57 protein-coding genes, 2 pseudogenes and 1 riboswitch (2 of these 60 only partly in view) are annotated in these 54,987 nt (G+C 71.4%); of the genes and pseudogenes, 26 read left to right on the top strand and 33 right to left on the bottom strand.

What is annotated here, in order from left to right; all coding sequences use genetic code 11:
* Positions 1-796 carry the 5' portion of an NAD(P)-dependent malic enzyme gene (locus tag AC3ET3_RS16425; protein ID WP_435612380.1) on the bottom strand. It extends 455 nt beyond the left edge of the window, so the window shows 796 of its 1,251 coding nt (coding positions 1-796); it begins with the start codon at positions 794-796; its stop codon lies beyond the left edge, outside the window.
* A gap of 616 nt (positions 797-1,412) precedes the next feature.
* On the opposite strand from AC3ET3_RS16425, the gene AC3ET3_RS16420 reads away from it, so the two are divergent.
* The 4 genes from AC3ET3_RS16420 to AC3ET3_RS16405 all read left to right on the top strand — a co-directional run bounded on the left by AC3ET3_RS16420 (position 1,413) and on the right by AC3ET3_RS16405 (position 5,021).
* On the top strand, positions 1,413-2,381 hold the full coding sequence (locus tag AC3ET3_RS16420; protein WP_432134048.1) for an ABC transporter substrate-binding protein: 969 nt from the start codon (positions 1,413-1,415) through the stop codon (positions 2,379-2,381).
* Between the two features lie 37 nt (positions 2,382-2,418).
* A complete protein-coding gene (locus AC3ET3_RS16415; protein ID WP_432134047.1) occupies positions 2,419-3,357 on the top strand; it encodes an amino acid ABC transporter permease in 939 nt (312 codons plus the stop codon).
* A complete protein-coding gene (locus AC3ET3_RS16410) occupies positions 3,354-4,127 on the top strand; it encodes an amino acid ABC transporter ATP-binding protein (RefSeq protein ID WP_432134046.1) in 774 nt (257 codons plus the stop codon). Before AC3ET3_RS16415 ends, AC3ET3_RS16410 begins: the two co-directional genes overlap by 4 nt.
* Before the next feature lie 264 nt (positions 4,128-4,391).
* On the top strand, positions 4,392-5,021 hold the full coding sequence (locus AC3ET3_RS16405) for a CGNR zinc finger domain-containing protein (protein WP_432134045.1): 630 nt from the start codon (positions 4,392-4,394) through the stop codon (positions 5,019-5,021).
* On the opposite strand, the gene sodX is transcribed toward AC3ET3_RS16405, so the two are convergent.
* Positions 4,925-5,359: a nickel-type superoxide dismutase maturation protease gene (gene sodX / locus AC3ET3_RS16400; protein WP_432134044.1), complete on the bottom strand. Its 435-nt coding sequence runs from the start codon at positions 5,357-5,359 to the stop codon at positions 4,925-4,927. The two genes, AC3ET3_RS16405 and sodX, sit on opposite strands and share 97 nt — an antisense overlap.
* Before the next feature lie 145 nt (positions 5,360-5,504).
* Between sodX and sodN the strand changes: the two genes are divergently transcribed.
* Complete coding sequence (gene sodN, locus AC3ET3_RS16395; protein WP_055634112.1) at positions 5,505-5,900, top strand: superoxide dismutase, Ni; 396 nt, start codon at positions 5,505-5,507, stop codon at positions 5,898-5,900.
* Between the two features lie 7 nt (positions 5,901-5,907).
* Here sodN and AC3ET3_RS16390 read toward each other — a convergent pair.
* A pseudogene (locus AC3ET3_RS16390) lies at positions 5,908-6,395 on the bottom strand (tyrosine-type recombinase/integrase); the annotation flags it as partial.
* A 3-nt stretch (positions 6,396-6,398) separates the two neighbouring features.
* On the opposite strand from AC3ET3_RS16390, the pseudogene AC3ET3_RS16385 reads away from it, so the two are divergent.
* Positions 6,399-6,854: pseudogene (locus AC3ET3_RS16385) on the top strand (relaxase/mobilization nuclease domain-containing protein); the annotation flags it as partial.
* Between the two features lie 24 nt (positions 6,855-6,878).
* On the opposite strand, the gene AC3ET3_RS16380 reads toward AC3ET3_RS16385, so the two are convergent.
* From AC3ET3_RS16380 to AC3ET3_RS16360, 5 genes are read right to left on the bottom strand one after another with little or no spacing between them, the layout of a single operon-like run.
* Positions 6,879-7,406 (bottom strand): P-loop nucleotide/nucleoside kinase family protein, encoded by a 528-nt coding sequence (locus AC3ET3_RS16380; RefSeq protein WP_432134043.1) that lies wholly within the window; start codon positions 7,404-7,406, stop codon positions 6,879-6,881.
* 47 nt (positions 7,407-7,453) lie between these two features.
* Positions 7,454-8,320, bottom strand: a complete 867-nt coding sequence (locus tag AC3ET3_RS16375) for a glycosyltransferase family protein (protein ID WP_432134042.1) — start codon at positions 8,318-8,320, stop codon at positions 7,454-7,456.
* Positions 8,321-9,550 (bottom strand): glycosyltransferase, encoded by a 1,230-nt coding sequence (locus AC3ET3_RS16370; protein ID WP_432134041.1) that lies wholly within the window; start codon positions 9,548-9,550, stop codon positions 8,321-8,323.
* Complete coding sequence (locus AC3ET3_RS16365) at positions 9,547-10,251, bottom strand: hypothetical protein (protein WP_435612379.1); 705 nt, start codon at positions 10,249-10,251, stop codon at positions 9,547-9,549. The genes AC3ET3_RS16370 and AC3ET3_RS16365 overlap by 4 nt, the downstream gene beginning before the upstream one ends.
* Positions 10,248-11,399, bottom strand: coding sequence for a glycosyltransferase (locus AC3ET3_RS16360; protein ID WP_432134039.1), 1,152 nt, complete (start codon positions 11,397-11,399; stop codon positions 10,248-10,250). Before AC3ET3_RS16360 ends, AC3ET3_RS16365 begins: the two co-directional genes overlap by 4 nt.
* Before the next feature lie 148 nt (positions 11,400-11,547).
* Between AC3ET3_RS16360 and AC3ET3_RS16355 the strand changes: the two genes are divergently transcribed.
* From AC3ET3_RS16355 to AC3ET3_RS16345, 3 genes are read left to right on the top strand one after another with little or no spacing between them, the layout of a single operon-like run.
* Positions 11,548-12,522, top strand: a complete 975-nt coding sequence (locus tag AC3ET3_RS16355; RefSeq protein ID WP_435612378.1) for a helix-turn-helix domain-containing protein — start codon at positions 11,548-11,550, stop codon at positions 12,520-12,522.
* The gene (locus AC3ET3_RS16350) at positions 12,519-13,082 is read left to right on the top strand and encodes a peptide deformylase (protein ID WP_432134037.1); all 564 of its coding nucleotides are present in this window, start codon (positions 12,519-12,521) and stop codon (positions 13,080-13,082) included. The genes AC3ET3_RS16355 and AC3ET3_RS16350 overlap by 4 nt, the downstream gene beginning before the upstream one ends.
* Before the next feature lie 36 nt (positions 13,083-13,118).
* Positions 13,119-13,619, top strand: a complete 501-nt coding sequence (locus AC3ET3_RS16345; RefSeq protein ID WP_432134036.1) for an NUDIX domain-containing protein — start codon at positions 13,119-13,121, stop codon at positions 13,617-13,619.
* 308 nt (positions 13,620-13,927) lie between these two features.
* On the opposite strand, the gene AC3ET3_RS16340 is transcribed toward AC3ET3_RS16345, so the two are convergent.
* The gene (locus tag AC3ET3_RS16340) at positions 13,928-14,356 is read right to left on the bottom strand and encodes a hypothetical protein (protein ID WP_432134035.1); all 429 of its coding nucleotides are present in this window, start codon (positions 14,354-14,356) and stop codon (positions 13,928-13,930) included.
* A 99-nt stretch (positions 14,357-14,455) separates the two neighbouring features.
* On the opposite strand from AC3ET3_RS16340, the gene AC3ET3_RS16335 reads away from it, so the two are divergent.
* Genes AC3ET3_RS16335 through AC3ET3_RS16325 form a run of 3 tightly spaced genes read left to right on the top strand, consistent with a single transcriptional unit; the run spans position 14,456 to position 16,037 of the window.
* Positions 14,456-14,857 carry a helix-turn-helix domain-containing protein gene (locus tag AC3ET3_RS16335; protein WP_432134034.1) on the top strand — a complete coding sequence of 134 codons (402 nt, stop codon included), beginning with the start codon at positions 14,456-14,458 and terminating at the stop codon, positions 14,855-14,857.
* Positions 14,858-14,866: 9 nt separating this feature from the next.
* Positions 14,867-15,283, top strand: coding sequence for a VOC family protein (locus tag AC3ET3_RS16330; RefSeq protein ID WP_432155885.1), 417 nt, complete (start codon positions 14,867-14,869; stop codon positions 15,281-15,283).
* A complete protein-coding gene (locus AC3ET3_RS16325; protein ID WP_435612377.1) occupies positions 15,276-16,037 on the top strand; it encodes a VOC family protein in 762 nt (253 codons plus the stop codon). The genes AC3ET3_RS16330 and AC3ET3_RS16325 overlap by 8 nt, the downstream gene beginning before the upstream one ends.
* Before the next feature lie 34 nt (positions 16,038-16,071).
* Here the strand turns inward: AC3ET3_RS16325 and AC3ET3_RS16320 are convergent, their stop codons facing one another.
* The 6 genes from AC3ET3_RS16320 to AC3ET3_RS16295 form a co-directional block, all read right to left on the bottom strand.
* Positions 16,072-16,323, bottom strand: coding sequence for a hypothetical protein (locus tag AC3ET3_RS16320; RefSeq protein WP_432155886.1), 252 nt, complete (start codon positions 16,321-16,323; stop codon positions 16,072-16,074).
* On the bottom strand, positions 16,320-16,664 hold the full coding sequence (locus tag AC3ET3_RS16315) for a DUF952 domain-containing protein (protein ID WP_432134030.1): 345 nt from the start codon (positions 16,662-16,664) through the stop codon (positions 16,320-16,322). Before AC3ET3_RS16315 ends, AC3ET3_RS16320 begins: the two co-directional genes overlap by 4 nt.
* Positions 16,665-16,673: 9 nt before the next feature.
* Positions 16,674-16,973, bottom strand: coding sequence for a hypothetical protein (locus AC3ET3_RS16310; RefSeq protein WP_432134029.1), 300 nt, complete (start codon positions 16,971-16,973; stop codon positions 16,674-16,676).
* A 26-nt stretch (positions 16,974-16,999) separates the two neighbouring features.
* A complete protein-coding gene (locus tag AC3ET3_RS16305) occupies positions 17,000-17,587 on the bottom strand; it encodes a dihydrofolate reductase family protein (RefSeq protein ID WP_432134185.1) in 588 nt (195 codons plus the stop codon).
* 406 nt (positions 17,588-17,993) lie between these two features.
* Positions 17,994-19,091 carry a family 2 encapsulin nanocompartment cargo protein polyprenyl transferase gene (locus AC3ET3_RS16300; RefSeq protein ID WP_432134184.1) on the bottom strand — a complete coding sequence of 366 codons (1,098 nt, stop codon included), beginning with the start codon at positions 19,089-19,091 and terminating at the stop codon, positions 17,994-17,996.
* Positions 19,092-19,329: 238 nt separating this feature from the next.
* Entirely contained in the window at positions 19,330-20,736 is a 1,407-nt protein-coding gene (locus AC3ET3_RS16295; RefSeq protein ID WP_435612376.1) for a family 2B encapsulin nanocompartment shell protein, read from the bottom strand.
* A gap of 303 nt (positions 20,737-21,039) precedes the next feature.
* Between AC3ET3_RS16295 and AC3ET3_RS16290 the strand changes: the two genes are divergently transcribed.
* Positions 21,040-21,630 (top strand): N-acetylmuramoyl-L-alanine amidase, encoded by a 591-nt coding sequence (locus tag AC3ET3_RS16290; RefSeq protein ID WP_432134027.1) that lies wholly within the window; start codon positions 21,040-21,042, stop codon positions 21,628-21,630.
* 143 nt (positions 21,631-21,773) lie between these two features.
* The gene (locus AC3ET3_RS16285; RefSeq protein WP_435612406.1) at positions 21,774-22,640 is read left to right on the top strand and encodes a 1-aminocyclopropane-1-carboxylate deaminase/D-cysteine desulfhydrase; all 867 of its coding nucleotides are present in this window, start codon (positions 21,774-21,776) and stop codon (positions 22,638-22,640) included.
* A gap of 6 nt (positions 22,641-22,646) precedes the next feature.
* On the opposite strand, the gene AC3ET3_RS16280 is transcribed toward AC3ET3_RS16285, so the two are convergent.
* Positions 22,647-24,245 (bottom strand): Na+/H+ antiporter, encoded by a 1,599-nt coding sequence (locus AC3ET3_RS16280; protein WP_432155887.1) that lies wholly within the window; start codon positions 24,243-24,245, stop codon positions 22,647-22,649.
* A gap of 60 nt (positions 24,246-24,305) precedes the next feature.
* On the opposite strand from AC3ET3_RS16280, the gene AC3ET3_RS16275 reads away from it, so the two are divergent.
* The 3 genes from AC3ET3_RS16275 to AC3ET3_RS16265 all read left to right on the top strand — a co-directional run bounded on the left by AC3ET3_RS16275 (position 24,306) and on the right by AC3ET3_RS16265 (position 26,396).
* The gene (locus AC3ET3_RS16275) at positions 24,306-24,569 is read left to right on the top strand and encodes a UBP-type zinc finger domain-containing protein (RefSeq protein ID WP_432134025.1); all 264 of its coding nucleotides are present in this window, start codon (positions 24,306-24,308) and stop codon (positions 24,567-24,569) included.
* Between the two features lie 280 nt (positions 24,570-24,849).
* Entirely contained in the window at positions 24,850-25,266 is a 417-nt protein-coding gene (locus AC3ET3_RS16270; protein WP_137301875.1) for an ATP-binding protein, read from the top strand.
* Positions 25,263-26,396 (top strand): RNA polymerase sigma factor SigF, encoded by a 1,134-nt coding sequence (locus AC3ET3_RS16265; protein WP_435612375.1) that lies wholly within the window; start codon positions 25,263-25,265, stop codon positions 26,394-26,396. Before AC3ET3_RS16270 ends, AC3ET3_RS16265 begins: the two co-directional genes overlap by 4 nt.
* A gap of 26 nt (positions 26,397-26,422) precedes the next feature.
* On the opposite strand, the gene AC3ET3_RS16260 is transcribed toward AC3ET3_RS16265, so the two are convergent.
* Complete coding sequence (locus AC3ET3_RS16260; protein ID WP_432134023.1) at positions 26,423-26,872, bottom strand: hypothetical protein; 450 nt, start codon at positions 26,870-26,872, stop codon at positions 26,423-26,425.
* A gap of 89 nt (positions 26,873-26,961) precedes the next feature.
* Here AC3ET3_RS16260 and AC3ET3_RS16255 point away from each other — a divergent pair, with 89 nt between their 5' ends.
* Together AC3ET3_RS16255 and AC3ET3_RS16250 are read left to right on the top strand one after the other, a co-directional pair.
* On the top strand, positions 26,962-27,930 hold the full coding sequence (locus tag AC3ET3_RS16255) for a diacylglycerol/lipid kinase family protein (protein ID WP_432134022.1): 969 nt from the start codon (positions 26,962-26,964) through the stop codon (positions 27,928-27,930).
* Between the two features lie 320 nt (positions 27,931-28,250).
* Entirely contained in the window at positions 28,251-28,508 is a 258-nt protein-coding gene (locus AC3ET3_RS16250) for a WhiB family transcriptional regulator (protein WP_003992873.1), read from the top strand.
* 225 nt (positions 28,509-28,733) lie between these two features.
* Here the strand turns inward: AC3ET3_RS16250 and AC3ET3_RS16245 are convergent, their stop codons facing one another.
* Both AC3ET3_RS16245 and AC3ET3_RS16240 read right to left on the bottom strand, forming a co-directional pair.
* Positions 28,734-30,209, bottom strand: a complete 1,476-nt coding sequence (locus AC3ET3_RS16245; protein ID WP_432134021.1) for a sensor histidine kinase — start codon at positions 30,207-30,209, stop codon at positions 28,734-28,736.
* Positions 30,210-30,510: 301 nt separating this feature from the next.
* Positions 30,511-31,155, bottom strand: a complete 645-nt coding sequence (locus AC3ET3_RS16240; protein WP_432134020.1) for a TetR/AcrR family transcriptional regulator — start codon at positions 31,153-31,155, stop codon at positions 30,511-30,513.
* A gap of 170 nt (positions 31,156-31,325) precedes the next feature.
* Here AC3ET3_RS16240 and nagB point away from each other — a divergent pair, with 170 nt between their 5' ends.
* Complete coding sequence (nagB, locus tag AC3ET3_RS16235) at positions 31,326-32,111, top strand: glucosamine-6-phosphate deaminase (protein WP_432134019.1); 786 nt, start codon at positions 31,326-31,328, stop codon at positions 32,109-32,111.
* A gap of 66 nt (positions 32,112-32,177) precedes the next feature.
* Here the strand turns inward: nagB and AC3ET3_RS16230 are convergent, their stop codons facing one another.
* The 4 genes from AC3ET3_RS16230 to AC3ET3_RS16215 form a co-directional block, all read right to left on the bottom strand.
* Entirely contained in the window at positions 32,178-33,665 is a 1,488-nt protein-coding gene (locus AC3ET3_RS16230; RefSeq protein ID WP_432134018.1) for a glycoside hydrolase family 3 protein, read from the bottom strand.
* Positions 33,666-33,675: 10 nt separating this feature from the next.
* Positions 33,676-34,536 (bottom strand): carbohydrate ABC transporter permease, encoded by an 861-nt coding sequence (locus tag AC3ET3_RS16225; RefSeq protein ID WP_432134017.1) that lies wholly within the window; start codon positions 34,534-34,536, stop codon positions 33,676-33,678.
* On the bottom strand, positions 34,533-35,516 hold the full coding sequence (locus AC3ET3_RS16220) for a carbohydrate ABC transporter permease (protein WP_432134016.1): 984 nt from the start codon (positions 35,514-35,516) through the stop codon (positions 34,533-34,535). The genes AC3ET3_RS16225 and AC3ET3_RS16220 overlap by 4 nt, the downstream gene beginning before the upstream one ends.
* 563 nt (positions 35,517-36,079) lie before the next feature.
* Positions 36,080-37,366, bottom strand: a complete 1,287-nt coding sequence (locus AC3ET3_RS16215) for an extracellular solute-binding protein (RefSeq protein ID WP_435612374.1) — start codon at positions 37,364-37,366, stop codon at positions 36,080-36,082.
* Positions 37,367-37,706: 340 nt separating this feature from the next.
* Between AC3ET3_RS16215 and AC3ET3_RS16210 the strand changes: the two genes are divergently transcribed.
* From AC3ET3_RS16210 to AC3ET3_RS16185, 6 genes are all read left to right on the top strand, one after another.
* Positions 37,707-38,471 (top strand): GntR family transcriptional regulator, encoded by a 765-nt coding sequence (locus AC3ET3_RS16210; RefSeq protein ID WP_432134014.1) that lies wholly within the window; start codon positions 37,707-37,709, stop codon positions 38,469-38,471.
* 144 nt (positions 38,472-38,615) lie between these two features.
* Positions 38,616-38,885, top strand: a complete 270-nt coding sequence (locus tag AC3ET3_RS16205; RefSeq protein ID WP_435612373.1) for a DUF3311 domain-containing protein — start codon at positions 38,616-38,618, stop codon at positions 38,883-38,885.
* Positions 38,882-40,483: a monocarboxylate uptake permease MctP gene (gene mctP, locus AC3ET3_RS16200; protein WP_432134012.1), complete on the top strand. Its 1,602-nt coding sequence runs from the start codon at positions 38,882-38,884 to the stop codon at positions 40,481-40,483. Before AC3ET3_RS16205 ends, mctP begins: the two co-directional genes overlap by 4 nt.
* 302 nt (positions 40,484-40,785) lie before the next feature.
* Complete coding sequence (locus AC3ET3_RS16195; RefSeq protein WP_432134011.1) at positions 40,786-41,292, top strand: GNAT family N-acetyltransferase; 507 nt, start codon at positions 40,786-40,788, stop codon at positions 41,290-41,292.
* Positions 41,293-41,344: 52 nt separating this feature from the next.
* Positions 41,345-41,501, top strand: a riboswitch (cobalamin riboswitch).
* A 123-nt stretch (positions 41,502-41,624) separates the two neighbouring features.
* The gene (locus tag AC3ET3_RS16190; protein ID WP_432134010.1) at positions 41,625-44,000 is read left to right on the top strand and encodes a ribonucleoside-diphosphate reductase subunit alpha; all 2,376 of its coding nucleotides are present in this window, start codon (positions 41,625-41,627) and stop codon (positions 43,998-44,000) included.
* Positions 44,000-45,022 (top strand): ribonucleotide-diphosphate reductase subunit beta, encoded by a 1,023-nt coding sequence (locus AC3ET3_RS16185; RefSeq protein ID WP_432134009.1) that lies wholly within the window; start codon positions 44,000-44,002, stop codon positions 45,020-45,022. The genes AC3ET3_RS16190 and AC3ET3_RS16185 overlap by 1 nt, the downstream gene beginning before the upstream one ends.
* Before the next feature lie 88 nt (positions 45,023-45,110).
* Here the strand turns inward: AC3ET3_RS16185 and AC3ET3_RS16180 are convergent, their stop codons facing one another.
* The 10 genes from AC3ET3_RS16180 to AC3ET3_RS16135 all read right to left on the bottom strand — a co-directional run.
* Positions 45,111-46,481 (bottom strand): bifunctional albaflavenone monooxygenase/terpene synthase, encoded by a 1,371-nt coding sequence (locus AC3ET3_RS16180; protein WP_435612372.1) that lies wholly within the window; start codon positions 46,479-46,481, stop codon positions 45,111-45,113.
* Complete coding sequence (cyc1, locus tag AC3ET3_RS16175) at positions 46,478-47,575, bottom strand: epi-isozizaene synthase (protein WP_432155889.1); 1,098 nt, start codon at positions 47,573-47,575, stop codon at positions 46,478-46,480. Before cyc1 ends, AC3ET3_RS16180 begins: the two co-directional genes overlap by 4 nt.
* A gap of 282 nt (positions 47,576-47,857) precedes the next feature.
* The gene (gene def, locus AC3ET3_RS16170; protein ID WP_432155890.1) at positions 47,858-48,508 is read right to left on the bottom strand and encodes a peptide deformylase; all 651 of its coding nucleotides are present in this window, start codon (positions 48,506-48,508) and stop codon (positions 47,858-47,860) included.
* A 72-nt stretch (positions 48,509-48,580) separates the two neighbouring features.
* Positions 48,581-49,561 carry a tetratricopeptide repeat protein gene (locus AC3ET3_RS16165; RefSeq protein ID WP_432134005.1) on the bottom strand — a complete coding sequence of 327 codons (981 nt, stop codon included), beginning with the start codon at positions 49,559-49,561 and terminating at the stop codon, positions 48,581-48,583.
* A gap of 117 nt (positions 49,562-49,678) precedes the next feature.
* Positions 49,679-50,917, bottom strand: coding sequence for an HD-GYP domain-containing protein (locus tag AC3ET3_RS16160; protein ID WP_432134004.1), 1,239 nt, complete (start codon positions 50,915-50,917; stop codon positions 49,679-49,681).
* Positions 50,914-52,437, bottom strand: a complete 1,524-nt coding sequence (locus tag AC3ET3_RS16155; protein WP_435612371.1) for an HD-GYP domain-containing protein — start codon at positions 52,435-52,437, stop codon at positions 50,914-50,916. Before AC3ET3_RS16155 ends, AC3ET3_RS16160 begins: the two co-directional genes overlap by 4 nt.
* A 146-nt stretch (positions 52,438-52,583) precedes the next feature.
* Positions 52,584-52,913, bottom strand: coding sequence for a mycothiol system anti-sigma-R factor (gene rsrA, locus AC3ET3_RS16150; RefSeq protein WP_432134002.1), 330 nt, complete (start codon positions 52,911-52,913; stop codon positions 52,584-52,586).
* Positions 52,910-53,620, bottom strand: a complete 711-nt coding sequence (locus AC3ET3_RS16145) for a sigma-70 family RNA polymerase sigma factor (RefSeq protein WP_432134182.1) — start codon at positions 53,618-53,620, stop codon at positions 52,910-52,912. The genes rsrA and AC3ET3_RS16145 overlap by 4 nt, the downstream gene beginning before the upstream one ends.
* Positions 53,621-53,899: 279 nt before the next feature.
* Positions 53,900-54,541, bottom strand: a complete 642-nt coding sequence (locus AC3ET3_RS16140; protein ID WP_432134181.1) for an alpha/beta hydrolase family protein — start codon at positions 54,539-54,541, stop codon at positions 53,900-53,902.
* A gap of 151 nt (positions 54,542-54,692) precedes the next feature.
* Positions 54,693-54,987, bottom strand: the 3' end of a protein-coding gene (locus AC3ET3_RS16135; protein WP_432134001.1) for an SOS response-associated peptidase. It continues 521 nt past the right edge of the window; the window shows 295 of its 816 coding nt (coding positions 522-816); its start codon lies off the right edge, out of view; its stop codon occupies positions 54,693-54,695.

Raw genomic sequence — 54,987 nt, 5'->3', positions numbered from 1 at the left:
ACCCGGCGAGCTCCCGCTTCACCGGCGTCAGGTCCTCCCGGTCGGCCGAGACGACACCCTTGCGGTCCGCGACCGCCACATCGCCGATACCGGCCTCGACCAGCATCTTCGCGATGGCCACACCGGCCGCGCCGGCGCCGGAGATGACGGCGCGCAGCTGCCCGAGCTCGCGCCCGCTGAGCCGCGCCGCGTTGCGCAGCGCCGCCAGCGTCACGACGGCCGTGCCGTGCTGGTCGTCGTGGAAGATCGGGATGTCCAGCCGCTCCTGCAGCCGGCGCTCGACCTCGAAGCAGCGCGGTGCCGAGATGTCCTCCAGGTTCACGCCGCCGAACGAGGGAGCGAGCCGGACGACGGTCTCCACGATCTCGTCGACGTCGGTGCACGCGAGGGCGATCGGGACGGCGTCGACGCCGCCGAACTGCTTGAACAGGATGGCCTTGCCCTCCATCACGGGGAGGGAGGCCTCGGGCCCGATGTCGCCGAGCCCCAGCACCGCCGTTCCGTCGGTGACGACGGCGACGACCTGGGACTTCCAGGTGTAGTCGTGGACCAGTTCCGGCTGCTCGGCGATGGCGGTGCACACCCGCGCGACGCCGGGCGTGTACGCCAGGGACAGGTCGTCCTTGTCACGGACGGGGACGGTGGCCTGGACGGCCATCTTGCCGCCCCGGTGCAGCGCGAACGCCGGGTCGAAGGAGTCGAGGGGCTCCGCACCGCCCCCGGGGCCGGCATGGCCCGCCTGATCGGCCTGGTCGGCCGTGTTCTCACTGCGAGGATTCACGATCTCCGCTGACACTGTGTCTTACCCCTTAGGTCTGCGTGGTTGAGGGTGGCCGCCCCTGGTTGAGGGGCGGGCGGGACCGCGCACCGCCCTGTCGATGCATACGGGCAGATACGCGACGAGCGCGCCGCACACGCGCTCTGAGCCCCGGATGAGGGGTGTAAAGCACTTTCTTACCGGACGGACACCACCCGCGACGAGTCCATTCCGTGCAACCTCACATTCCCCGGTCTGTGGATGTTCCACAGCGTCGCCGGCGAGGCGCTCCGCGTGACGTCAGCACCGTCCCGCGCCAGTGACATGACTCATGGGCGAAAAACCGGACAAGTACTGGACAAACCCTCGACAGGGACCCAAGTGACACGAACAGATGCCACCACATTCGCCCACATGCTGAGATAGGCCGAAGATTTTCCGGCTGGAAGCCTTGATTCCCGGAGAAGATGCGGTCGTGTTGTACCGGAGTGGTGTGGTTCGGGGGTCTCCCGTTATCCGATTTTGACATAGCGGTGCCCCTGAATGGCGCAGTCCGAATGGCAAGATGCCGTAATCACACGAGGTCGCGACACCCGAAGGTGTGTGCTCTCGTCGACCCATCGGCAACTCCATCCATCCGCCGGAGGAACCCACCATGACCGCAAGCTCCACCCGACGTACGACCGCCGCGCGCACCCGCCTGGCTGCGGTCGGTTCCCTCGCGGTCGCGGGCGCGCTGATTCTCACCGGCTGCGGTGACCAGACCAAGGACAAGGACTCGGGCAGCAGCGACACCGCGGGCACGAGCAGCGCCCCCCTGGCCGCCAAGCTGCCGCAGTCGATCCGTGACAAGGGCGTCATCCGGGTCGGTTCGGACATCGCGTACGCGCCGGTCGAGTTCAAGGACGACTCCGGCAAGACCGTCGGCATCGACCCGGACATCGCCGAGGCCATGGGCCAGCAGCTCGGCGTGAAGTTCGAGTTCCAGAACGGCACGTTCGACACGCTCATCGGCGGTCTGGCGTCCAAGCGCTACGACGTCGCCATGTCGGCCATGACCGACACCAAGTCCCGCCAGGAAGGCATCGACTCCGAGACGGGCAAGAAGGTCGGCACGGGCGTCGACTTCGTCGACTACTTCACGGCCGGCGTCTCCCTCTACACGAACAAGGGCGACACCAAGGGCATCAAGACCTGGGACGACCTGTGCGGCAAGACCATGGCCGTGCAGCGCAACACCTTCTCCCACGACCTGGCCAAGGACCAGGCGGAGAAGTGCCAGAAGGCCGGCAAGGAAACCCTCAAGATCGAGGACTTCGCCACCAACCCGGAGGCCGAGACCCGGATGCGCGCCAAGGGCGCGGACGTGGTCTCCGCCGACTTCCCGATCGCCGCGTACTCGGTGAAGAACGCGGGCGGCGGCAAGTACTTCGAGATCGTCGGCGACCAGGTCGAGGCCGGTCCGTACGGCATCGCCGTCGCCAAGGACAACACCCAGCTGCGGGACGCCCTGAAGGCCGCGCTCCAGGCGATCATCGACAACGGCGAGTACAAGAAGATCATCGAGAAGTGGGGCGTCTCGGACGGCGCGGTCACCGAGGCCAAGATCAACGGCGGCTCCTGAACCGCCCCGTTCGACTCGGCTCTGAAAGGCACCACCCGTGACTGTTGACGTCAACAAGACGGACGGTCCGGACGCGGCGCCCCCTGCCGGGCCGGAGGCCATCAAGGCCATTCCGGTCCGGCACCCGGGACGCTACGTGTCCGCGATCGTCGCCGTCGCCCTGCTGGGCGCGGTCGTCTACGCCTTCGCCCAAGGCAAGATCAACTGGGGCGCGATCCCCGACTACTTCTTCGACGACCGCATCCTCGACGGCGTCTGGAACACCCTGCTGCTCACCGTGCTCTCCATGGTGATCGGTATCGCCGGCGGCATCCTGCTCGCCGTGATGCGCCTGTCGAAGAACCCGGTGACCTCGTCCATCGCCTGGTTCTACATCTGGTTCTTCCGCGGCACCCCGGTCCTGGTCCAGCTGTTCGTCTGGTTCAACCTGGGCCTGGTCTTCGAGTACATCAACCTGGGTCCGATCTACAAGGACTACTGGTCGTCCTTCATGACGCCGCTGCTGACGGCGCTGCTCGGCCTGGGCCTCAACGAGGCCGCGTACATGGCCGAGATCTGCCGGGCCGGTCTGCTCTCGGTCGACGAGGGCCAGACCGAGGCGGCACACGCCCTGGGCATGAGCCACGGCAAGACGCTGCGCCGGATCGTGATCCCGCAGGCGATGCGCGTGATCGTGCCGCCGACGGGCAACGAGGTCATCAACATGCTGAAGACGACCTCGCTCGTCTCGGCGGTGCAGTACTACGACCTGTTCAAGGAGGCCCAGGACATCGGTCAGCACGCGGGTTCCACGGTGGAGATGTACTTCCTCGCCGCCACCTGGTACCTGATCATGACCTCGGTCCTGAGCGTCGGGCAGTACTACATCGAGCGGTACTACGCCCGCGGCTCCAGCCGGACCCTGCCCCCGACTCCGCTCCAGCGCTTCCGGGCCGCCGTGCTGCCCGCGCGCCGCCCGAAGGGGGTCACGGCATGACGCAGACCGCCACGCCCATGGTCAAGGCCGAGGGCGTCCACAAGTCCTACGGCCCGATCGAGGTCCTCAAGGGCATCGACCTGCAGGTCAACGCCGGTGAGGTGTTCTGCCTGATCGGCCCGTCCGGCTCGGGCAAGTCGACCTTCCTGCGGTGCATCAACCACCTGGAGAAGGTCAACGCCGGCCGGCTGTACGTCGACGGCGAACTGGTCGGCTACCGCCAGAAGGGCGACAAGCTCTACGAGCTCAAGGACAGCGAGGTGGCGCTGAAGCGCCGGGACATCGGCATGGTGTTCCAGCGGTTCAACCTGTTCCCGCACATGACGGCCGTCGAGAACGTCATGGAGGCGCCGGTCCAGGTCAAGGGCGTCAGCAGGTCCCAGGCGCGAGCGCGCGCACTGGAGCTGCTGGAGAAGGTCGGGCTGGCCGACAAGTCCGGCAACTACCCGACGCAGCTCTCCGGCGGCCAGCAGCAGCGGGTGGCCATCGCCCGGGCGCTGGCGATGGACCCGAAGCTGATGCTGTTCGACGAGCCGACCTCGGCGCTCGACCCGGAGCTGGTCGGTGACGTCCTGGACGTCATGCGCGACCTGGCCGAGTCCGGCATGACGATGGTGGTCGTCACCCATGAGATGGGCTTCGCCCGCGAGGTGGGCGACAACCTGGTCTTCATGGACGGCGGCGTGGTCGTCGAGTCCGGCAACCCGCGCGAGGTGCTGACGAACCCGCAGCACGAGCGGACGCAGGCCTTCCTGTCGAAGGTGCTGTAACGGCCGAAGGCGAAGGGGCGGTACGACTGCGCGTACCGCCCCTTCGTCATGCCCGCCGCCGGACGCGGCGCGCCGCCCGGCACGAGCGGCAGGTGTCCGGCCTCGACGGCGTCGACCCCCGGAACCGCCGAAGGGCTCCCCCGTGTCCAGCATCATGCGGAATCGCCACGTCTCCCCCGACACTCGCACGTAATACCCTGGAAGCACGATCAGGTGTTACCCGACCGCCGACATGACCATAGAGCCCATCCGTAAGGACTACATGTGGAACTGGCCTATTACTCGGACTATGCCGTTCGCCTCGTCAACACCGAGGAACCGGTCCGGGGCAAGGACTCCCTGACCTCGATCGAGGCCGTCAGGGAACTGTTCGGGGCCAACCAGTCGGCGGCCCGCCGCGCCGCCGACGCCGACGTGACCCGCTTCCGTTCGGTACGGGCCCGGCTGCGCGCCGTCTTCGAGGCCGCGGACGGCGGCGACGAGACGCTGGCCGTGGACCTGCTGAACTCCTTGCTGCTGGAGTTCCCGGTGAGCCCGCAGATCTCCGGCCACGACCACCGTGACGACGACGGCCGCCCCCTGTGGCACATGCACCTGGCCGACCACCCGTCGAACGCGACGGCGGGCTACGCGGCGATCGCCGCGATGGGCCTGGCCTTCCACCTGACCGAGTACGGGGTGGACCGCCTCGGCCTGTGCGAGGCGCCCCCCTGCCGCAACGCCTACCTGGACACCTCGACCAACCGCTCCCGGCGATACTGCTCCGACCGTTGCGCCACCCGGGCGAACGTGGCCGCCTACCGGGCCCGCAAGCGCCTGGCGGCGGACCGGTCGGAGAGGACCGGCCGGGCGGCCGAGAGGACCCACCGCAGTACGGCGATCGGCGAGCGCTGACCCGTCCGGCGCGGCCGGTACCTGAACCGGACCCGGCCCAGGATCAGCTCGTCCGGCACGGGCCCGTAGTCCGTGCTGTCGCCCCCTGCGTACGCGTTGTCCCCGAGCACCCACCACGCCCCGTCCCGGCGCTCCACGGCCCGTTTCACGACCAGGAGGTCCTGTTGGAACGGGTGCCGCAGTACGACCACGTCGCCGGCCCGCACCCGGGCGCCGTACCGCACGAGCAGCTGATCACCGTCGTGCAGCGTGGGCACCATGGACGGACCGGTCACCTCGGCCAGCCCGAACGGCGCGCCCGTGCGCCCCTGCCCGGTCTCCTGCGACAGCTCCGGCATCGCCGGCACCTCCCCTGTCCGTTCCTCCACCAGTCCCAGTCTCACCCCGGACTTTTGTCCTAAGCCCAAGGGGGCACTCGCGAAAACCCGTCGCTCACGGAGTAATGTCCCACCTGAGAAGACGATCACGAGGAAGGAACGCTGCATGCTTTCCCGCCTGTTTGCTCCCAAGGTCAAGGTCAGCGCGCACTGCGACCTGCCCTGCGGTGTGTACGACCCGGCCCAGGCCCGCATCGAGGCGGAGTCGGTGAAGGCCGTACAGGAGAAGATGGCCGCCAACGACGACCCGCACTTCCAGGCTCGCGCCACGGTCATCAAGGAGCAGCGCGCCGAGCTGGCCAAGCACCATGTGTCGGTCCTGTGGAGCGACTACTTCAAGCCCCCGCACTTCGAGAAGTACCCGCAGCTGCACGTCCTGGTCAACGACACCCTGAAGGCCCTCTCGGCCGCCAAGGCGTCCACCGACCCGAAGACCGGCGAGAAGGCCCTGGAGCTCATCGCCGAGATCGACAAGATCTTCTGGGAGACCAAGAAGGCTTGATCTCTGGTTAGGCGTTCTGACCTGCGGTTTCGCGGGTCATGCCGCCTACCTGTCCGCACCCGGTCCGCAGGCCGCCGAGCACGGCGTCCATGACGGCCCGGGTGCGGTCTTCTTCCCCGGGCCACAGGTGCGCGTAGATCCGCAAGGTGATGACGGCGGACGCGTGCCCGAGAACGAGCTGCACCTGCTTGACGCTCGCGCCACCGGCGATGAGCGCGGAGGCGTAGAAGTGCCGCAGGTCGTGGGTGACCATGTGCGGCAGCTCGACGGGCTTGCGGCCTCCTGCTCGGCGACCTCGTTCTCGGCCGCCTGGAGCGCCCTGCGGGCGCAGTTCCACTCCGTCTTCCGGCGGCGATAGTTGAGGGGCTCGCCCTCCTCCATCGTGAACAGCCACTCCTTGGAGGGGCGTGCGGCGAGGTGCGTGAGGAGGGCGTCGGTGACGACCTCGCCGACCGGTACCGTAGGCCGGGACTTCGCGGTCGTCGGTGGGCCGATCAAGCGGTCGAGGAAGCCTTCCGCCACCTGCAGGTGGCCTATCAGGAGGCCGCCGCACCGGTCTTGGCGGACCTCACCCGCCGCGCGCCACGGGACACAACCACCAGCCGCTTCGAGCAGGACCTTCGCACGGTCATCCCCGACCACGCCGACCGTGTCCTGGCCGATCGCGCCTGGCCCGCCCTGACCACTACCCTCGCCCGCGCCGAAACCGCCGGCCACAACACCCGGCACCTCTTGGCCGAGGTCGCAGCCCAAAGGGAACTCGACAGCGCCGAAAACCCCGCCGAGGTCCTCAACTGGCGCATCGCCGCCCAACCGAACAGACGGACTGAAGCGGCACGCAGGCGCAGCAGCAGCGGTGTTCCCACTCCGATCGCCGTAGTGCATGGGCCGGCGGTGCCCCATATCGAAAGCGCCCGCAGCCAGACGCATGGAGGGCAGGGCCCCCGTCGCTGATCGCTTTCCACCTCGTGACCGTACTCAGCTCCCGCCTCCGGCCGCAGTGATCGCTGCGAGAAGTACGTCGAGGTCTCCGTTGTAGAGGATCGTCTCCTCGCCCTCGGTGGGGACGTCGAAGCGGGCGAAGAAGTCGTCGAGGGCTTCGGGGGTGACAGTCAGCGCGTTGGCGTCCTCGCGCTGGTTGCGTTCGGCCAGGCGTCGCAGCAGCTCGGCTCGGTCGGCGGGGAGGTAGACGACCAGAGGGTGGCCACCCGCTTCGCGTGCGGCCTGCCGCCAGGCGTCGCGCTCGCTGCGGCGCCACAGCCCGTGGTCCAGGACGACGTCGTTCCCGGCCTCGATCTCCTTGATGAACCGCTGCCGGATCGCTGCGACGACGGGCCGCTCGCGCTCGAAGTAGGTGTGCTCGAGGTAGTCCACGCCGTAGCGGCCGTGGAGGCGGTGGACTTCCTCATCGACGGAGAGCCGGGTGAAGCCATGGCCGGCCAGGGCTTGTGCGACGGTGGTCTTCCCCGAGCCGGTCAGGCCGGCCAAGAGAACGGCGAGGGGCACGTGGTCATCCCTTCCGCGACGAGAGTACGCGAGCATCGGACATTGTCTCAGTCCTGACTCGTGTGCGCGTAGGGCCGCCAGCTGGTGAGGATGCCGCGGGCCTCCGCGGGCCAGCCGAAGGGCAATCGGTCCAGGCTCACGCGGCGGAAGGCGAACCGGGGATCACTGATGTTGATCACGCCGCCGTGCTGGCCGACGTGGGCCAGCAGGCGGTCGGCCTCGTCGCGGACGGCCGGGGTGTGTTCCTGCCAGGTGCCGGTGGAGAAGTGTTGGACCCGTCGGCGGAGGTCGTCCAGGATGCCCGAGCGCCACTTGAAGTGGTGGACCGCGCAGATCCGGTCCGCATCCGGACAGTGGCCGGGGGCCCGGTGGTTTCCGGAGGCCACGGTCACATCGTGGCAGGCGAGGACGATCTTTCGCGGGTCGCCGTGCAGAAGCCGGTGGGTGAGGTGGCCGCCGAGGGGATAGGCGAGGTCGAGTCCGCCTTCGGGCCGCCAGCCGGCAAGGCGTCCGCTGGTGGCAACGCGGTCGAGCATCAGCCCGCCGACCACGCGGTGCCCGGCCCTGTCGGCCTGGGTGATCACCTCGGCGAGCGGGGCGGGGTACTGCTGGAACTCATCAGCGTCGGCGAGCAGGTGCCAGCCGGGCCCGGCCCGGTGCCGCAGGGCGTCCCTGAGCTGGGTGTTGGTGTGCTCGTGCCACGGGCCGGTGCTGGTGCCGGTGGGGATGATGCCCAGCTCGCGGACGGCGGCCTGGAGCTCGTGCCGGCGGATGTCGGGGACGTGGTCGGGGAAGTGGAAGGCGATCAGGAACCGCTCGACGCCCAGCCACCGGTAGTGGCGGACCCAGGCGGCCAGCAGGGGCGGCTCGACGGGGCCGACAACAGCGATCAGCGCGGGAGGCGTGCTCAGCATTCAGGACTCCTTCGTACGCAGACAGGCGAAGGTGCGGGTGAGGAAGTCGGCCTGCCCGGCGGCCGACCGCATGCCCAGCAGGCCGGGGGCGTCGGGCCCGGGCAGCGGGGGCGGCTGGCGGATGACGGTGTGCAGGGCGTCGGCGAGCGCGTCCGGGCCGCCGGCAGTGAACGTCAGAGCCCAGGGCTGGCCGTGCAGACGGGCGGCGAGGGCCGCATCGTGGTCGGAGACGATCAGGGGGACGCCGAGGCGGGCGGCATCCATGACGAGCCCGGATTCCTTGCCGGTCCCGGGGCGGCGGGTAACCAGAGCGGCGTCTGAGGCGGCATACACCAGCCGCAGCACGGCTTCACTGACCGGGCCGGGCACGGTGTGCACCCGCAGGCCGGGCCGGTCCCGCCACCGCTTCAGGACGGCTTCGTCGAGCGGGGAGCCGGTGACCACCAGGTGCATCGGCTCCTTCAGACGGGCCAGGGCGGAGTCGACGGTGCCGATGTCCTTGTAGGGCCACCAGCCGCCCACCAGGCAGACCACGGCCTCGGCGGCGGGGATGTCCAACGCGGCCCGGCCGCCCTCGCGTTCAGCGGCGGACAGGCGGCGGCCGTCGTCGACCGCGAAGCCGCCGACCACCGCGGGCAGCTCGGGGAAGGTCGCGGCGAACTGGTCGGCTACGGCCTGCGTCGGATACACCGCGATCACCCGCCCCTCGCCCCGGCGGGCGAGCCGGCCGAGCAGCCGTACGGCGGCGTCCTCGGTGGTGACCGCCTCGTGGACGAACCGCAGGTGCGGCTGGCCGCCCAGGAGGGCGGCGGCGCCGTGCAGGGCCTCGCTCGCGGTCAGGATCACCACCGCGTCGGCGCCGGGCTCCAGCCGGCGGGCGGCCCGCAGGGCCGCCCCCTCGGTGAGGCAGCGGGCGAGGAGGGTGACCTGGTGCGGCAGCCGCCGCAGGCGGCGGGACCAGCGGCGCGACCGGAAGACCCGCTGTCCGGCCGCGGAGAACGCGGCGGTCAACCGGGCGGCGGCCAGCAAACCGCCCGCCGCCCGCCCGGCCGATCCGGTGACCAGCCGGGAACCCGCCTCGCGCAGGGAACGGACCGACTCGGCGGCGATCCCGTGCGGGGCGATGACCAGAGTGCCGGGCCGGGCCTGGGCGAGGGCCACCAGGGTGCGCTGGTGGTGTCCCCCGAGGCGGTTCGCGTACGGCTCGATGAGCACGAGCGGACCCGTCATCCGGACACCGCCTGATCCCCGTGGGCGGCAGTGAACTTCTCGCACAGCCATGCGGGGTCGTTGAGGTGGTCGAACCGCTGCGGATCGCGGGCGGCTTCGCGGGCGAAGGTGACGCCTTCCCGGGCCCCGGCGGCGGCGTAGGCGGCGCACTCGCCGCTGCGGCTCGTCGCCCATGCCTGAAGGCGCTGGCAGGCGTCGTCGTCGGCCATCCCGTACTCGCTGCCGCGAGCCAGCATCGCGCACTCGCGGAAGCCAGCCTTCCAGGCGTGGAAGGGGCTCTGGTTGAACCTCGTGATCCCGGCGGTGTGCTGGGCGAACTCGACCCGGCCGGGCAGAGCGGCAAGCACGTCCACGGCCTCGCCCATCTCCCGCAGGGCACCGCGGCGGATCAGCTTCAGCCCGCCGTAGCCGTAGGTCAGGCCGTTGACCGGATTGACCGCCCGCCACACCCGCATGGACACCCCGTCGTCCAGCGGCTCGACCGTGGCCGGGTCGAAGGCGGTGTCGATGGCGAAGTCGCCGTCGGCGAGGAAGAACTGCTCGCGGTCGACGACCTCGGCGCACAGCCGGTAGGCCCGGCGCATCCCGTGCACGCCGTGCAGGCGCTTGACGGTGCCGCCCAGCGTTCGCTGGAGCCGGGAGTGCAGGGAGTTGGCCATCGGCTCGTCGTACGACAGGAGCACCGCGTCGAAGCCGGTCACGAGATGGCCTCCAGGTAGCGGGCGGCGACCCGAGCGGGGGTGAAGTCGGCGGTGGAGGCGTGGGCCCGTTTGGCGTGCACGGCGTGGAACTCGTCGTCGGTGGCGAGGCGTTCGGCCAGGGCGACGGCTTCGGCCGTCGTGGTGAAGCACAGCTCGGGGTCGATGTGCTCGGCCAGCCAGCCCAGCCGGGGCGAGATGACCGGCAGGCCCATGCCCTGGCAGTCGATCACGCTCATCGACCAGGGGCAGCCGGGCCTGAACGGGGCGATGCCGAAGCGGGCGCCGGCCAGCAGGTTCTTGTAGCGGACGCGGTCGCCCCGGTCGGAGACGACCTGGACGTGCGGCAGAGCGGAGAGCTTGTCCCGCATCTTCTCCGGGCTGTCGTCCAGCCCCTTGCGTTCGGCCCGGCGCTGGCCGAACAGGTCCATCACCCGCAGCCGCACGGTGCCGGAGGCGACCAGGTCGCGGGCCAGGTCCACGAACTGCTCGGTGCCGTAGTGCGCGTACAGCCGGTGGTTGTAGATGCCGATCGCCCCGCCGGCCGCGGGCCGGGCGGCGGGGTCGCGGACCAGGCGCTCATCACGCGGTGCGGGCACCACCCGCAACCGGTCGCCCAGGTCCACGGTCGTCCGGGCGGCGGCGGCCGACACCCAGGAGGCGGCCGTGGAGGAGTGAACCATCACCCGGTCGCAGGCGGCGAGGCCGGCGGCGAAGGCCAGCAGAACCGGCCGGCCCAGCCCCGCGTCGTTCAGAGACGGGTCCAGCAAGAGCTGACCGCCGCTGGTGAAGGAGAACGGCAGGTAGTGGCAGTACCCGGCGAGCAGGGCGTCCGATCCGGCCTCCAACAGAGCCGTGCGGACCGCCGGGGCCTCCTCGACCTGGTTGGCCACCACCACATCCGGCCGCTCGGCCCGGATCAGCGCCACCAGCTCGTCGATGTCCGCCGAGAACCGGGCCCGGTACTTCGTCCCCGGCACCCTGGTCTGGTGGAAGCGGCAGCGGGTGTCCCCGGCCGCAGCCGGGGCCGCGACGGTCACCTCAGCCCCGGCATCCGCCAGGTCCGGGGCCAGCAGGTCCGCGAAGATCCAGCCCGAGTCCGCCGACAGCCGGTCGGGGTTGGAGATGTTCAGCAGGTACAGCACGCGCATGGGGCGTCGCCTCCCTCATCTGCCCGGACGGGTCGATCCGGGTCGGTGAGGGAAGGAAACCGGTGACGTGAGCCGTGACGGGATGATGAACTTGGATCACTCACGGTTCATTCATGCTCACCAACAAGTGACGCGGGGCGGGGCTTCGATGGACGCGCATAGCGAGGAGATCACCGTCGAGCAGGCGGCCGAGGACTTCGCGGCCGAGGTGGCCAGGTGGCGGGAGGTGCGCGGCATGTCCAAGCGGACGTTAGCCAAGGCCATGGGCTTCGACCCGTCCTACGTCAGCCACATGGAGTCCGGCCGCACCAAGCCCACCGAGGAATTCGCCCGGCTCGCCGACGAAGCCCTGAACGCCGGGAAGGCGATCTGGCGCCGCTGGTGCGACTACGAGCAGGCCCGCACCCGCGACAGGCGCCCGCCTGCGGCACCGACAGCCCCGCGCAGGCCCGAGCAGCCGTATGCCACCGGCTCCGCCCTCGTGGTCGAACACGACGCCGCCCACCTGAAGTACGACGGCCGCTCGTACCGGCTCACCATGCGCCGGCTACTGCGGAACACCGGCGCCGAACCGGTGACTCGCTACCTGATCCGCATCAGCGTCGACCGCTACCCCGGCGACCCGGAGCGGTCCAACGCGCACTACCGGGCACACCCGCTGACCTGGGGTGAACTCGACCTCACGGCCACCTGCCGGGGCGAGGCCATGCGCTGGCAGGCCAAGCACGACCGCGACGCCTTCAAGGAAGTCTGGCTGCTGTTCGACAACGAACACGGCCGCTTCCCGCTCTACCCCGGCGAGTCCGTGTGGATCGAGTACGCCTACACCGTCGGCGACGACAAGTGGGGCAACTGGTTCCAGCGCGCCGTCCGTCTGCCCACCGAACAACTCGAAGTCCAGCTCGCCTTCCCCGCCCATCTCGACCCGGTGGTCTGGGGCACCGAGACCTCGATGACCGCCGAAGCCTCTCCGCTGCGGACCCCGCCCGTCCGCAGCGACGACGGTGACCTACGGCAATTCACGTGGATCACGGCCACACCCGCTCTGCACGCTCGGTACCGTCTTGAGTGGCGGTTCAGGGCACGGCCCGAACGCGAAACGGATCAAGGGGAGTTCAGGTGATTGACGTGCGGCCCAGCCAGCAGATGCGAGACCTCGGAGTCGTCCAGCACGACGCCGGCATCCTCGCCGAACCGGCCCGCGCCTTCGACCTGCCCGCCGAGCGCGACGAGGCCGAGCGCATCACCGACGAACTGTTCGCCGCCATGGAGCGGATCGGTCAGGTCCACCCCTTCGCCAAGGGCATGGGCATCGCCGCCCCGCAGATCGGCATCAGCCGGGCCGCCGCAGTCGTCCAGCCGCCCGGCGCCGCACCCGCCATCATCCTGCTCAACCCGAAGATCACCGACCACTCCGAGGAGATGGACGAGCAGTACGAGGGCTGCCTCAGCTTCTTCGACGTCCGCGGCCTCGTCCCCCGCCCCCTGAAGATCACCGTCGAGACCACGGCCCTGACCGGCGAGACCGTCACCACCGTGTACGAACGCGGCCTCGCCCGCCTCGTCCACCACGAGATCGACCACCTCGACGGCCTGCTGTACACCGCCCGTATGCGTGCCGGCGTCGAACCGATTCCCGTGGAGGAGTACCGGCAGACCGGCCGGGCCTGGGCCTACGAGTAGGCCGCTGCCATCAACCCGGCCGATGAAGGGACTCCCGTGGCTCAGCCGACAACCGATGACCAGCCCAAGGCGCTCAAGCCTGCCCTGGAATCCATGACCCTGCTGGTCGCCGCCGTCATCGTCCACGACAAGGCCACCAAGCGTGTCGTCCTCCTCCAGCGCAGCGACCAGGCCAAATTCGCCAAGGGCAAGTGGGATCTACCCGTCGGCAAGAGCGATCCCGGCGAACCGATCACCGAGACGGCCGTCCGTGAGCTGTACGAAGAGACCGGCCTGACCGTGAAGCCGGAGGCGCTCAAGGTCGCCCACGTCATCCACGGCGCCTGGGGCGTAGAGGCCCCCAAAGGCTTCCTCACGGTCGTCTTCGTGGCCCACGAGTGGTCCGGCGAGCCCGAGAACCGCGAACCGCGCAAGCACGCACAGGTCCGCTGGGTCGATGCCGACGCCATCCCCGAGGAATTCGTGGAGACCACCGCCAGCGCACTCCACCGCTATCTCACCGGCGGGCCCCAGGTGTCGCTGGACGGCTGGAAGTAGGCGATTGCGAGGGCACGACGAAGTGACTTCGCTGGCCCCCGCAGTCCGCAGGACACCCGATCGAGACCGTCACACCCCATCGCCAGCAAACGGCAAAAGGCCAGGTCAGCGACGTGCAGCGATCATCGCTACAGGTCACCGACCTGGCCGATTACTAGGAGACCAAGAAGGCCTGACCCAGGTCAGCCTTCCCGATCCGCGATCGGTGCATCATCGTGGGTCACGGAGTATCCGAAGGGGTCCGGCCGGTGAACCGGCCGGACCCCTTCGCCGTGGCCGCCGGGTGAGCCGTGCGGCCGTCGGCGCCGTCATGCGGCCGTGGTCAGGAGGACGACGGCCACGACGAGCACCGTGGACAGGAAGCCGCAGATCCACGCCGTCAGCAGACGGTCGGGCCTGGCCCGGGCGCCGGGGTCCCGCAGCTGGGCGACGGTGGCCTCGGCCACGCGCCCGCGGACGGGGAACAGGGCGACCGGCAGGGAGACGAGGACGACACTGCACAGGAACAGCACCGACGGCCCGGCCACCGGCCCCAGCAGGCTCGCGCCCAGGACCGCGCCGATGACGACCGGGGCCCAGCGGCGGAAGCGACGTGTCCGCCGCCTGTGCCACTCCTCCAGCGCGCCTCGCCGCTCGACGGGGAAACTGCCGAGGATCGGCGGCATGGCGATCATGAAGACCGCCATCGCCCCCAGTGTTATCAGCCACCAGCCGGACTCGGGGATCGAGAACAGCACCTCGTTCGCACGCTCCTTCCGAACGCCGGGCACCGCTTGCCGTGCCGGACATCGTGCCACTCGACCGCACAGGCGTTCACCCCGTGTCATCCTGGTGCCGTGACCCTGGAGGACCTGGTCCGGCTGCGACGGGCGCGCGACCGGATGGACCGTGAGTACGCGCAGCCGCTGGACGTCCCCGCGCTCGCGCGCACCGCCCTGATGTCCCCCGGCCACTTCCAGCGCAGCTTCCGGGAGGCGTACGGGCAGACGCCGTACGCGTATCTGATGACCCGGCGCGTCGAGCGGGCGAAGGCGCTGCTGCGGCGCGGTGATCTCACCGTCACCGAGGTGTGCTTCGCGGTCGGCTGCTCCTCGCTCGGCTCGTTCAGCTCCCGCTTCACCGAGCTGGTCGGCGAGACCCCGAGCGCCTACCGGGCCCGCTCCCACGAGGCGAGCGCGGCCGTGCCGCCGTGCGTGGCGCGCACCTTCACGCGGCCGACCCGGCCCCCGCGGACCTAGGTTGGCCCCATGGACCTGAAACTGCGCCAGTGCTTCATCGCCGTCGACGACCACGACAAGGCCCTGCACTTCTACCGCGACGTCCTCGGGCTGGAGGTCCGCAACGACGTGGGGTTCGAGGGGATGCGGTGGGTCACCGTCGGGTCACCGCTGCAACCGGACGTGGAGATCGTCCTGGAGCCGCCGGGGGCCGGCCCCGACATCTCGCCCGCCGACCGGGAGGCCATGGCCCGGCTGCTGGCCAAGGGCGTGCTGCGCGGGGTCATCTTCACCACCGGCGACTGCGACGCGCTGTTCGCGCGGGTCGAGGAGGCGGGCGCGGACGTGCTCCAGGAACCGATGGACCAGCCGTACGGGGTCCGGGACTGCGCGTTCCGGGACCCGGCGGGCAATGTGCTGCGGTTCATGGAACGCTCCGATGGCTGAGCCCGGCTCGAACGTCCGCTGGGCGTACGCGTTCATCGACCGCCCTGCGGTCGGCTTCCCGGCGGCCTGCGCGTTCTGGACCGCCGCGACCGGTACCCGCCTGTCCGGACTCCGCGGCGAGAAGGAGGAGTTCACCACGCTGCTGGCCGACGGGGCGGACCCTTGCGTGAAGGTGCAGAGCGTCGACGACCCCGACGGCGGCGCCCACCTGGACTTCTCCGTGGCGGACGTGCCGGGGTTCGTGGCGCACGCGGTGGCGCTGGGGGCGGCATCGGCCGCCGTGCACGACGGGTGGGCCGTGCTGCGGTCCCCGGCCGGGCTGTCGTTCTGCGCGGTGCCCTGGCAGGGCGAGGCCGTACGGCCTCCGGTGGTGGCGGGCAGCCGCCTCGACCAGGTGTGTCTGGACGTTCCCCCGTCCGCCTTCGACGGTGAGGTGGCCTTCTGGCGCGATCTGCTGTCCGGCTGGACGGCCCGGCCCGGGTCGCTGCCCGAGTTCCATGTCGTCACGCCCCCGCCCGGGCTTCCGGTACGGATCCTGCTCCAGCGCCTGGGGGACGAGCGGCCCGCCGCGGCCCACCTCGACCTGGCCTGCGGCTCCGGCCGCTCCGCCGTGCGCGACCGGCACGAACGGCTCGGCGCGGCCGTCGTCCGCGAGGGCACCCACTGGACGGTGATGCGCGATCCGGCCGGCGGCACGTACTGCCTCACCGGCCGCGACCCGGACACCGGCGGCCTTGGCCCGCTCCGGCCCTGACGTGCCCCGCGCCGCCCGGGCCGGGGATACCGCCTCAGCCGTCCCCGGTGTCGAGCGACGCGTACGCGCAGACCACCCGCGTCGGCTCCCCTGCCTCGGGGCACGGCGGTACGTCCCCGTCCTGCCGGAGCAGCGGGGCCGCCGGTTCTTCGTCGCGGTACCAGCCGCGCGGCTCGGGCGGCGCCGCCGAGTCCCGCAGCCAGAGGGTGAGCCCACCGGCGGCCACCACCGTGACCGCCCAGAGGGCGACGGCCCACCGCCATGAGCGCACCCGCCGACCGGTCACCGCCACTCCTCGACGGCGACGACGGCGGCCACCGGCAGCGGACCGTACACGTGCGGGAACTCCTCACCGCCGGGCGCCGCGGCCTCGTACCTCAGCGGCACGTCGAGCCGCTGCGGGTCGATGACGAGGACGACCAGGTCGCCGGGGGTCTCGGCGCCGCCCCGTTCGCCGTACAGGAAGGCCGCGACGCCGGGGAGTTGGGCGCGGGTGGAGCAGTGGATGAAGCCCTCCTCGCGGAGGGTGCGCCCTCGGGTGGACCACTCGTAGGTGCCCCGGGCCAGGGCCGCGTCCCAGAGCGGACGCTCGGTGAGGTGGAGGATGTGCGGCGAGGTCTCGGGCATGGCGCCACGCTACCCGGCGGCCCCCTCCCGGTGTGCCGCCCTTGCGCTGTCCTCGGCGCCGGCGGTGTCCGCGGAGCCCCGGGTGCCCGGGGTGGGCTCGGTGTGCCGTTCGCGTGGTCGCTCCCGCTCGCCCTCCCGGGCGTGCCGCCGGTCGTGCTCGGCGGTCCGCGGCTCGTAGGCCTCGCAGTCGAGGTTGCGGCAGGGGCCGGGGACCCAGCGCGGCACCCAGGCCCCGAGGGTCTTGTGCCGTCGGACGGCCGACGCGACCGCCTGTCCGCAGACCGGGCAGACGTACTCTTCCCTGTCCATGTCCCCAGGGTAGGGCGGCGGCCGCCTCAGCGCTTCCTGCTGTACGTGCGCACCAGGACACCGTTGCCGAAGCCGCGCGTGCCGTCGAGGGCGAACCGGGCGAGGCCCGCGTCGGCGCCGCCGAACATCGGCATACCGGCGCCGTACACCAACGGGTAGGTCTTGAGGACGAGTTCGTCGATCTCGTCGATCAACTCCCCGGCGACCTGGGAGCCGCCGCACAGGTAGATTCCCAGCCCGCCGTCCTCCGCCTTGAGTTGCCGGACCCTGTCGGCCAGCTCGCCGGCGATGATCTCGACGTCGGGGTCGGGTGACTCACCCAGGGTGCGGGAGGCGACGTACTGGCGGAGGTGGGCGTACGGGCTGGTCACCCCCTCCTTGAGGCCGACGTCGTAGCTGCCTCGGCCCTGGATGACCGTGTCGAAGCGGTCCAGGGGCCGCTCGTCGATGCCGAAGGCGCGGCGGGCGGCGGTGGGCAGGGCGTCGGCGCCCTCCGTGCACAGGTACCGCAGGAACTCCTCGTCGAGATAGGTGAGCATCGCCGTGGCGTCGCCGTCCGGATCGGCGATGAAGCCGTCGAGCGAGCAGGCGACGTAGTAGGTGAGCTTTCGCAAGCCGGTCTCGTTTCCTCGGGTGCGCTGCCGGTGACCACGCCAGTTGTAGTACTTCATTCGTAGTGGTTGCAAGGTAATAGCTGTACGAAGATCAAGTGGGAGAAGGTGTTCCGCATGTCCGCGTGCCGGGGCGTGCCGGAGGGCGGCCGACGGGCCGACGGGCGGGCAGTCCGGCCGGCGGGCAGACGCTTCGGCCGACGGGTGGGCTCGCGGGAGCACGGGCCACGCAGAAGGCGGGCCCCGCACACCGTGGGGATGTGCGGGACCCGCCGGACCGGGGCCTTCGGGACCGTGCGGAGTCAGGGGCCGCACAGGCCCGAGGCCCCGGGGTCTCACCGGAGCCCCGACGCCGCGTCCTCGGGGACCCGGCGCTCAGCTACCGCGCCGCGCCCTCGCGGACCGGCGCTCAGGTACTGCGTCGCGTCACGAACTCGGCCAGCGCCAGCAAGCCGCCCGCCGCCTCCGGGTCGGGAATGGCGCGGGAGAGTTCGTCCATGGCGTGGGACATCAGGTCGGCCGCCTGTTCCTGCGCCCAGTCCCGCCCGCCCGCCCGCTCGACGGCGAGCACGGTACGCGTGATGCCCTCCTCGTCCTCCTCGTCGTACGGCAGCGCGTACAGCTCGGCGAGCTCGGCGGCGGCCCGGGTGCCGGAGGCGAGCGCGGCGACCACCGGCAGGGACTTCTTGCGCGCGGCGAGGTCGGACCCGGCCGGCTTGCCGGTGCGCCGGGGGTCGCCCCATATGCCGATGACGTCGTCGATGAGCTGGAAGGCGAGCCCGGACTCCCGGCCGAACGCGTCGAGCGCGGCCACGTCCTCCTCGGCCGCCCCCGCGTACAGCGCGCCGAGGGCGCAGGCGCAGCCCAGCAGCGCCCCGGTCTTGGCCTCGGCCATGGTGAGCACCTCGGCGAGGGTGACCTCGCCGGGTGCGCGGCGTTCCAGGGCCGTGTCCGCGTGCTGGCCCTCGCAGAGCTCCACGACACAGGCGGCGAGCCGGGCGGCGGCGGCCGGTGCGGCCGGGTGCGGGTCCTCCGCCAGCAGCATCAGGGCCCGCGCCTGCAGGGCGTCCCCGGCGAGGATCGCGTCGGCGTCGCCGAACACCGTCCAGGCCGTGGCCCGGTGACGGCGCGTCGCATCGCGGTCCATGACGTCGTCGTGCAACAGCGTGAAGTTGTGGACGAGTTCGACCGCCGCGGCGGCCCGGACGGCCGCCGCGCGAGCGGGCGCACCGCCGAGCGCGGCGGCCGCGGTGAGCACCAGCGCGGGCCGGATCGCCTTGCCGGCGTGCCCCGCCGCCGGGGTGCCGTCGGCGCGCTCCCAGCCGAAGTGGTAGCGGGCGATGCGTCGCATCGAGCCCGGCAACGCATCCACGGCGGCGCGCAGTTCGGGGTCGACGGCGGCTCGGGAGACCTCCAGGATGGCCGCCGCCTCCTGGCCGTCGGACGGGCCCGGCCGGCTGCCGGTGTGGCTGACGGTGGACGTGTGTCCCTCCTGCGTCTCGTCGATCTCGGCCGTCTCGGCGGTCTCGACGGGATGGGCGGTCTCGACGGGATGGGCGGAGTCGGTGACGGCGTCGGTGCCGACGGTCTCGATGATGTCGGTGGTCTCCGAGGTCTCGGCGAGGTGCCGCGCCGCACCGGTCTGCGGCCTGGTCTCCGTCATGAAGTCGGTCATGAGGTCCCCCTCTTCCCCCCGGGGTGTACCCGCCCCGGAGGGCGGGGACACGGCGTGCGGGCCGGAAAGGTCACCGCCAGCGGCCGATCTCGACGTTCTCCAGCACGCCGAGCGCGTCCGGTACCAGCACGGCGGCCGAGTAGTACGACGTCACCAGGTACTTGATGATGGCCTGTTCGTTGATGCCCATGAACCGCACGGACAGGCTCGGCTCGATCTCGTCGGGGATGCCGGACTGGCGCAGGCCGATGACGCCCTGGTCCTGCTCGCCCAGACGCATCGCGATGATCGAGCTGGTGCGCGCCTCGGTGACCGGGATCTTGTTGCAGGGGTAGATGGGCACACCGCGCCAGGTGGGGATCCGGTTGCCGCCGACGTCGATGGTCTCCGGCACCAGGCCGCGCTTGTTCAGCTCACGCCCGAACGCGGCGATCGCGCGAGGATGGGCGAGGAACAGCTTGGTCCCGCGCCGGCGGCTCAGCAGTTCGTCCATGTCGTCGGGGCCGGGCACCCCGTCGTGCGGCTGGATCCGCTGGTCGTACTCGCAGTTGTGCAGCAGGCCGAAGTCGCGGTTGTTGACGAGTTCCTGCTCCATGCGCTCCTTGAGCGCCTCGACCGTGAGCCGTAGCTGCTGCTCGGTCTGGTTCATGGGCTGGTTGTAGAGGTCGGCCACGCGCGTGTGGATGCGAAGCACGGTCTGGGCGATGCTCAGCTCGTACTCGCGGGGCCGGGCCTCGTAGTCCACGAAGGTGTGCGGGATGTCGGGCTCGCCGGAGTGGCCCGCGGCGAGGTCGACCTCCTTCTCCCCGTAGCGGTTGGTCCGCTCCTCGGGGGCCGAGCGCCGCTCCTGCAGATGCCCGGCGAGGGACTCGGTGCGCTCCGCGACCTGTTCGACGTCGTGGCGGGACAGGACCAGCACCGTGCACGCGGTGCTCGCGCGGGCCGTGTACTCCCAGATGGCGTCCGGGTCGAGCAGCGCCTGCTCGCCGAGGTAGGCGCCGTCGGCCAGCACGCCGAGCAGCTCGTCCTCGCCGTAGGGGCCGGTGCCGATCTTCTCGACCCTGCCGTGCGCCAGCAGGTAGACCTCGTCGGTCCGGCTGCCGAAGGAGGCGATGATCTGCCCGGCGGGAATCTCCCGCTGCCGGCAACGCCGGGCGAGTTCGGCGAGTGCCTCCTCGTCCTCGTAGCCGCGCAGCGCGGGCAGTTCACCCAGCTCGGCGGGGATGACCTCGACCCGGTCACCGGTCTTGACGAAGGTGACGCGGCCGTCGCCGACCGCGAACGTGAGCCGGCGGTTCACCCGGTAGGTGCCGCCCTGTAGGTCCACCCAGGGCAGCATCCGCAGCAGCCAGCGGGAGCTGATCTCCTGCATCTGGGGTACGGACTTGGTCGTGGTGGCCAGATTCCGCGCGGCACTGGTGCCGAGGCTCTGCTGCGGCCGGTCCTGCCCCGTGCGGATCTCTTCGCCTACCGACATGAGAAATGCCCTCCCACTACGTGCACCGGCGCCGTTCTGCGCCGGGCATCGATCTCACGGGCAACCCTTCCATCACAGAACGTGTCGGTGCTATTACACGAACGAGCGGGATTGGATCATCGCACGACTGGGCAGCCGGAGTGATTCCGTCAGCGCACCCACCCTGACCTGCTCTTTTCATTCGATCTGACGATATGACCCTGTCTGGATCGGTTCGCACGTCATGCGAACGATGTCTGAGGGACCCTCCGCCGTCGGTACAAGCAGCGGTACAGCGATGCGACGCGACGCGAAGGAGAGAACATGGCCACCCCCATGTCCGCGGACCGCTTTCTGCACCGGCTCAGGCAGGAGGGTCTCACCGTCGTCGAGGTCGGCGACTGGCGCCACCACAACCGCAACCACAAGGGCCCGTGGGGGCCGGTCCACGGGGTGATGCTCCACCACACGGTGACCAGGGGCGCCGCGCACACGGTGGAGCTGTGCCGCAGGGGCCGCCCGGACCTGCCGGGCCCGCTGTGCCACGGCGTGATCACCAAGGACGGCACGGTCCACCTCGTCGGCTACGGCCGCGCCAACCACGCCGGCGCCGGCGACGACGACGTGTTGCGGGCGGTGATCGCCGAGAAGCGCCTGCCGCCGGACAACGAGGCCAACACCGACGGCAACCGCCACTTCTACGGCTTCGAGTGCGAGAACCTCGGTGACGGGAAGGACCCGTGGCCGGAGGCGCAGCTGACGGCGATGGAACGGGCCGCGGCGGCAGTGTGCCGGCAGCACGGCTGGACGGAGCGGTCGGTCATCGGCCACCGGGAGTGGCAGCCCGGGAAGGTGGACCCGCGCGGGTTCTCGATGACATGGATGCGGGAGCGGATCCGGGCACGGCTGAAGTGACCGTACGCAGCGCCGCGCGCGGCTGACCGGACAATGGTGGGGTGATCAGACCCACCGGCCCGGACGGTCCGGCCCGTCCCACCGGCCCGCACGGCCCGGCCGCCCCCACCAGCCCGCACGGCCCGGCCGTCCTCGCGTCCCGTCTGCCGTCCCCCCTCGTGGAGGCGGCCGACGAGCGCTTCGCGCGGCACGGCGTGCGGCTGCTGCTCAAGCGGGACGACCTGATCCACCCGGAGCTGATCGGCAACAAGTGGCGCAAGCTGGTGCCGAACCTGGACGCCGCCGCCGGGCGGACCCTGCTGACCTTCGGCGGCGCCTGGTCAAACCACCTGCGCGCCACCGCCGCCGCGGGCCGGCTGCTCGGCCTGCGCACCGTGGGGGTCGTACGCGGCCAGGAACTCGCCGACCGCCCGCTCAACCCGTCCCTCGCCCGGTGCGCGGCCGACGGGATGCGGCTGTTCTTCGTCGACAGGTCGACCTACCGCCGCAAGGGCGAGCCCGACGTCCTCGCGCGCGTGCTGCGCGAGGCGGGCGCCGAGGACGCCTGCGTGGTGCCGGAGGGCGGCAGCAACGCGGCGGCGGTACGCGGGTGCGCGGCGCTCGGTGCGGAGCTGCGCGGCCGGGCCGACGTGGTGGGGCTCGCGTGCGGCACCGGCGGGACCCTGGCCGGACTGGCGGCGGGCCTGGCCCCGGAACAGCGGGTGGTGGGCGTCCCCGTGCTCCGGGGCGGCTTCCTGACCGGGGAGATACGCCGGCTGCAGAGCGCCGCCTTCGGCGGGCCGCGCGGCGGCTGGACCCTCGACGAGCGGTTCCACTTCGGCGGCTACGCCCGCACCACCGGCGAGCTCCACGCCTTCGCGTCGGACTTCGAGCAGCGGCACGGGCTGCCCGTCGAGCGACTGTATGTCGCCAAAATGCTGTACGGACTGCTCACCCTGGCGGGCGAGAGCGCGTTCCCGCGCGGGACCCGGCTCGCGGCGGTGATCACGGGGGCGCCGTTCCCCGGCTGAGGCGGCTCACGCCGCCTCCCGGAACGCCGCGGCCTCCTCCAGGTCGAGGCGGCGCAGCAGGGTGCGCAGCATCTCGTCGTCGATGTACCGGCCGTCGCGGAGACGGACGAACACCTCGCGTTCGGCGCTGATCATCTCGCGGGAGAGCCGGCGGTAGGTGTCGTCGACGGTCTCGCCGGTGACCGGGTTGGCCTGCCCGAGACGCTCCCACACGGCGTTGCGGCGGCGCTCCAGGACCGCGCGCAGCCGGTCGGCCAGCGGGGGCGGCAGGGTGTTGCGGTCGTCGGCGAGGAGTTCGTCGAGGCGCCGCTCGGCGACCAGGGACGCCTGCGCCTGGGCGTTGGCCTCGGCGAGGGTGGCGGCCCGCGGGTCGGGGGCGGGGAACCGCAGCAGGCGGATGAGCGGCGGCAGGGTCACTCCCTGCACCACCAGGGTGCCGATGACGGTGGTGAAGGTCAGGAAGAGGATCAGGTTGCGGTGCGGGAAGCCGGCGTCGCCGTGCTCCACGGTGAGCGGGATGGAGAAGGCGACGGCCAGCGACACCACGCCCCGCATACCGGCCCAGGAGATGACGACCGGCCCGCGCCAGGTCGGGTTCTCCTCGCGCGCGCGGATGCGCGCCGACAGCAGCCGGGGCAGGAAGGTCGACGGATACACCCACAGGAAGCGCACGGCGACGACCACCAGGAAGACGGCGACCGCGTACCAGGCGGCGGCCGCGCCCTCGTACGCGTCGAGGCCCTTGAGGACGACCGGGAGCTGCAGGCCGATCAGGGCGAAGACCGCCGACTCCAGGACGAAGGCGACCATCTTCCACACCGCCTCCTCCTGCAGACGGGTCGCGAAGTCGACCTCCCACGCGCGGTGGCCGAGGTAGAGGGCGACGACGACCACGGCGATGACGCCGGAGGCGTGGAACTGTTCGGCGGCCGCGTAGGCGACGAAGGGGATCAGCAGGGAGAGCGTGTTCTGCAGCAGCGCCTCGCGCACGTGCGTGCGCAGCCAGTGGATCGGCACCATCAGGATCAGCCCCACGGCGAGGCCGCCGACCGAGGCGACCAGGAACTCCTTGATGCCGCCCGCCCAGGAGGCGCCCTCGCCGACGGCGGCCGCGAGGGCCACCTTGTAGGCGGTGATCGCGGTGGCGTCGTTCAGCAGGGACTCGCCCTGGAGGATCGTGGTGATCTTCGAGGGCAGGCCGACGCGGCGGGCCACCGCGGTGGCCGCGACGGCGTCCGGCGGCGCCACCACCGCGCCCAGCACCAGCGCCGCGGTCAGCGGCAGCCCGGGCACGATCAGGTACGCCGCCCAGCCGACGGCGCAGGTCGCGAAGAGCACGTAGCCGACCGAGAGCAGGGCCACCGGCCGGGCGTGCGCGCGCAGGTCCAGGTAGGAGCTGTCGGTGGCCGACAGGTAGAGCAGGGGCGGCAGGACGAGGGGCAGGAACACGTGCGGGTCGAGGGTGTAGCCGGGGACGCCGGGAAGGTAGGACACCGCCAGGCCCACCGCCACCAGCAGCAGCGGCGCCGGCACCGGGGTGCGCCGGGCCGCCGCCGCGACCGCGGCGCTCCCCGCCACCAGCAGCAACAGTGGCATCACGTCCATGTCTTGCCCGCCCTCGTTTTTCCGCGCGGCCGTCCGCACGGCCGTCGTAATCTGGCAATCATGAAACAGTGCACGCACGCCGACGCGCTGCCTCGTCCCGAACCCCGGCCGATCAGCGAGACCTGCCCGGAATGCCTGCGCGAGGGTTCCCACCCGGTGCAGCTGCGGCTGTGTCTGACGTGCGGCCACGTCGGCTGCTGCGACTCCTCGCCGGGACGCCACGCCACGGGCCACCACCGTGACACCGGGCATCCCGTGATGCGGACCTTCGAACCGGGCGAGAGCTGGCGCTGGTGTTTCGTGGACCATGTACTCGTGGTGTGAGGCCGTGTGAGGTGCACCATGGAGGCAGCGCACCCGGCGCACGGTTCGACCGTCTGACGCCTGGGTACGTCAACCCGGCGCGCCCTCTTCCCATTTGGACTCGCAGACCCCCTAGACACGGAGCGTATCCGGAGTTTTACTGTGAGTGACGCCAGGGGGTCAGGGGTCCCGGGGACAGGAAAGTTCACGGCGCGATAGCGTCACCGCAGTACCACACTTCGCGTTACCCCCGGGGGGCGACCCTCGGCCCCGAACAGCTTGTACCACCTTGGAGGTGAGGGTGTCCCAGATCGCAGGCGAGCCCGCGGCGAACCAGGACTTCGTGGAGGTCCGGCTGCCGGCTGCGGGTGCCTACCTGTCGGTGCTGCGGACGGCCACGGCCGGCCTCGCGGCCCGTTTGGACTTCACCCTGGACGAGATCGAGGATCTGCGCATCGCCGTGGACGAGGCCTGCGCGATCCTGCTGCAGCAGGCGGTGCCCGGCTCGGTGCTCAGTTGTGTCTTCCGCCTCGTGGACGACTCACTGGAGGTCACCGTCTCGGCCCCGACCACCGACGGCCACGCGCCCTCGCGCGACACCTTCGCCTGGACCGTGCTGTCGGCCCTCGCGGGGAAGGTCTCCTCCGCCGTCGACGAGGACAGGACGGTTTCGATCAGCCTCTACAAACAGCGCGGCGCCGGCCCCGGGCCGGCGTGAAGGACGGGGACGGGCCGGTGCGGGACGAAGAGCGCGGCACACGTGAGCTGTCCGCCGCGGAGGGCACTGCGGCCCCTCCGGGCGGTTCCGGACGCGGGGCGAGGCCCGTCGAGGGCAGGGACGGCATCGACGGCATCCCCGAGCAGGCCCGGCCGCACCCGGAGGACGCCGCGCCGGGGGCCGGTTCCCCGGGCGGCGGGGACCGGCGCGAGCGGCGCGATGCCGCACAGGGCGCGCCCCGCACGCGACGCGGCGGGGGCTCCCCCGGCCGGGCGGGGGCGACGGCTCGGCACAGGGCGACGGGCGGGACGATGAGCGAGCACGAGCGATACGACGAGCCGGGTGCACCGGGCGTGCCGGGCGCGCAGCACGAGCCTCAGGACCGCAGCGGGGCGCGGGCGATGTTCGTCGAGCTGCGCGCGCTGAGGGACGGCAGCCCGGAGTACGCGGAGCTGCGCAACCAGCTGGTCCGTATGCACCTGCCACTCGTCGAGCACCTGGCGCGCCGCTTCCGCAACCGGGGAGAGCCGCTGGACGACCTCACCCAGGTCGCCACCATCGGCCTGATCAAGTCGGTGGACCGGTTCGACCCGGACCGCGGCGTGGAGTTCTCCACGTACGCGACGCCGACGGTCGTGGGCGAGATCAAGCGGCACTTCCGCGACAAGGGCTGGGCGGTGCGGGTGCCGCGCCGGCTGCAGGAGCTGCGGCTGTCGCTGACCACGGCGACGGCCGAGCTGTCCCAGCTGCACGGCCGCTCCCCCACCGTCCACGAGCTGGCGGAGAAGCTGTCGATCTCGGAGGAGGAGGTCCTGGAGGGCCTGGAGTCCGCCAACGCGTACTCCACGCTGTCCCTGGACGTCCCCGACACCGACGACGAGTCCCCCGCGGTCGCCGACACCCTCGGCGCGGAGGACGAGGCGCTGGAGGGCGTGGAGTACCGGGAGTCGCTCAAGCCGCTGCTGGAGGACCTCCCGCCGCGCGAGAAGCGCATCCTGCTGCTGCGGTTCTTCGGCAACATGACCCAGTCGCAGATCGCACAGGAGGTCGGCATCTCCCAGATGCACGTGTCGCGGCTGCTGGCGCGGACGCTGGCACAGCTGCGGGAGAAGCTGCTGGTGGAGGAGTAGAACGCCGGGCCGGACCGTCGGACCGGCTACTTCCCCGGTGCGCGGCCCGGTCCCCGGATGCCGAGGGCCCGGGTCGTCTCGCCGTTGACGAGCAGCACCAGCGCGGCCACGGCCACCACGGCGAGCAGGATCCCGCCGGGGACGGCCGCGCTGTCGGCCTGGAGCAGGTTGTAGGCGATGGGCAGGGCCATGATCTGGGTGATGACGGCGGGGCCCCGGCTCCAGCCGCGTCGGCCCAGCAGCCCGCGGGCGGCCAGCAACGGCAGCAGGGCCAGCGCCAGCAGCGTGATCCCCAGGGTGACGGCCTGTTCCCGGTCGTCCGGCTCCCCGATCAGCCCGAGCACCGCGATCAGCACCCCGCCGACGAGCAGCGCCAGCCCTTCCAGTCCGACCAGCGCGGCGGCGTAGGTCAGGCGCCGGGGGCGGGGGCCCGCGAGGTCCGGTTCCTGGGTGTCGGGATTCTGCTCAGCGCTCACAGGTGAAGGGTAGCCGCCGGGCTGTGATCCCCGGCCGGATCCCCACCTCGAACTGTGCCCGGTACCCCCCAGTAGGTACGCTGCCATCCATGCGTGCACTTCTCGTGGTCAATCCGGCAGCCACCACTACGAGTGCACGGACGCGTGACGTCCTGATCCACGCGCTGGCGAGCGAGATGAAGCTGGAAGCGGTCACCACCGAGTACCGCGGGCACGCGCGCGACCTCGGGCGGCAGGCCGCGCAGAGCGACGACATCGACATGGTGGTGGCGCTCGGCGGCGACGGCACCGTGAACGAGGTGGTGAACGGACTGCTGCACGACGGCCCCCAGCCCGAGCACCTGCCCGGCCTCGCCGTGGTGCCCGGCGGCTCCACCAACGTCTTCGCCCGCGCCCTCGGTCTGCCCAACGATCCGGTGGAGGCCACCGGCGCCCTGCTGGACGCGCTGCGCCAGGGCAGCGAGCGCACGGTCGGTCTCGGCCTGACTTCCGGCACGCCGGGCACGGAGGACGAGGCGGTGCCCTCGCGCTGGTTCACGTTCAACGCCGGGCTGGGCTTCGACGCCGGGGTGGTGGGCCGCGTGGAGCAGCACCGCGAGCGCGGAAGGAAGTCCACCCACGCGCTCTACGTCCGGCAGGTGGTGCGCCAGCTACTGGGCGAGCCGCACCGCCGGCACGGGACGATCACCCTGGAGCGGCCGGACGCCGAGCCGGTGACCGATCTGGTGCTGTCCATAGTCTGCAACACGGCTCCGTGGACCTATCTGGGCAATCGCCCGATGTACTCGTCGCCTAAGGCCTCGTTCGATACCGGCCTCGACGTACTCGGTCTCAGCCGTCTGTCGACCGCCGCTGTTGCCCGGTATGGCACCCAGTTGCTTCTTTCGTCCCCCGAGCGGGGCCCCCAGGGCAGGCATGCGGTCTCACTGCACGATCTGGAGGGCTTCACCTTGCATTCGAAGGTGCCGCTGCCCCTGCAGATGGACGGTGACCACCTGGGACTGCGCACCAGCGTGACGTTCACAGGCGTACACCGTGCACTGCGTGTGATTGTGTGAGCAGAAGACGCGAAAGTCCTTTCACTCGAACGTTTAGGCCAGGATCCACCCCATGGAAGTACGGCTGTGACCTAGTCGACACCGAGGAATCAAAAAAAACTTTCCGGAAGGGGTTGTATCCGCCGCTGAGGTTTGCGAGTCTCTACGTGGCGATCGGGACAGCCCGCAACACCGGCTCCCACTGATCACCAGAACCCCTCTTCAAACTCACAGGACCTCGCCAGGGAACCTGGCGGTCGGCCCTTCACTTGTTGAGGGATTCGTGAAAGCGTTCACATTCACAAGCAACCTGCACGTAATACCAAGGAGAGGTAGCAGCCATGGACTGGCGTCACAACGCCGTTTGCCGCGAGGAAGACCCCGAGCTCTTCTTCCCCATCGGCAACACCGGTCCTGCGCTGCTGCAGATCGAGGAAGCCAAGGCCGTCTGCCGTCGCTGCCCGGTTATCGAGCAGTGCCTGCAGTGGGCGCTTGAGTCCGGTCAGGACTCCGGCGTCTGGGGTGGTCTCAGCGAGGACGAGCGCCGCGCGATGAAGCGCCGCGCCGCCCGCAACCGGGCCCGTCAGGCCTCCGCCTGACGCACCCACCCCGCAACAGCCTGAGCTTGGCGGCGCGTACGGCGCGTACGCATCTCCCGCCCCCGAGCCGCAGCGCGCAGTACCCCCGAAGCGCTGAGTACCAGCAGCAGGGAGCACTAGCCCTGGACCACATGGTCCGGGGCTCTTTGCTGTCCGGACCATGCGGCCGGGACGGACCGTGTGGCCCGGGACGGACCGACCAGGTGACCGGGTCGGGCCGGGCGCCTACTTCTGCGCCCGCACCGGGATGTCCAGGATCACCTGTGTCCCCCGCTCCGGCGCCGGCACCATGTCGAAGGTTCCGCCCAACTCCCCCTCCACCAGCGTCCGCACGATCTGAAGGCCGAGGTTGCCCGCGGTGTGCGGGTCGAAGCCCTCGGGCAGGCCGACGCCGTCGTCCTGGACCGTCACCAGGAGGCGGGCCTCCTTCGCGGTGCCGCCGCGGACCGCGGACACCTCGACCCTGCCGGTGTCGTCCTGGCGGAAGCCGTGTTCGAGGGCGTTCTGCAGGATCTCGGTGAGCACCATGGACAGCGGGGTGGCGACCTCCGCGTCGAGGATGCCGAAGCGGCCGGTGCGCCGGCCCGTCACCCTGCCCGGCGAGATCTCGGCGACCATCGCCAGCACCCGGTCGGCGATCTCGTCGAACTCCACCTGCTCATCGAGGTTCTGGGACAGCGTCTCATGCACGATGGCGATCGAACCGACCCGGCGGACCGCCTCCTCCAGAGCCTCGCGGCCACGCTCGGAGTCGATGCGGCGGGCCTGCAGCCGCAACAGCGCCGCGACCGTCTGGAGGTTGTTCTTCACCCGGTGGTGGATCTCCCGGATGGTGGCGTCCTTGGTGATCAACTCGCGTTCGCGGCGGCGTAGTTCGGTGACATCCCGGAGCAGGACGAGGGACCCGATCCGGGTGCCCTTGGGCTTGAGCGGGATGGCGCGGAACTGGATGACCCCGTCATGGGCCTCGATCTCGAACTCGCGCGGCGCCCATCCGCTGGCCACCTTGGCGAGCGCCTCGTCGACCGGCCCCCGGGTCGGAGCCAGCTCGGCGGTGGTCAGGCCCAGGTGCTGGCCGACCAGGTCGGCGGCGAGGCCGAGCCGGTGGTAGGCGGACAGGGCGTTCGGAGAGGCGTACTGGACGATGCCGTCCGCGTCGAGCCGGATCAGGCCGTCGCCGACGCGCGGCGAGGCGTCCATGTCGACCTGCTGGTCGATGAACGGGAAGGAGCCGGCCGCGATCATCTGCGCCAGGTCGGAGGCGCTCTGCAGGTAGGTCAGCTCCAGCCGGCTCGGGGTGCGCACGGTGAGCAGGTTGGTGTTGCGGGCGATGACCCCGAGGACCCGGCCCTCACGCCGTACGGGGATGGACTCCACCCGTACCGGCACCTCCTCGCGCCACTCCGGGTCGCCCTCGCGCACGATGCGGCCCTCGTCGAGGGCGACGTCCAGCATGGGGCGGCGGCCGCGCGGGACGAGGTGGCCGACCATGTCGTCCTGGTAGGAGGTCGGGCCGGTGTTGGGCCGCATCTGGGCCACCGAGACGTACCGCGTGCCGTCCCGGGTGGGCACCCACAGCACCAGGTCGGCGAAGGAGAGGTCGGAGAGCAGCTGCCACTCCGAGACCAGCAGGTGCAGCCACTCGAGGTCGGAGTCGCCGAGTGCGGTGTGCTGGCGTACGAGTTCGTTCATGGAGGGCACGTCTGGAGCGTACCCGGGGGCGTGCGGGTGGCCGAAAAAACACCCGCGGGCCGCGGCGCCTGGGAGGGACCCTCAACCCTCCCGGCACCGCAGCCCGGAGCAATATCGGCCGTGGGGTGTGCGGTCCCGGTCGGCCGAAGGTGAGGAGCCGGGGCAGTCAGGGCAGAGAGCTCCGGATCCTCGGTCCGCCCTCCTGTGCGGGGAAGGCGGAAGTCTGCGCGTTCTCGCGTTCACGCACACACGTCGATTGTGGACTAGACCACTCGGTGTGTCCATGCGTTGGAGGCTGTTTCCCAGCAGCCTAACGCGTGGGGGTTCCTGTGCGGACCCAGATGGACAGGGCAATTTCCGCGACCGCCGCCAGTTCCTCCCGGCTCGCCCCGTCCCGCGCCTGTTGCGACATGCCCTGGAAGACGGCCGCCACGTGCCGGGCGAGCGTCTCGGGCCGGTTCGCGGGGAGCGGTTCGCCGGCGGCGGCGCCGACCCGGAGGCGGTCCTCGATGGCGGCGATGCTCGCGTTGCGTCGCCGCCGCAGCGTCTCGGCCACCTCCGGGGTCGTGCAGTTGGTGGCCGCGTGGATCACCATGCACCCGTGCGGGTGCGCCGGGTCGGTGAACTCGGCCGCCGCCTCGCGCAGCAGCCGGGCCACGGCGGCCCGGGCGGTGGGCTCCTCGCGCAGGGCGCGCGCCGTGAAGGAGCCGAACTCGTCGTCGTAGAGGCACAGGGCCTCCTCGAACAGCGAGCGCTTGTCGCCGAACGCCGCGTAGAGGCTCGGGGCGCCGATGCCCATGGCGCGGGTGAGGTCGGAGACGGAGGTCGCCTCGTACCCCTCCGACCAGAAAGCCATCACCGCCTTGCGGAGCGCGGCGCTCCGGTCGAAGGAGCGGGGGCGGCCCCGGCCCCGGGGGGTGGCCTGGGGCTGCCGTGTCGTCTCGCCGGGCTCCATGACCAGGATTCTAGAGCGGCCGCTAGAGAAAGACCGCGGAGGCGGGCGTGCGGGGCGTGCGCGGGGCCTGCGGGGCGGGGGGCACCTCTGTTAGATTGGTCTAAACCACATGGACCCTCCGGGTCCGGTCCCGTCCCTCCCGAGTCCCTCCTCAGAACGGCAGGCCCAGCGTGGAAGTTGTGATCGTCCCGGATGCCAGGGCGGGCGGCGAGCTCATCGCCGAGGCCATGGCGCGGCTCCTGCGGCGCAAGCCCGACGCCCTGCTCGGTGTGGCCACCGGCTCCACCCCGCTGCCCGTCTACGAGGCGCTGGCGGCCAAGGTCCGCTCCGGGGCCGTCGACGCCTCACGCGCGCGGGTCGCCCAGCTCGACGAGTACGTGGGGCTGCCCCGCGAGCACCCGGAGTCCTACCGCTCGGTGCTGCGCCGCGAGGTGCTGGAGCCGCTCGGCATCGGCATGGAGCAGTTCCTGGGGCCCGACGGCACGGCCGAGGACGTACCGGAGGCCTGTGCGGCGTACGACGCCGCGCTGGCCGAGGCGGGCGGCGTCGATCTGCAGCTGCTGGGCATCGGGACCGACGGGCACATCGGGTTCAACGAGCCGTGCTCCTCGCTCGCGTCCCGTACCCGGATCAAGACGCTCACCGAGCAGACGCGGGTGGACAACGCGCGGTTCTTCGACGGGGACATCGCTCAGGTGCCGCACCACGTCATCACCCAGGGCATCGGGACGATCCTCGAAGCGCGCCACCTGGTGCTGCTGGCGACGGGCGAGGGCAAGGCGGACGCGGTGGCGGCGACGGTCGAGGGGCCGGTCGCGGCGGTGTGCCCGGCTTCGGCGCTGCAGCTGCACCCGCATGCGACGGTCGTGGTGGACGAGGCGGCCGCGGCCAAGTTGAAGCTGGCGGACTACTTCCGGCACACGTACGCGGGCAAGCCGGAGTGGCAGGGCGTCTGAGGCCCCTGGAGACGACGACAGGCGCCGGTCCCTGCGGGGAGCCGGCGCCTGTCGTCGTCGTACGGGTCAACTCCCCGCGATGACCTCCGCCGCCGCCGTGCCGGACACCCGGGACGCGCCGTGGGTCGCTATGTGCACGGCGCCTCTGGCCGGGGCCTGGGGGACGCCCATCTCCACCACGACGGTGTCGGGGCGGACCGCCAGGACGGTGTCCAGGGCGCGGCTCATCCAGGGGTGGCGGTGCTCGTCGCGGACCACGGCGACGATCCGGCGGTCCCCGGCCGCCGCCAGCGCCGCGTGCCCGGCGTCGTCACCGGTGAAGGCCGCGGTCTCGGTGCCGGGCAGCCGGCCCGCCAGGTCCGCCGCGACGCCCCAGGGGGTCTCGTCCCCCACTGCGATGTTGGTGACCGGGGCGAAGGCGGCGACGTAGGGCGCGGCGGTGAGCGGGGCGAACGTGCCGACGCAGGTGACGCGCAGGGCGCGGCGGGCGGCGACCAGACCGATGTCGCCGCGGACGTCGTCCGGCCGGCCGGCGGTGGCCCGGGAACCCGTCCAGCGGGCCAGCGCGCGGACGCGTTCGGCCGCGTCGGCGAGGCGTTCCTCGGCCAGCTCGCCCGAGCGGACGGCGGCGACCAGGGCGTCCCGCAGCCGGCGTACCGTCTCGTCGTCGGCGAGGCCGCCGCCCACGCAGATGGCGTCGGCACCGGCGGCGACGGCGAGGACGCTGCCCCGCTCGATGCCGTAGGTGGCGGCGATGGCCCGCATCTCCATGCCGTCGGTGACGATCAGCCCGTCGTAACCCAGCTCCCGGCGCAGCAGGTCGGTCAGGACGCGGCGGGACAACGTTGCCGGGCGGTCCGGGTCCAGGGCCGGCACCAGGATGTGGGCGCTCATCACGGCGCGGGTCCCGGCGGCGATGGCCGCGCGGAAGGGCAGCAGCTCGCGCTCGCCCAGCAGCGCGGCGCCGGCGTCGATGCGGGGCAGCGCGAGGTGGGAGTCGACGGCCGTGTCGCCGTGGCCGGGGAAGTGCTTGGTGCAGGCGGCGACGCCGGCCGACTGCAGGCCGGTGACGTAGGCCGCGGTATGCCGGGCGACCAGCGCCGGGTCGGCGCCGAAGGAGCGGACGCCGATCACCGGGTTGTCGGGGTTGGAGTTGACGTCGGCGGAGGGCGCCCAGTTGAAGTCGACCCCGCACGCGGCGAGGCGGCGGCCCAGTTCGTGTGCGACGGCCCGGGTGAGCTCGGTGTCGTCGACGGCGCCGAGGGCGTGGTTGCCGGGGAAGGAGGAGCCGGTACGGACCTCCAGGCGGGTCACGTCACCGCCCTCCTCGTCGATGGCGACCAGGACGTCGTCCCGTTCCGCGCGCAACTGCGCGGTCAGGGCGGTGAGCTGTTCCGGCGAGGCGATGTTGCGGCCGAACAGGCCGACCGAGGCCAGGCCCTCGCCCAGGCGGCGCAGCAGCCAGTCCGGGGCGGTGGTGCCGGGGAAGCCGGGCTGCAGGACGGTCAGCGCGTCACGGGTGAGGGTGTCGGTACCGCTGGCAAGAGTCGTCATGGAAACGGGGTCATCCCTTCACGGCGCCCGCGGTCAGACCCGCGGCCATCTTGCGCTGGACGAGGAGGAAGAGGGCGACGATCGGGACGGCCATCATGGTGGCGCCGGCCATCATCGGGGCGTACTCGGTGCCGTGCTTGGTGCTGAAGTTGCTGAGCCACACGGTCGCGGTCTGGTTCTGCTGGCTCATCAGCATCAGCGCGTACAGGTACTCGTTCCACGCCTGGATGAAGGCGTAGACGGAGGTGGCGACCATGCCCGGGGCGAGCAGCGGGAAGACGACCCGGACGAACGCCCCGGTGCGGGTGCAGCCGTCGACCATGGCGGCCTCCTCCAGCTCCTTGGGGATGTTGACGATGAAGCCGCGCAGCGTCCACACCGTGAAGGGCAGGACGAAGGTCAGGTAGGTGATGATCAGGCCGGTGAGCCGGTCGTACTGGCCCAGGTCGTTCAGGAGCAGGAAGACCGGGATGATCATGGCGACCAGCGGGACCATCTGGACCGCGAGGATGCCCACGATCACGATCTTTCGGCCGCGGAAGGCGAACCGGGAGATCGCGAGCGCGGCCAGCATGCCGACGACGATCCCGATCAGGACCACGGACAGGGAGACCACGGCGCTGCGGCCGACCGGCCCCCAGAAGTCGGCGATGTCCAGCGCCCGGCTGAAGTTGGACGTCGTCAGTCCGGTCGGGAACAGGCTGGGGTCGGGGTCGATGGCGTCCTTGGCCGGCTTGAACGCCGTGTTGAGCATCCAGTAGACGGGGAAGCCCGCGGTGAGGAAGACCAGGAGACCGAGGAGGTTCCAGCCGAGCCTGGACTTCCCGCGCGGCGCGGCGGCGAGGAGCCCGGCCTTGGTGTCGGCGCTCATTCGACCTCTCCGATCTTCAGCATCTGGCGCATGTACACGGCGACCACACCCAGCAGCAGCACCACGGTGATCAGGGCGATCGCCGAGCCCTGGCCGTAGTCGTTGACGACGAACGCGCGGTCGTAGGAGTAGGTCGTCAGCAGTTGGAACTCGGCCTCCGGGTGGCCGCCTCGCATGACGAAGACCTGCGGGAAGACGCCCATGTCCCAGATCACCGACAGGGTCGTGAGCATCACGATGATCGGCTTGAGGATGGGCAGGGTGACGTACCGGAAGACGCCCCAGGCGCCCGCGCCGTCGAGCCGGGCCGCCTCCTCCAGCTCCCGGGGGACCTGGGTGAGGCCGGCGCTGAGGGTGATGACCACGAAGGGCACGGCGCCCCAGATCACCAGCAGCATGATCACGGCGAGGCCCTGCGGGCCGCTGGCGAACCAGTTGTGGCCGACGAGGTCGACGCCGGGCAGCTTGCTCAGCACGGCGTTCAGGACGCCGTAGTCGGAGTCGAAGAGCCACTTGAAGACGGTGGTGGCGACGATGACGGGCATGCCCCAGCTGGCCACCAGCGCGATGTTGATCAGCGTCTTCACCCAGCCGGAGACGCGCTGCAGCAGCAGCGCGATCAGCATGCCGATCACCATCGTCAGGATCACGCAGCCGGCCGCGAAGACGATGGTGCGCAGCACCACCTGCCAGAACGTGTCGTCGCCGAGCACCTTGGTGAAGTTGTCCACGCCCGCGGACTCGGCGGGCTGGAAGCCCCAGAGCTGGGACTGGCCGAACTTCTGGAAGGACAGGGTGACCAGGCGGACCAGCGGGTAGCCCATCACCAGGGCGAGCACCAGCAGGCAGGGCGCGAGCAGCAGCCACGGAGTGGCGGCGCCGCCCTCCGCGCGCCGTGCGCGCGGCCGGCCCGGGGCGGCCGGTGGCGGCGCCTGCCGCGGTGGCGGCACCTTGGCGGGGGTGGTCGTGTCGGCACTCATCGCGCGCTCCTCAGCGGTCCCTCAGGTCGTACGAAAGCGAAGCCCCAGCGGCCGCGGACGCGGGCCGGGGTCCCCCACGGCGGGCGTGGGCGGAATCCCGCCCGGCCGGACGCCGGTCCGGGACCCCACACGACCGGACGCCGGTCCGGGACCCCGCCCGGCCGGACGGCGGCCACGGGTCCCACAGGCGCCGGACGCCGGCCTCGGGTCCCACACGGCCGGACGCCGGCCACGGATCCCACAGGCCCCGACGCCCGCCCGGGTCCCGCACGGTCGCCGGCGTGCCGGCCCCCGTACGGCCGGACGTCGGTCCGGGCCGAGCGTGGTCGTCCCCCGCGCGGAGTCCGGCCGGGCGGGGCTTCGCGGCCGGGCCGCACCGTGGCCGTCGTGGTGGAGGCCGGCCGGCGCGGCCCGTCGCGGGGCCGGTCCCGCGCGGCCGCCCCGCCGGGGCCGGGACGCACCGCGGTCGTACGTGGGTGGTGGTCCCGTACGGCGGATGCCGTACGGGGGCGCGGGGCCCGCCCCCCGTTGTCCCCCGGGTCTCGACGGGCCCCACGCTCGGGTCACTTGTTGTTGATGACCTCGTCGATCTCGGCGTCCGCCTCCTTGGCGGCCTCCTCGACCGACTTCTTGCCGGTGCCGATGGACTGCAGCATGGTCTGCAGGATCTGCGCCTTCTCGACCTGGCCCCAGCCGGGCGCCATCGGGACGAACCAGTTCAGCTCGGCCGCGGTGGCCGGGACCGCCGTCGCGGGGTCGTTCTTCAGGGTCGCGAGGTCGGTCTTGTTGTTGGGCAGGTTGCCCTTGCCCATCAGGCCCTTCTGGCCGGAGGCGCCGGTGAACGCGTTGATCCACTCCGCGGCGACGGCCTGCGCGTCGGACTTGACCGGGATCGCGAGGTCGGAGCCGCCGAGGAAGACCGGGAGGTTCTTGCCGGACGGACCCGGCATCACGAAGTTCTCCAGGTTGTCCTTGAGCTTGCCGGTCTTGTCGTTCTCCGGGGCGGCGGCGGTCGCGCCCTCCCAGGCCGCACCGAAGATCATGCCGGCGTTGCCCTGGCCGTAGACGATGTAGCGGTCGGACTCGTCCTTGGTCTTGTCGCCGTGCATGTACTTGTCGACGACGTTCTTGAACTCGGTCAGACCCTTGACGGACTCCGGCGAGGAGAGGTTGGCCTTCCACTGGCCGCCCTGCTCCTCGGCGATGGAGCCGCCGGCGTCGTAGACGAAGGACATGGCCGCGTACCAGTCGCGGGTGGGCTGGTACCAGGCGGAGAACTTGTCGCCCTTCTTCTCCTGCACCTTGTCCAGCGCGGCCGTCAGCTCCGCGTAGGTCTTGGGAGCGGTCTTCACGCCCGCCTCGGCGAAGACGTCCTTGCGGTAGTTGCCGACCCGGCCGCCCGCGTAGTACGGCACGCCGTACGTCTTGCCGTCGTACGTCACCGACGCCTTGAGGCCGTCCAGCCAGGCGCCCGAGTTCTCGAACTGGCCGGCGTCGACGGGGGCGAAGGCGCCCTTGACCATGTAGGACAGCATCTCGGTGTTGCCCATCTCGACGACGTCGGGCGCCTTGTCGGTGGCGAGCACCGCGTCGAGCTTGGCGTTCTTGTCCGGCCAGCCGTAGTACTCGTGCTTGATCTTGATGCCGGGGTGCTTCTTCGCCACCGCGTCGTCGGCGGCCTTCACCAGCTCCGGCCAGTTGTTCTGTGCGTCGACGGTGAGCCAGACGGTGAGTTCCTTGACGTCCGCGCCCTTGTCGGAGCCGCCGCCGTTGTCGTCACTGTCCCCGCACGCCGCGACCGAGACCATCATCGCCGCGATACCGATCGCCGCTGCCAGCTTGCGCTTCACGCCACCCTCCTCAGGGATGCCACAAACCCCCCTGCCTCCCCGCGGTCGAGCGTGAACGCGTACCGCCCATGGGGCCGGGACCTGGACCAATGGTGTAGACCAGTAACCGGAGCTTGGCCCAGACCAAAAGGTGTGTCAAGGGTCTCGGATAGGCCCCGACCAGCCGTTATGGGACCTACATATGCAGGAACCTTTAAGTAAGAACCCCTCAAAAAGAAGGCCGTCATGCGGGACACTTCGGGTAGACCACTTGGCGGCGATGGACTAGACCAACCCTGGTCACGGACGGTATACAGAGGGGATCGCGGATCGCGCGGGAATCCCCCCGGGAAGGCAGAGGATGAGCACCGACGTCAGCAGTGCGGAGAACGAGGGTGGGACGACCGTCCGTACCGCGCGCGTGCCCAAGTACTACCGCTTGAAGAAGCACCTGCTCGACATGACCGAGACGCAGGCCCCGGGCACCCCGGTGCCGCCCGAGCGGACCCTGGCCGCGGAGTTCGACACCTCGCGCACCACCGTCCGCCAGGCGCTGCAGGAACTGGTCGTCGAGGGCCGGCTGGAGCGGATCCAGGGCAAGGGCACCTTCGTCGCCAAGCCGAAGGTCTCCCAGGCCCTGCAGCTCACCTCCTACACCGAGGACATGCGCGCCCAGGGGCTGGAGCCCACCTCCCAGCTGCTGGACATCGGGTACATCACCGCCGACGACCGGCTGGCCGGCCTGCTGGACATCGCCACCGGCGGCCGGGTGCTGCGCATCGAGCGGCTGCGCATGGCCAACGGCGAGCCGATGGCCATCGAGACCACCCACCTGTCCGCCAAGCGGTTCCCCGCCCTGCGCCGGTCACTGGTCAAGTACACCTCCCTGTACACCGCCCTCGCCGAGGTCTACGACGTCCACCTCGCCGAGGCCGAGGAGACCATCGAGACCTCGCTGGCGACACCGCGCGAGGCGGGACTGCTGGGCACCGACGTCGGCCTGCCGATGCTCATGCTCTCCCGTCACTCCCTCGACCGGCAGGGCGCTCCCGTGGAGTGGGTGCGGTCCGTCTACCGGGGCGACCGGTACAAGTTCGTGGCACGTCTGAGGCGCCCGGCGGAGTGACCCGGGGCCACCCGGCGGGGGTGGCACCCCCCTCGCGGGGAAATGACAGAACAATATGCGGACCGGGTCTTCCGCTCGGCTTTATCCGTCACCTACATTGCCTGCTCGTTGATCAGGTGATCTGCAAGGGGACGGAGTCGCCAGATGTCACAAGCCCCGGACACACCGACCAGAGAGCCGATGGTGACGCCGTCACGCGTCGTCATCGCCCTCTGCCTGCTCGCGCCCTTCGTGGCGATGCTGTGGGTCGGTTCGTACGCCAAGGCGGACCCGGAGTTCGCCGGGATCCCGTTCTTCTACTGGTACCAGATGCTGTGGGTGCTGATCTCCACCGCGCTCACCCTGGTGGCCTACCGGCTCTGGCAGCGTGACCAGCGTGCCCGTGCCGCCGCGAAGGGGGGTGCGGACGCGTGAACGACGGTGTGAACGGCGTGGCGCTCGCCGTCTTCATCTTCTTCTTCCTGGCCGTCACCGTCATGGGCTTCCTGGCCGCGCGCTGGCGCAAGGCCGAGAACGAGCACAGCCTCGACGAATGGGGCCTGGGCGGGCGGTCGTTCGGCACCTGGGTCACCTGGTTCCTGCTCGGCGGCGACCTCTACACGGCGTACACCTTCGTCGCCGTACCCGCGGCGATCTACGCGGCGGGCGCGGCCGGCTTCTTCGCCGTTCCGTACACGATCCTCGTCTACCCGCTGATCTTCACCTTCCTGCCCCGGCTGTGGTCGGTGTCCCACAAGCACGGCTATGTGACGACCTCGGACTTCGTGCGCGGCCGGTACGGCTCCAAGGGCCTGTCGCTGGCGGTGGCCGTCACCGGCATCCTGGCCACCATGCCGTACATCGCGCTGCAACTGGTCGGCATCCAGGCGGTGCTGGACGTGATGGGCGTCGGGGGCGGCGAGGACACCAACTGGTTCGTGAAGGACCTGCCGCTGTTCATCGCCTTCGGCGTGCTGGCCGCGTACACCTACTCGTCCGGCCTGCGCGCGCCCGCGCTGATCGCCTTCGTCAAGGACACCCTGATCTACATCGTCATCGCCGTGGCGATCATCTACATCCCGATCAAGCTGGGCGGCTTCGACGACATCTTCGCCTCGGCGGGCGAGAAGTTCGCCACGGCCGGGAAGGGCGGCCTGATCCCGCCCGAGGCCGGCCACTGGGGGTACGCGACGCTGGCGCTGGGCTCCGCGCTCGCCCTGTTCATGTACCCGCACTCGATCACCGCGACGCTGTCCTCCCGCAGCCGTGAGGTGATCCGCCGCAACACCACGATCCTGCCGCTGTACTCGCTGATGCTCGGCCTGCTCGCGCTGCTCGGCTTCATGGCGATCGCGGCCGGGGTCAAGGTCGCCAACGGCCAGCTGGCGATCCCCCAGCTGTTCGAGAACATGTTCCCGGCCTGGTTCGCGGGCGTGGCCTTCGCGGCCATCGGCATCGGCGCCCTGGTCCCCGCGGCCATCATGTCGATCGCGGCGGCGAACCTCTTCACCCGCAACATCTACAAGGACTTCATCAAGCCGGACGCCACCGCCGCCGAGGAGACCAGGGTCTCCAAGCTGGTCTCGCTGCTGGTGAAGGTGGGCGCCCTGGTCTTCGTCCTCACCATGGACAAGACGGTCGCCATCAACTTCCAGCTGCTGGGCGGCATCTGGATCCTGCAGACCTTCCCGGCCCTCGTCGGCGGCCTGTTCACCCGCTGGTTCCACCGCTGGGCCCTGCTGGCCGGCTGGGCGGTCGGCATGGTCTACGGCACCCTCGCGGCCTACGGCGTCTCCTCTCCGACCCAGGCCCACTTCGCCGGCTCCTCCAAGGAGATCCCCGGTATCGAGGAGGTCGGCTACATCGGCCTCACGGCCTTCGTCCTCAACGTGGCGGTGACGGTCGTCCTCACCTTCGTCCTGAAGGCCGTCAACGCCCCCGACGGCGTGGACGAGACCCGCCCCGAGGACTACACGGCCGACGCCGGCGACCCGGGCGTGCAGACGGAGCTGCCGGTGGCCACGGGGCACTGACGCCCGCCCCCCGAGGGGCGCGCCGCCGGATCGGGCGCCCGGCACCGTCGGCGCGCGCCGCGCGCCGCATGACCGGTCTCCCGCACGCACCCCGCGGCGGGCCACCGAGAGCACACCGCTCGGTGTCCCGCCGCGTCCGCTCGGTGGTCCACCGCATCCGCTCGGTGGCCGCATCCGCTCGGTGGCCGCGTCCGCTCGGCGTGCGCCCCGAAGCGGGCGCGAAGCGCGGCGCGACCGGCCGGCAGCACCCCTCCCCCGAAATCCGGCGGCCACCGTCGGACCGGTCCGGCACACTCGGCCCCATGGACATCGTCATCCGCCCCGTCACGCCCGCCGAGTACGACACCCTCGCCGAGATCACCGCGCAGGCCTACCTCCAGGACGGGCTCCTCGACTACGGCGAGGAGGACGAGTATCTGCCGGTGCTGAAGGATGTCGCCGCGCGGGCGGCCGCCGCCGAGGTGCTGGTGGCCGTGGACGGCGACCGGCTCCTCGGCGGCGTCACCTTCGTCGCCGGACCCGGTCCGGTCGCCGACATCGCGCGACCCGGTGAGGCCGAGATCCGTGCGCTCGCGGTCGCGCACGCGGCGCGCGGCCGGGGCGCCGGCGAGGCACTCGTGCGGGCCTGCCTGGAGCGGGCGCGGGCCACGGAGGGCTGCACGGCCGTCGTTCTGTCCAGCCAGCGCAGCATGCACACCGCACACCGGATCTACGAACGTCTCGGCTTCGTCCGCACACCCGAGCGGGACTGGAACCCGGTGCCGCACCTGGACGACCTCACTCTCCTCACCTACGAGTTGACCCTCTGAAACCGCCCCGCCACAACATCTGGGGGTGGCGTGACAGGCGAGCACAAGATGTATGCTCATGCTCGCTGTCGCCGCAGGGGAATCCGGTGTGAATCCGGAACTGTCCCGCAACGGTGTACTTGTGCACGTCCTCTCCCCGGAACCGCCGTTCCCGGGCGTCGCCGTGCCCAGGAGTCAGTCCGAGGACCTGCCGACAGCGCGCCCGGCCGCCCGGCCGGGATGCCTGACGTCCGGGCCTCGTGGAATGGGCCGGTGGGCGCGACGCCGCGTGCGCTCGTGCGCCGCCGCCTGCCCCCGCGCGAGGCCCCCGTGCCAGCGAGGGAGAGCCCCACGTGACCATCGCGCCAGCAGACCCGGCCTCAGCCGTCCCGACCGCAGAGGACGCCCCCGGGACCGCCTTGCTGCGGTCCCTCACCGAGCTGACCGCCGACCTGCCCGACGCCGACCCCGGCCGGGTCGCCGCCGCCGCGCTGCGCGGCCGGTCGGCGCGCGCCGACGAGGCGGAGCTGCGCGAGCTGGCCACGGAGGCGGCGGCCGGCCTGATCTCCGAGGACCCCGCGTACTCGCGGCTGGCCGCCCGGCTGCTCACCCTCACCATCCGCGCCGAGGCCGCCTCCCAGGGCGTGACCACGTTCACCGAGTCGATCGCCGTCGGTCACCGCGAGGGCCTGATCGCCGACCGCACCGCCGAGTTCGCCCGGCTGCACGCCGAGCGGCTGGACGCGCTGGTCGACACCGGCGCCGACGACCGCTTCGGCTACTTCGGCCTGCGCACCCTGTACAGCCGCTACCTGCTGCGCCACCCCCTCACCCGCAAGGTCGTCGAGACGCCCCAGCACTTCCTGCTGCGGGTCGCCGGCGGCCTCGCCGAGGACGCGGCGTTCGCTCCGGGGGCGGGTGACCGGGCCGTGGACGAGGTCGCCGCGCTCTACGGCCTGATGAGCCGCCTGGACTACCTGCCGTCCTCGCCGACCCTGTTCAACTCCGGCACCCGGCACCCCCAGATGTCGTCCTGCTACCTCCTCGACTCCCCGCTGGACGAGCTGGACTCCATCTACGACCGCTACCACCAGGTGGCCCGCCTGTCGAAGCACGCCGGCGGGATCGGTCTGTCGTACTCCCGCATCCGCAGCCGGGGTTCGCTGATCCGCGGCACCAACGGTCACTCCAACGGCATCGTGCCGTTCCTGAAGACCCTCGACGCATCGGTCGCCGCGGTGAACCAGGGCGGCCGGCGCAAGGGCGCTGCCGCGGTCTACCTGGAGACCTGGCACTCCGACATCGAGGAGTTCCTGGAGCTGCGCGACAACACCGGTGAGGACGCCCGCCGTACGCACAACCTGAACCTCGCGCACTGGGTGCCGGACGAGTTCATGCGCCGGGTCGCCGCCGACGAGCAGTGGTCGCTGTTCTCCCCCGCCGACGTGCCCGAACTGGTGGACCTGTGGGGTGAGGAGTTCGACGCGTCGTACCGCAAGGCGGAAGCGGCCGGTCTGGCCCGCCGGACCATCCCGGCCCGCGACCTGTACGGCCGGATGATGCGCACCCTCGCGCAGACCGGCAACGGCTGGATGACCTTCAAGGACGCCGCCAACCGCACCGCCAACCAGACCGCCCTGCCGGGGCACGTGGTCCACTCCTCCAACCTCTGCACGGAGATCCTGGAGGTCACCGACGACGGCGAGACGGCGGTGTGCAACCTGGGGTCGGTCAACCTCGGCGCGTTCGCCGACCCGGCGACCGGTGGCCTCGACTGGGAGCGGCTGGACGAGACGGTCCGCACGGCCGTCACGTTCCTCGACCGGGTCGTCGACATCAACTTCTACCCGACCGAGCAGGCGGGCCGCTCCAACGCCCGGTGGCGGCCGGTGGGTCTGGGCGCGATGGGCCTGCAGGACGTCTTCTTCAAGCTGCGGCTGCCCTTCGACTCCCCGGAGGCGAAGGCCCTGTCGACCCGCATCGCCGAGCGCGTCATGCTCGCCGCGTACGAGGCGTCCGCCGACCTGGCCGAGCGCGGCGGCCCGCTGCCGGCCTGGGAGAAGACCCGTACCGCGCAGGGCGTGCTGCACCCCGACCACTACGGGGTGGAGCTGACCTGGCCGGAGCGCTGGGCGGCGCTGCGTGAGCGGATCGCGGCGGTCGGCCTGCGCAACAGCCTCCTCCTGGCCATCGCGCCGACGGCCACCATCGCCTCCATCGCCGGCGTGTACGAGTGCATCGAGCCGCAGGTGTCGAACCTGTTCAAGCGCGAGACGCTGTCCGGTGAGTTCCTCCAGGTCAACTCGTATCTGGTGCAGGACCTCAAGGATCTCGGCGTGTGGGACGCCCGTACCCGTGAGGCGCTGCGCGACTCGGCCGGCTCAGTGCAGGACTTCGCGTGGATCCCCGAGGACGTACGGCGGCTCTACCGCACGGCGTGGGAGATCCCGCAGCGCGGGCTGATCGACATGGCGGCGGCGCGCACGCCGTTCCTCGACCAGTCGCAGTCCCTGAACCTCTTCATGGAGACGCCGACCATCGGCAAGCTCTCCTCGATGTACGCGTACGCCTGGAAGTCCGGGCTGAAGACGACGTACTACCTGCGTTCGCGCCCGGCGACCCGTATCGCCCGCGCCGCGCAGGCATCCGTCCCCGTGCAGCAGGCCGCCGATCCCGAAGCGGTCGCCTGCTCCCTTGAGAACCCCGAGTCCTGCGAGGCCTGCCAGTGATGTCCGAGAAGTCCGAACGCAACGCCCATCTCCTCGACCCGGGCTTCGAGCTGACGCTGCGCCCCATGCGCTACCCCGACTTCTACGAGCGCTACCGGGACGCCATCAAGAACACCTGGACCGTGGAGGAGGTCGACCTCCACTCGGACGTCGCCGACCTCGCCAAGCTCAGCCCCGCCGAGCAGCACCTCATCGGCCGTCTCGTGGCCTTCTTCGCGACGGGCGACTCGATCGTGGCGAACAACCTGGTGCTGACGCTGTACAAGCACATCAACTCCCCCGAGGCGCGGCTGTACCTGTCGCGCCAGCTGTTCGAGGAGGCCGTGCACGTCCAGTTCTATCTGACCCTGCTGGACACCTACCTCCCCGACCCGGAGGACCGGGCCGCCGCCTTCGACGCGGTGGAGAACATCCCGTCCATCCGTGAGAAGGCCGGGTTCTGCTTCAAGTGGATCAACGAGGTCGAGAAGATCGACCGGCTGGAGAGCAGGGCCGAGCGCCGGCGGTTCCTGCTCAACCTGATCTGCTTCGCCGCCTGCATCGAGGGCCTGTTCTTCTACGGCGCCTTCGCGTACGTCTACTGGTTCCGCAGCCGGGGTCTGCTGCACGGTCTGGCCACCGGCACCAACTGGGTGTTCCGCGACGAGACCATGCACATGTCGTTCGCGTTCGACGTGGTCGACACGGTCCGCAAGGAGGAGCCGGACCTGTTCGACGACCGGCTCCAGGAGCAGGTGACCGACATGCTGCGGGAGGCCGTCGAGGCGGAGCTGCAGTTCGCGCGTGACCTGTGCGGCGACGGGCTGCCGGGCATGAACACCGAGTCGATGCGCCAGTACCTGGAGTGCGTGGCCGACCAGCGGCTGACCCGGCTGGGCTTCGCGCCGGTCTACGGCTCCGAGAACCCGTTCTCCTTCATGGAGCTGCAGGGCGTGCAGGAGCTGACCAACTTCTTCGAGCGGCGGCCGTCGGCCTACCAGGTCGCCGTCGAGGGCACGGTCGACCTGGACGAGGACTTCTAGGTCGCTTCCAGGTCCGCGCCGGGCCCGTCGCGCGTCCGCGCCGCGGGTGCCGTGGCAACGGCACCCGCCGGTGCGGACGGACCGGCTCCTACCGGGGGATCGCCCGCAGCCGCAGGTCACGCGGGCGCAGGGTGATGCCGATGCGCGGCCGGGCGTCGGAGCCCGGCGCGTGCTCGAAGGTGAACGCGGAGGCGATCGCGGCGGTGACGAGCGTCAGCTCGGCCATCGAGAAGTGATCGCTGGGGCACTTGCGGTTGCCGACGCTGAACGGGTTCATCGCGTACTTGGGGACCTCCGCGGTCTGGCCGGGCAGCCACCGGTCCGGGTCGAACTCCTCGTGCCGTTCGAAGGAACGGGGGTCGCGCTGGATGGCGTACGGGCTGTACACGATGTCGGCACCGGCGGGGATGCGGTAGCCGCCGAGCACGGTGTCCGTGACCGCCCGCCGGGTGAGGATCCATACGGCGGGGTGGAGCCGCATGGTCTCGGTGATGAGGTTCGCGGTGCGGGTCAGCTTGCGGACGTCGTCGAACGCGACCGGCCGGCCGCCGGTGACGCTCTGTACCTCGTCCCGGACACCGTCGGCCAGGCCCGGGTGCTCGGTGAGGACCTGCAACAGGGACATGACCATGGAACCGACGGTCTCACTGCCCGGGGTGACAATGGCGATGACCTGGTCGTGGATCTCCTGCTCCCCGATCGGCTCACCATTCTCGTCCGTCGCTTCCAGCAAAGCTGTCAGCAAATCGTCCGGCTTTTGACTGCTCGCCCGGCGGTCGGCGACGATCTCGTCGACCAGGAGATGCAAATCGGCCAGCGCGCGGTTGAATTCACGGTTGGCCGGGAACGGCACGCAATAAAGCGGCCCCAGCGGTACCACCATGCGCTGGTACATACCGCTGAACAGAGTGGCGAGCGCAGAGCATATGCGTTCGGCACGCGTATCCGCGTAACTGCCGCGCATCAGGCAGCGGGCGGAAATGCGGACGGCCACCCGGAAGGACTCCGAGGTGACGTCGATGACCTTCCGGGAGCGCCACCGCTCGACGAGCGCGTGTGCCTCCTCCTCCATGATCGGCCCGTAGCCGGGGATCGCGTCGAGCCGGAACGCGGGCTGGATGGTGCGCCGCTGCCGACGGTGCATCGGTCCGTTGGCGGTGGCCACGCCCTCCTTGCCGAGCAGGCTCTCCAGCGACTCCCACAGCGGCCCCGCGATGATGTAGTCGGGGCTGAGGGCGACCGCGCCGGTGAGATCGGGCGAGGTGACGGCGTACACCGTCTTGGGGCCGAGCCTGAGCCGGACGACGTCGCCGTGGTCGCGCAGCTGGGTCAGGAAGGCCAGCGGGTCGCGGGCCAGTTTCCAGCCGTGGCCGAGGAGCGGGACGGCGCCGCCGGCCAGCGGCGGCCGCTCCGGATCGCGGGACGCGGACGTCGTGGCCCTCACCGAGTCGAGGGTCATTTCTCACCTGCCGCTTCGTTGTTGACGTACGGGGGTGTGGAGCGGTCGTCCCAGCTGTCGACCATGTACCGGCCGGACTCGTGGTGGAACCAGTAGACGGAACTGAACCAGTTCCGCATGTTCGACAGACAGGCCTGGACGGCGATGCCGAGTTCCTTTCCGGAAAGGCTGCCGTCGGCCAGGCTCTCGGCGAAGAGAAGGGCTTCGCGTTCCGCCTCCAGGAATTCCGATATGCACTCCTCGACACGCCGTCTGACTTCTTCGACGGCCTCTTCCAGGGTCAGCCCCTCGTGGACGATGAGACTGATTCCGAGATTGTGCACCTCGTCACCCGCTATTTCCTTCGGCAGCGAGCAGAGGTCGTTGTACCAGGCGGCGAATTCCTGGCTGAGCAGAGCCGCCCGGCGGAATGCCGGGTGTTTCCTCACCCTGTCCGGTAGTTCCCGTCCGGCGCTCGGCTCCAGGAGATCGGTCCAGATGCAGTGCGCGAAGGTGAGCCGGCGCAGCGCAAGGTACTCCCCGACCGGGGGCACCCGCCCCTCGGTCCGGTTGCGGAACTCCCGGTCGTAGGCCTCGATCACCTGGTGGAAGTGGCGGGCGAACCGGGCGTTCCAGCTGTCCGGCAGGAACGCGTACAGCCGGCTCACCGTGTCGGCCAGCCCGGCGACCAGCGGGTCCTCGTGGTGCAGCTGCCCTCCGGGGGAGTCGAGCGCCCGGTGCAGCCGGGACTTCAGCCGCCGCCAGGCGGCCGCCCGGCCGTGCACGATGTCACGGTCGTGCCGGTCGTCCCAGACGAAGAACCACGCGCTGTAGTCGGCGATGGCCTGCAGCACCTCGTCGGGGGCGCCGAGGTAGTAGCCCGCCATCAGATCGGTGTAGCACAGGCCGTCGGCATATTCCGCGACCTTGTCCGCCGGCATGAGCCGCTTTTCCAGCAGCCACTCCCGGGTGTTCTCCTGCAACCGCGGCCAATACGGGTGCAGTTGCCGGGGAAACGCCTCTTCGATGACCGGAAGAGCGAGCGAGGGCGGGACCGCGGTGGCCGTCGCCGTGGATGTGGTGCGGTATGTGGTGCTGTATGGGAAAGCTGGCACGAACAACCCCTCTCAGCCGCCTGTGGCCGCACGCCCCTCCCGCCGTGCCGGGCGTGCGCCGTCGTGCATCCCCGCACTTCCCATTCAGCCCTACAACTGTCCGTTCTGGGAACGGATTTGCTTCATTCACTACCCCGGGATGCCGAGAGAGCCCCGGGCCGGACTGGTTACGGATCAGCGGATGTGCATATGCGATCGAACGTCCTACGGACACACGAACGACGCCCGACCGGAGGAAGCCGGTCAGGCGTCAGGGGTTTCGGCGTGGTCTTCGCGGCGACGTCAGTCGTTCGGGACCACGGGATAACGGGGCTCGTTCTCAGCCATCTGCCGCAGCGCGTCCTTGCGTTCACGCTTGGACAGCCGGTCGATGTACAGGTACCCGTACAGGTGGTCGGTCTCGTGCTGCAAACACCGAGCGAAGTATCCGGTGCCGCGGACCCTGATGGGGTTGCCCTTCTCGTCCTGACCGGTGACCTCGGCGTAGTCCGGGCGGGCCAGCGGCGCGTAGGCCGTCGGCACCGACAGGCAGCCCTCGTTGCCGTCGTCCAGCCGACGCCGCTCGGCGGGGAGTTCGACGAGCTCGGGGTTGCAGACCACGCCGACGTGGCGCACGCCCTCGTCGTCCGGGCAGTCGTAGACGAACACCTTCAGGTCGACGCCGATCTGGTTGGCGGCCAGGCCCACCCCCTCGGCGGTGCGCTGCGAGGCGAACATGTCGTCGACCAGCTTCAGCAGCTCCTCGTCGAAGACGGTGACGTCCTTGACCTCACGGTGCAGCACCGGGTTGCCCACCACGGTGATCGGCCGGGACGTGCCGCGCTCGCGGTAGGCCCGTTCGCGCTCCTCGGGGTCCTCGGTGTCGATGACGAAGCCCTCGTCGTCCACGGGAAGCACGCCCGCGTGCTGCTGATCGGTGTCCTGCTGCGCCATGACCGACGTACGCCTTTCCTGCAAGCCAGAGAAGATGATGCGGGTACAGCCTAGACGGGGCTCGCGTCCGCCTCAGCAGACCTCTTCCAGATCCCGCCAGTCCCGGGAGTCGGGACTGTCCGCGACCCAGCCGTCCAGCAGCCCCCGGACCAGCGAGGCCGGCGCGGCCACCCCGCACTCCCGCTCCGGCACCCACAGCTGCCCGTCGGTGCGGTGACCGAGCGGCCCGGGGTGACCCGGCTCGCTGTGGTCGTGCGGGTCGAGGTGGACCCCGTCACCCTCGTCGGACGGCATCCGCGACTCCGAGCACAGGCGGCACAGCAGCCGCACGGACGACGACCAGTCCTCCGCGGCGAACCCGGCGTCCGCGGCCAGCTGCTCCAGCGCGTCCCGGTCGGCCTCGGTGTCCGCCTCCAGCAGGACCACCCAGGTGGGGACCGGCGAGGGCGCCCACAGCTCGATCTCGTCGAAGACGGGGTAGGAGTGCCCGGTGGACGTGGTCCGTTCGCCGTGCGGCACCCCGTCGTGCAGCACCACCTCGCCCCAGCGCCGCCCGGACGACGGCAGCGGGATCGACAGCACCTCGATCCGGGCCGGGTCCAGCCGCCGCCCCCACACCACCTCGGCCTCGCCCTCCGGCGACAGCCGGACCGCCGCGCTGCCCAGGTCCATGCCGACCGGTTCCCCGGCGGCCGTCGCACCGCCCGGGACGGGCAGCCCGTACGCCTGCCAGGCGCGCCGGGCCAGCGGCCAGTCCTGCAGGGCGGTCGCCGCGATGCCGACGTTCCACCAGTCCGGCGCCCCCGCCTCCCGGTCCAGCAGCGCCACCGCGCGCAGCCCCGCCGTGCGCGCCTGCTCCCAGTCGTGCCGGAACTTGTGCAGCAGGGCCAGGTTGAACCAGGACTCGGACAGCCAGGGCTCCAGGTCGGCGGCGCGGGTCAGCAGCGCGCCCGCGTCCTCGTACCGCCCGTCACCGATCAGCGTGAACGCGCGGTCGGTGGCCTGCCGCCAGGAGGCGGAGGGCCGGTGCCGTCCCTTGCCGAAGATCCTCACGATTCCCGCCTGCCAGTTCTGTGGAGTGGGCCGGCTGTGCCCCCGGACAGCCTGTCGGAGACCCTCTCCCTTCGCATCCAACCACGTACGGCTGGAAGGGCGCTCATTACCCATGGGTTACCCACCCGCGGGCGAGGTAAGGCAGCCGCGGGCGAGCACCCTGGCCAGCGCTTCCACCACTTCCGGCGCGTACTCCCCGGCCGCCTGCAACCGCAGCTCCTCCAATGCGGTCAGGGGCCCGTCGGGGCCGGCGGCGCGGACCTTCTCCTCGTAGGCGTTGACCACCCGCACGATGCGGGCCGCCACCGGTTGCTCGGCGCAGGGGTCGGCCTGCCGCTCCACGACCGCCGCGACCTGGGCTCCGGCCCCGGTCTGGCGGACCACGGCGCCGCCGAGCAACGCGATACGGCGCTGCTCGGCCGCCGGCAGCGCCGAGGTGGCGCCGGCCGGCACCGGGTCGACGAGGCTGAGCTGGCCGATGTCGTGCATGAGGGCCGCGTACTCCAGGACGGTGAGGTCGGGTTCGGACAGGCCCAGGTCCCGGCCCACGGCCTGGCTGAGGGCGGCCACCCGGTGGGCGTGCCCGGCCGGGGTGTACCCGGCTATCTCGGTGGCCCGGGCCAGGGACGCGATGGTCTGCCGGTAGGTGGCACGCACGGCCGCGTACCGGCGCAGGGCGAGCTGGGTGAGCAGCAGGGGCAGCGAGAGGACGGGCAGCGCCCACAGCCCCACGACGGCGACCGCGAGCGCCGTGACCGCGCCGGTGGCGCACACCGCCGAGCCGATGCCGGGCACCGAGCACACCTCGTCGCGCAGCAGGGGACCGTACGGCCAGCCGGTGCGCGCGTGGGTCAGCGCGGCGGCGAGCACCGCGTCGCAGAGCACGGTGAGCCCGAGCAGCGCGAGCAGGAGCAGGGCGTAGGCGGGTCCCCGCCAGGACCGGAAGACGCCCTGGTTGAACAGCGGCTGGAAGCACACGGCGGCGAAGGCGGCGGCCAGCACCCGGCGGGCCAGGTGGTCCAGCACCGGCCCCCGGCCGCGCGCTATGTGCGGCACGCAGCCCAGCAGGGAGGCCCCGGCCACCACCGAGACGACCTGGGCGAAGCCGTGCCCGGTCGGCTGCCCGGCGTTCTCCCCGAGCAGCGCGTACGCCAGGGAGCCTGCGGTCCCGAGCGGGGCGGCATCCCGCAGCCCCGGACCGGTCCACCGGGTGAGCTCGCCGACCACGACGAACGCTCCGAAGGCGAGCGCGACGGGCCGTTCCACGACCCCCGCACGCAGGGTGACGAGCAGTGCCCCGGCGGCCACCAGTGCGGCGGTCCCGTGCACCACCCCGAGCAGCCGCGCCCGCCTCACCGCGCGGTCCCGGACCGGTCACCCCGCCCGGCCCGGGCCGGGACGGTCCGGGGTGCGGTGTCGTCGGGCGCGGGGTCCTGCGGAGTGCCGGGCGGAACGGGCTCACCGGCCGGCGGCGCCGGGGTGGGCTCGCCCGCCGACGGCATCGGGCCCGGCTCACCGGCACGCGGCGCCTCGCCGGACCTCCCGGACGGCGGTGGCACGGCGGGCTTCCCGGGCGCCGCCTCACCGGCACCGGCGGGCCTACCGGCCGCCGGTGCCGCGGCGGACGCCTCGTCGGCGGTCACCAGCGGGTGCCAGCCGTGGCGGTCCAGCGCCCGGCCGAGTGCGGTGACCATGCGGGGGTCGAACTGGGCGCCGGCGCACCGCCGCAGCTCGGCGAGGGCGGCGGCGACCGGCCGGGCCCGGCTGTAGGAGCGGGTGGAGGTCATCGCGTCGAAGGCGTCGGCGACGGCGACCACGCGGGCGCACTCCGGGATCTGACGGCCCACCAGCCCGTAGGGGTAGCCGCGGCCGTCGAGCCGTTCGTGGTGGTGGAGGATCGCGGCGCGGGCCTCGCCGAGGAAGTGGATCCCCCGGGTGATCTCGTGGCCGTACTCGGGGTGCAGTTCGATGACCCGCCGCTCCTCGGGCGTCAGCGGGCCGTCCTTGCGCAACAGCCGGGTGGGGACACCGAGTTTGCCGACGTCGTGCAGGATCCCGGCGAAGCGGAGCACCTCGGTCCGCCGGGCGTCCATGCCCAGCTCGCGGGCGATCATCATGGACGCCTGTCCGACCCGCTCGCTGTGGCCGCGGGTGTAGCCGTCCTTGATGTCCACGGCCTGCACCAGCGCCCGGATGGTGGCCCGGTGCGCTGCCCGCTCCCGGTGGTACTGCGCGAACACCCACCAGGCCACGCCCATCGGGAAGAGCACCAGCAGCGCGGCGACCGGCCCGTAGGGGCTGCGCCAGAGCACGGCCATCATCAGCCCGGCCAGCCCGTGCACGGCGAGCGGCGCGAGACAGCGGGAGAACAGCCCCCGCCAGGCCCGGCGCGGCGGCACCCGCTCGGCGAGGACGAGGATCCCGCCGTCCAGCGCGGTGAGCACCGCGCAGTACGCGAGCACGGCGACCGCGGCGGGCACCAGGGCGTACGGGAAGTCGGGCGTGACGACGGCGTCCCGGCCGCCGAGCGACCAGTGGGCGGCGGCCGCGGCCCACACCGCGAGCGCGGACTGGGCGGCCCGCCAGACCCGGCGCGGCCCGGCCGGCCGCTGGTCCACCCGGCACAGCAGCGCACCGGGCAGCGGGACGAGCGCGGCGGCGGGCGGCGGCAGCAGGAACGCCCCGGCGAGCAGCAGGGGGTGGCAGGTGCTCCCGAACCGGCGCCGGGCGATCGGCTCACCCGCGGCGTACAGCGCGGCGAGCAGGCCCACCGGCCACCAGGGCGCGTGCACCTGGGGCAGCGGGGTCAGGCAGGCCAGGGCGGCGAGGGCGGTACAAACGATGAAGGCGAGTGCCCGCCCCGGAATCGCCTCCATGCGGCCCTCCCCAGCCCGTAGGTGTCCGGGCTGGGAGCCTAGGGGCGCGGGCGGCGATCCATGGACGTATCACCCGCCGATTAGCACGTTCGGGTGACGGCGGACCGCTTGGGCGGCGCTCGGGCGACTCAGGCGGCGCGGGCGGCTCAGGATTCCTGGGGCGATACCGGTGCGGCCGGCGCGGACGTGACGTCGGTGGCGTCGGAGCCGGGGCCCGCCTGGCCGGAGCGGATCAGGTCGAGCCGCCCGAGGACCTTGGAGCGCAGGTCGGTCGGCACCTCGTCATGTCCGCAGCACCGCTTGACCAGCTTCTTCACGGCCTCTTCGAGCCCGTACTTCTCCAGGCACGGAGAGCACTCCTTGAAGTGCTGCTTGAACTTGTCGCGATCGACGTCCGGCATCTCACTGTCGAGGAACTCGTACAGATGATCGAGTACCTCACTGCAGTCCGTCTCGTGCGGCTCTCCGCAGCTCATGAGCCCGAGCCTTTCGCTTCGTTCGACTCTCCGGCGCCCGCCGGGACCAGGCCGCGCTCGCGGGCGTAGTCCTCCAGCATTCCGCGCAGTTGACGGCGGCCCCGGTGCAGCCGGGACATCACCGTTCCGATGGGTGTCCCCATGATGTCCGCGATCTCCTTGTACGCAAAGCCCTCTACGTCCGCGAGATACACGGCGATCCGGAACTCCTCGGGAATCGCCTGGAGGGCCTCCTTCACGTCCGAATCGGGCAGGTGGTCGAGCGCCTGCGACTCCGCGGAGCGCAGACCCGTCGACATGTGCGACTCGGCGCGGGCGAGCTGCCAGTCCTCGATCTCCTCGGCCGCGCTCCGCTGCGGTTCACGCTGCTTCTTGCGGTACGAGTTGATGAACGTGTTGGTGAGGATCCGGTACAGCCACGCCTTGAGGTTGGTGCCCTCGCGGAACTGGTGGAAGGACGCGTACGCCTTGGCGTACGTCTCCTGCACCAGGTCCTCGGCGTCGGCCGGATTGCGCGTCATGCGCAGCGCGGCCGAGTACATCTGGTCGAGGAACTCCAGCGCGTCCCGCTCGAAGCGCGCGGTGCGCTCCGCGCCGGTCTCACCGGACGTGTCCGCGGCGAACGTGTCCGCGTTCATGCCCTGGCCCTCGGGCAGCTCCGCCTGGCCGTTGTCGGTCCCTGCGTCGGTACCGGGAACCGGACCCACCTCCTCAAGATTCTGGGCAGGGCCGAAACCGGTCCCGCCAGAATCGGAGGATAGACGACCTTCGGCCGGGACGGGGTGCCGATCGCCGCCCGCCGCCGCTCCACCGGGAGCGGTCCTGGCCGCGTGCAGCACCGTCCACTCCAGGTCGGCGCGGTTGCCTGCGGGCGGGCAGATGGTCGAACCCATGCGGCGGACTTCCTCTCCCACGACGATCAGTGCTGGTCGTCCAGCACGTACGTCGGGCACAACAGCGGCCCGCCGCCCGGCATTCCCCGCGGGTCACGCCAGTGACCGGGTCCACTCGGCGACCTTCGCGGTGATGATCCCCAGCGCGTCCTCCTGGGTGATCTCCGCCCGCTTGGGCACCGCGAACCCGTGGTCGCCGCCGGGCACCTCGGCCAACTCGTACGCCCCCTCGGGGAACTCCCCGGGTCTGCCGAACGGGTCGTTGCCGCCCTGGACGACGAGGGTGGGCACGCCGGCGCCGAGCAGTTCCCCGGCGCGGGACTTCTCCGGCCTGCCCGGCGGGTGCAGCGGGAAGCTGAGCGCGAGCACGGCGTGCGCCCCGAGCTCGGCGGCCGTGCGGCAGGCGACCCGCGCGCCGGCGGACCTGCCGCCGGAGATCACCGGGAGGCCGGGCGCGGCGAGCGCCGGCCAGACACCGCGCCAGCCGGCGTCGAGGGTCCTCGGCGCGGGCGCGACCTTCTTCCCGGCGACCCGCCAGGGCTGCTCGACGAGGGCCACGGTCACTCCGTGCGCGGGCAGTTCGGCGGCGAGGGCCTGGAGATCGCGGGCCTCGACGCCGCCGCCGGCGCCGTGACCGACGGCGAGGACGAACCGAGCCGGGCGCCGCGCCGGCCACCAGGTGACGCGGGCGGTCCCGGCGTCCGTCCCGACGGTCTCGACCGTGGGGTTCTCGATCCTGCCGAGGGCACCGACGGAGTCCGGGGTGCCGGTGCGGTCCGGGGTGCCGGTGCGGTCCGAGGTGCCGGTGCGGTCCGAGGTGCCGGTGCGGTCCGAGGTGCCGGTGGTGTCGGGGGTGCCGGTGGTGTCGGGCATGTCGGGGGTCACATCAGAAGAGTGTGCCCTCCTCCGGCCCCTCCAGCTCCTTCAACAGCTCCGGCCCGTTGTTGCGGACGTTGCTGACGGCCGTGGGAACGGGATAGGCGCGCATCAGCCCGGCGGGCGGGGGCGCGAGCAGGGACCGCAGCTCCGCGACATCGGTGCGGGCGGGGTCCAGCCAGGCGTCCCAGCGGTCGGGCGTGAGCATCAGCGGCATCCGGGGATGGATCTCGGCCAGCGCGTGCGGTCCCTCGGCCGGGGCGACGGCCAGCGGGGCCGACTCCGCCTCGGTGGTGATCACCGAG

This window comes from Streptomyces sp. bgisy159 (assembly GCF_057707805.1).
This window is presented reverse-complemented; position numbering and strand designations above follow the sequence as displayed.

Excerpts from the sequence above, each read along its gene's own strand:
- AC3ET3_RS16420 (WP_432134048.1), top strand. The coding sequence starts at position 1,413 with ATGACCGCAAGCTCCACCCGACGTACGACCGCCGCGCGCACCCGCCTG.
- AC3ET3_RS16410 (WP_432134046.1), top strand. The coding sequence starts at position 3,354 with ATGACGCAGACCGCCACGCCCATGGTCAAGGCCGAGGGCGTCCACAAG.
- sodX (WP_432134044.1), bottom strand. The coding sequence starts at position 5,359 with ATGCCGGAGCTGTCGCAGGAGACCGGGCAGGGGCGCACGGGCGCGCCG.
- sodN (WP_055634112.1), top strand. The coding sequence starts at position 5,505 with ATGCTTTCCCGCCTGTTTGCTCCCAAGGTCAAGGTCAGCGCGCACTGC.
- AC3ET3_RS16375 (WP_432134042.1), bottom strand. The coding sequence starts at position 8,320 with ATGCTGAGCACGCCTCCCGCGCTGATCGCTGTTGTCGGCCCCGTCGAG.
- AC3ET3_RS16370 (WP_432134041.1), bottom strand. The coding sequence starts at position 9,550 with ATGACGGGTCCGCTCGTGCTCATCGAGCCGTACGCGAACCGCCTCGGG.
- AC3ET3_RS16360 (WP_432134039.1), bottom strand. The coding sequence starts at position 11,399 with ATGCGCGTGCTGTACCTGCTGAACATCTCCAACCCCGACCGGCTGTCG.
- AC3ET3_RS16355 (WP_435612378.1), top strand. The coding sequence starts at position 11,548 with ATGGACGCGCATAGCGAGGAGATCACCGTCGAGCAGGCGGCCGAGGAC.
- AC3ET3_RS16330 (WP_432155885.1), top strand. The coding sequence starts at position 14,867 with ATGGACCTGAAACTGCGCCAGTGCTTCATCGCCGTCGACGACCACGAC.
- AC3ET3_RS16325 (WP_435612377.1), top strand. The coding sequence starts at position 15,276 with ATGGCTGAGCCCGGCTCGAACGTCCGCTGGGCGTACGCGTTCATCGAC.
- AC3ET3_RS16315 (WP_432134030.1), bottom strand. The coding sequence starts at position 16,664 with ATGCCCGAGACCTCGCCGCACATCCTCCACCTCACCGAGCGTCCGCTC.
- AC3ET3_RS16310 (WP_432134029.1), bottom strand. The coding sequence starts at position 16,973 with ATGGACAGGGAAGAGTACGTCTGCCCGGTCTGCGGACAGGCGGTCGCG.
- AC3ET3_RS16295 (WP_435612376.1), bottom strand. The coding sequence starts at position 20,736 with ATGTCGGTAGGCGAAGAGATCCGCACGGGGCAGGACCGGCCGCAGCAG.
- AC3ET3_RS16290 (WP_432134027.1), top strand. The coding sequence starts at position 21,040 with ATGGCCACCCCCATGTCCGCGGACCGCTTTCTGCACCGGCTCAGGCAG.
- AC3ET3_RS16280 (WP_432155887.1), bottom strand. The coding sequence starts at position 24,245 with ATGGACGTGATGCCACTGTTGCTGCTGGTGGCGGGGAGCGCCGCGGTC.
- AC3ET3_RS16275 (WP_432134025.1), top strand. The coding sequence starts at position 24,306 with ATGAAACAGTGCACGCACGCCGACGCGCTGCCTCGTCCCGAACCCCGG.
- AC3ET3_RS16255 (WP_432134022.1), top strand. The coding sequence starts at position 26,962 with ATGCGTGCACTTCTCGTGGTCAATCCGGCAGCCACCACTACGAGTGCA.
- AC3ET3_RS16250 (WP_003992873.1), top strand. The coding sequence starts at position 28,251 with ATGGACTGGCGTCACAACGCCGTTTGCCGCGAGGAAGACCCCGAGCTC.
- AC3ET3_RS16240 (WP_432134020.1), bottom strand. The coding sequence starts at position 31,155 with ATGGAGCCCGGCGAGACGACACGGCAGCCCCAGGCCACCCCCCGGGGC.
- AC3ET3_RS16230 (WP_432134018.1), bottom strand. The coding sequence starts at position 33,665 with ATGACGACTCTTGCCAGCGGTACCGACACCCTCACCCGTGACGCGCTG.
- AC3ET3_RS16225 (WP_432134017.1), bottom strand. The coding sequence starts at position 34,536 with ATGAGCGCCGACACCAAGGCCGGGCTCCTCGCCGCCGCGCCGCGCGGG.
- AC3ET3_RS16220 (WP_432134016.1), bottom strand. The coding sequence starts at position 35,516 with ATGAGTGCCGACACGACCACCCCCGCCAAGGTGCCGCCACCGCGGCAG.
- AC3ET3_RS16210 (WP_432134014.1), top strand. The coding sequence starts at position 37,707 with ATGAGCACCGACGTCAGCAGTGCGGAGAACGAGGGTGGGACGACCGTC.
- AC3ET3_RS16205 (WP_435612373.1), top strand. The coding sequence starts at position 38,616 with ATGTCACAAGCCCCGGACACACCGACCAGAGAGCCGATGGTGACGCCG.
- AC3ET3_RS16195 (WP_432134011.1), top strand. The coding sequence starts at position 40,786 with ATGGACATCGTCATCCGCCCCGTCACGCCCGCCGAGTACGACACCCTC.
- AC3ET3_RS16185 (WP_432134009.1), top strand. The coding sequence starts at position 44,000 with ATGTCCGAGAAGTCCGAACGCAACGCCCATCTCCTCGACCCGGGCTTC.
- AC3ET3_RS16180 (WP_435612372.1), bottom strand. The coding sequence starts at position 46,481 with ATGACCCTCGACTCGGTGAGGGCCACGACGTCCGCGTCCCGCGATCCG.
- def (WP_432155890.1), bottom strand. The coding sequence starts at position 48,508 with ATGGCGCAGCAGGACACCGATCAGCAGCACGCGGGCGTGCTTCCCGTG.
- AC3ET3_RS16155 (WP_435612371.1), bottom strand. The coding sequence starts at position 52,437 with ATGGAGGCGATTCCGGGGCGGGCACTCGCCTTCATCGTTTGTACCGCC.
- rsrA (WP_432134002.1), bottom strand. The coding sequence starts at position 52,913 with ATGAGCTGCGGAGAGCCGCACGAGACGGACTGCAGTGAGGTACTCGAT.